This is a genomic window from Curtobacterium phyllosphaerae (genome assembly GCF_049341865.1).
GTDB classification, from domain to species: Bacteria; Actinomycetota; Actinomycetes; order Actinomycetales; family Microbacteriaceae; genus Curtobacterium; species Curtobacterium phyllosphaerae.
In genome coordinates this window covers 346,028-394,736 of sequence record NZ_JBMPIU010000005.1, presented here as the reverse complement: position 1 = coordinate 394,736, position 48,709 = coordinate 346,028, and the positions used below count along the sequence as shown (strand labels likewise).

Here is a 48,709-nt window from a genome sequence, read left to right as displayed (position 1 = left end):
CTAGACAGCTCCATCAAGCCAGGAGGCCTCGCCGCGTCACAACCCCCGAAGTGTCACCAACGTCACGGCCAGGTACACCTAGACGCGGCTGTCCGACGAGGGTCGGTGGGGGATCGACGGGCGGGCGCGTTGCTCGGGGACGACGGTCGCCGATGTCGATGGTCTCGGTCAGGAGACCGTCTCAGTACCCGATCTGCTACCGGTGCGTCTGCTCGTGCGTGGAGTCGTCGAAGCGTGTTCTTCGTTCGTCGGAGGGCAGGACGAGGAACACGAGAACGACGATGTTCCCGACCGGTACGAGGGAGAGCAGTGTCCACCAGCCGGATCGGTTGGTGTCGTGGAGACGTCGTACGGCCATGGCGATCCAGGGGAGGAGTGCTGCGAGACCGACGATGGTGAAGACGGCGAGGGCGATCATCGCTGCTGGTGGCAGCGAGGACAGCAGGTAGCCCCACACTGGGAAGGGGTTGGCGCTGTCCATCGCCTCGGTGAGGCGTTCCTGCTCAGCGCTGCTCGGGGGCGCGAGTGCCGCACTGAAGGCGCCGACTCCGTAGAACACGTTCACGACCACGCTGAAGATCGCCCACCACAGCGCCCACCACCAGAACTCTGGTCGTGCTGCGCGGCCTCGGAACACGACGTAGCCCCGCCAGAAGCGACCAAAGGCAGGGACGAAGCTCGCTTCGTGCCACGGGATTCCGACCGGCGGCTCGGGGGTGCGCATGGCTTCATTGTTCCGGAAGGCAGTGTGACCGCAAGACAGCCGGACCGACGAGTAGTCCGGCTTGGTCCCCGTCCCGGAAAGCGATCGGCTGTCGACACAGCCGGCCGGTGGAGCGGATGTGCTTCGATACCCCGATGAAGCTCCACGTTGAGGCGCAGGGCAACGGGGAACGCACGGCGGTGCTGCTGCATGGAATGACTGGGTCCCATGAGAGTTGGTGGCGAGTCGTTCCGCTGCTGGTCGAGAGTGGCTACCGCGTTCTCGCGGTCGATCTCCCGGGCCACGGGATGTCCCCGCGCGACGACACCATGACGGTGGATCGCGCCGCGCGGTCGATCGCGGAGTCCATTGCCGCCGAATGCGGTTCGGTCCCCGATCTCGTCATGGGACATTCGTATGGTGGGTTGCTCCTCGCCGCGGCCGTGGGCGTCGGGGTGCTCATGCCGAACTTGTCGGTCTACATCGACGCTCCCTTCGCGACGCGCGGCGGCTGGGACCGGGCCGAACTCACCGCGGGGTACGAGCAGGACAAACGCGCTCGCACGTACGACGGACTTCGAGCGTCTCGGCCGTTCTACAGCGACCAGGACTGTGTGGTCGAGGCTCGCGCAGCGGAACGCTTCGATCCCGCCACTGCTGCCGCGCTGGCAACAGGCCCTGGGGTTTCCTTCGAACCGGAGACCGGGTCGATCATCGTCCGAGCGAAGCCGAGCTCGTACGTCGACGACGAGGTGGTGGCACTGCACAGCGGACGCGGCGTGCGCGTTCGTGACGTTCCCGGCGCGGCCCACTCTGTCTGGTATAGCAACTTCGATCAGTTCGTCGACGCGCTCCCCGAGGCGTTCCAGTAGCGGAGCGGCTACCGAGATGAGAAGGCAGCCCTCCTGACGGTCGTCTACGTCAGCCCACCGGCGCTGGAGTCGGCGGTTCTGACGCACTCTGAAAGATGCGGGGGCTGCTGGCAGACCACCGACTGGGCAACACTCTCCCCCTGCGACGCCACCTCGAACAGGACGGGAGCGTGCGCGTTCAGCGCGGTCCCAGCGATCTCCTCGAAGTGGTATGTCTTCGAGACGGACCTGACGTCCGGGAGGTCGAACGTGGCCGGGACCGCTCGCTGCCGTGCGATCTCTGGTTCTCGTCCGCCATCGGCACGTGCCGCGTGCCACAGCGCCGATCGCCGAGAAACGCGCTCCGCACACGTCTGCCGAGGAGTACCGGGTGCCCAGTTCTCGCTGGTGCATCTCGGCAGCAGGTGACGCTGCTTCAATCGGCGATGAGATCAGAGGCTCGCGGGGCCCCTGCGCTCGTCGAGAGCCCACAGCACCCCGAGCGTCCGCCCCGTCATCTCCCGGCCGCACTCACATGTCGCCGAGCTCCGCGATCCGCTCGACCAGCTCCCGTACTGTCGTCGCGAGCACAAGCGCGTCCGACACGTCACCGAACGGCGTCCGCGCGGCGGCGTCGAGCTCGGCCTTGCGTCTCCGGTGCCCTCCGGTGCATCGCCGACACCGGCGAACATGCTGTGCCGGATCATCTACCCCGGCCACGTCGCCGGCGCGCAGGACACCACGCAGCTGTTCTCCGACACCAACGGCAACCTCACCCAGATCCTCGACCCGGGTGCTGAGCGCACCGACTTCGGCTACGACGGCGGGAAGCTCGTCACGCTTCGCGACTCCTTCGCCAACGACTGGCTCGCAGCGAACTCCTCCCGGGCAGTCATCGCGAACGTGGCGACGATGATCGGCTACGACATGGCCGGACGGGCCGCACTCCGCTAAGGAGACGAAGGCGTCGCAGGTCATCCACCTCGCCAAGGGTCAGACGGCCCGCATCCGGCTGCAGTACCGGGAAGTCACGGTCGATGCGTCCCTGGTCCTGGAGTGGCAGATCAACGGCGGCGCGATCGCAGTCGTTCCCGGGAGCGCGTTGACGCCGGACTACGGGCTGAAGTCGACTACGACCACCGATGACAAGGCACCGACCGGCGTCACCGGAGTGAGCGCCGGTCAGATTTCCGGGGTCACCACAGGGACGCAGTACGACACGCCGTGGCTCGGTATGGCATCCGCTGGCATCGTGGATCCGGGCGGGTTGGCGCTGAAGGAGACCTCGACGTACGAGCCGCAGAACTTGGGGTACTTGCGTCGGCTGACCAGGACGCTCCCGGCGCAGGCGAACGTCGCGACGACGTCGAAGTACTACGACAAGATGGAGACGATGGCGAAGCTCGACGGAGTGCAGGACGGCAAGCTCTGCAACGTCGATGCGAGCACGCCGCAGTACGGGCAGCTGAAGACCAGCACCGGCGCCACGCCGGCGTCGGGCACCGCGATCGTGACGTCGTTCATCTACGACGTGTGGGGTCGCGTGATCGGGTCGAAGCGGTCCGGGGACGCCGACTGGTCCTGCACCAGCTACGACGTCCGGGGTCGGGCGACGACCTCGTCGACCGCCGGGTTCGGCGCGGTCGCGGCACGCACGGAGACGACGGACTACCGCGTCGATGGGAACCCTCTCGTGATGTCGGTGACCGATGGAACGGTCGACGGGGCCGACAAGGGTGGTGTCGTCACGACGACGTCGAACCTCCTCGGCCAGACGACGAGCTACGTGGATGTGTGGGGGACGACCACTGCGACGACGTACGACCTGGCCGGTCGCGTGGATGAGGTGATGGCGACGCCGCCGTCCGGGCCGGTGCATCGGACGAAGTTCGAGTACAACGTGGACTCGCAGGTCGAGATCGTCAGTGCTGACGGGAACGTGATCGCGGACCCGTCGTACACAGCGGGGGAGCTGACGGGGGTGACGTACCCGTCAGGCGCGGGGAACGCCGGCAACGGAACTGCGCTGTCGCAGATCGTCAAGAACGCGGCCGGTGCGGTGACGAGTGTCGGTTGGTCGTTCCCGAACGGTCAGTTGACGGTGTCGGACACGGTGGTGCGGTCCCAGTCCGGGGATGTGTTGCAGGACACGACCACGGACGGGACGGTCTCGAACGTGTCGACGTACTCCTACGACACGGCCGGGAGGCTCGTGGCCGCGACGATCCCACGCCACCAGTTGGCATACGGGTTCGGTCCGGCAGCCTGCACCCAGACCGGCGCGGTCGCTGCGGCCGGCAAGAACGGGAACCGCACGTCATCGTCGGATCAGCTGACCGACACCGCCGGTGCGGCGGTGGCGGGTTCGCCGGCGAGCACGGTGGCGTCCTGCTACGACGCGGCGGACCGGCTGATCGGGACCACGGTCACGAACCCGGTCACGGGTGCGTCGCCGGTGAACCAGTCCCTGTCGTCGGGACAGATCGTCTACGACGAGCACGGGAACACCGTGAAGCTCGCTGATGAGGCCCTGACCTACGACGGCGGCGACCGGCACACCAAGACCGTGTTGGACGACGGGTCGAAGGTCACCTACGTTCGTGACACCACGGACCGGATCGTGCAGCGCACCGAAACCACCCCCGGTGGTCAGGTGACGGTGACCCGGTACGGGTTCACCGGTGACGGGGACACCCCGGACTTCGCTCTCGACGGCAGCAGTGCACTGACCGAGTGGGACCTGTCCCTCCCCGGTGGTGTGACCGCGGAGCTGCGGGGCACGTCGAGCTCGTGGTCGTACCCGAACATCCACGGCGACATCATCACCACCGCCGACGGCGCCGGAACCCGCGCTTCAGGGCTCGCGGTCTACGACCCGTTCGGGCAGGTCGAAGACCCCACCTCCGGACTCCTCGGAACCGTGACCGCGAACCAAGCCGGCCCGGACACCCAAACCGGTGCTGCTGACTACGGATGGCTCGGACAACACCAGAAATTGTCGGAGCACCTTGGGTCGATCGCCACCATCGAGATGGGCGCCCGGCAATACGTCGCAGCACTCGGCCGGTTCTTGCAGGTCGACCCCGTCGAAGGCGGGACCGACAACGACTATGCCTATGTGAAGGATCCGACCGACGCTTTCGACCTCACCGGGCGATGCGAGGATGGCCCTGAATGCATCGGAGAGGAACTTCAGGCCGGCGGCGGAAAATGGACCACTACGCTGAAGGGGCCAGGCCCCAAGGGTGGGGAGTCGTCCGCGGCAGCATATGGGCGAGCAATGCATAAAATTTGGAAATACCCGAAGGGTTTTTTGCGGGAGTCATACAATCCTCAGCTGAGGATGAGATTCGATGCAATTAACTATTCCAAGCGCATTATCATCGAACTCAAGCCGAATACCGCGCGCGGTATTCGGACGGGGAACCGTCAACTGCGCAAATATGTCAAGTACATGGAATGGGCCACAGGACAGAAGTGGCATGGAAAGCTGGTAACCTATAATGTCCCCAAGCGACCGGTCAACCCGCGAGTATTCTGAACAGATCGAGTCAATTTTACCCGCAGGTTATCATCACAGAACACCACGCAAGTGGCAGTTTGACGACGGAACCGGCTCGACGATAATTGTCGATATTTGGCTTCAGAAGTCTCGATACGGCGATGATCGTTATCTGAATATTAACCTAACGTTTCCGTTCCTAGAACATGAGCTGCCATCACGGCCTGGTCTTCCCTATATCACAACTCGGGCCGATCAAATCGTCCCGGGATTCTCGGTGTCTATGCTTGAAGACCCCAAGTCCCATTCCTTTGAGTCGTCGCACACGGCTGTTCTCGATCTCAGAAGATTTTTTACCCAGGTAACCAGTACCGAATGGGTCAAGGCTCAAGGAAAAAAATACTGGCAAGATAATGCCATTGTCGAGATTCGGGTGGCGGAATGGTTGGATGTGATTTGATTCCCGAACGGCCAGTCGACGGTGTCGGGCACGGTGGTGCGGTCGCGGTCAGGTGATGTGTTGCAGGACACAACCACGCACGGGGCGGTCTCGAACGTGTCGACGTAGTTCTACGACATGGCTGGGAGGCTCGTGGCTTCGACGACCCCGCGCCACCAGTTGACGGATGGGTTCGCTCAGGCAGCGGCACTGGCCTCTGACCAGCGGTATCGCCGTCTGCCTGCCCCGCGAAACTGCATGTCCAAGGGGCGTCAAGCGCTACAGGGAGTGCCCCACTGGACTCGATGCGTCAGCGGGGGCGGAGCTGAGGTGAAGGGCGTCGTTTCAGGCGTGCCCGTAACCTAAACTGACATAATATGCATTATCGGCGCTCGGACGGGGCGCAGCAATGCTGGCGTTCTTGGGGCCGGTGCAGCAGATGGTGGGTTCTGCATAGATGACGCGAGGTGGAGATCGGCCACGACGCGTCGGCCGGTGGCCATCACGTCACTCAGCGGGCCCGATGTCGCTCAGCACCTTCGCGACGCGGGTGGCGTTGCGCTTGCCGATGGCGACGACGTGGACGAAGTCGCCCTCGGGGTCGAGGGAGACCTTCTCGCTCTCGAGGAGCTCGGGCATCGCATTCTGGAGCGCTGCAGCCACCCGTGCTTCGAGGTAGTGGTGGGGTCCTGGTCGGCACTGAAGTTCCAGGTGGCGCCCTCGATCGGTTCCGCTTCGAACTGCCCGAACACCGCGCCGTTCTCCAGCGCCGCCGGCCGGGTGCTTGATCCTTCTCTGGGCAGGAACCACCGGTCACGCCCTTGCGCGTCGGCATGGATCTCGTCGATCCACGGACCCGGCTGCTTGACCACCACATAGGCCTAGGCGCGGGCTTCCAGCAGTGCGCGGGCGTCAGAGAGGTCCCGAACGCGGGAGAGCTCGAGCGAGTGCAGGTTCGGGAGCCGTGCGACGCTGCCGATCCCAGTTAGGGTGCCGACGGAGCCCACATCAACCCATGCCAGCGGGGTCGCGTCGGCGAGGGCGGTGAGGTCGATGTCGGCCCTTCCGGCTGCGATCTTGACCATCGTCACGTTCGTCAGCCCTACCAGGTCGCCGGCTGCCCATGGCTCGGATGTCCGCCGCGAGTGCACGGTGAGGACCGAGATCGTCGTCGGCTTGTTCGAGGGGCATGGTGCTCGCCGCTCGATCTCGACCTCCAGCGACTCCAGCGCTGGAGCGTCGATCGCTTCGAGCAGGTTCGCGCCGACCACCTCGAGGTGTTTGAGCGTCGGCAGGGGGATCCTCCCCCGTACCTCCGGGATCTCGAACCCCACCACCAGGCGTGTGAGCTGTTCGGCGTGCGCGAGGTACTCCCAGTCCGTCAGCGCGCTTCGAGGTCCCGAGAACGCGATGTCGTTCGCGTACCCGAGCAGATCGACGAGGTCCCGCACGCTGTCCGCACCGCCGGGGTAGACGATCACGAAGATGTAGCAGTGCGCGAACTCGGCGATGACCTCATCGGGGACACGACCCTCCGGTCCGCAGATGAACGTCGGGGAAGACGCTCTGCCCTTGACCACAGCCGCAAATAGTTCCCCGAGCAACGCCTGCAACCGCTCCCAATCCGCATTCGACCACGAGTGATCCTCAAACACAATCATTTGACCCTCGACTTCTTGCGCAGCGAGGAGTAGCAGTTCATCCCTATCACTCATCGTCGTCCGGAGCGGATCCTATCGAACCCATCATGTCAGGCCCATCCGTTCACGAATACCTATCCATCAAAAGAATCTGGTAATGGGTCATCCCCCCACCAAAACACTCGGCTATTACTCGTCGAGGCTCGGTCGCTGAGGGAGCCTAACGGCTCCCCGATATCAAAATCTGCAACTCCGCGGCCGAACCCCTCCGCAGTGGGCTCCCCGTCTACGTCATCCTCGCTCGTGAATACAGCATCCGACCCCCGGACCCGAGAACAACCGACGATGCGGTCCAAGAATGGCGGTTGGTAGATGACGCTTATTCGATCGCCAGGACCCGCCCAAGCAAACTTCACTCGCACTTCTTTCGTGCTCGTGAGCCAGCCATTCTCGATCTCGTCGAGACACGCAGCTAATGCACGCCGCGCCCACAGAGTGCTTGCAGGCCGTCGCCATCCCTGCGGGGGGTATGTCGCGTCAGAACTACTCATCGCACGTGCACCTGATTAACCCACCCCGAAAAATTGGTCGGTCCCACGCAGTACGCACTGATTAGGCCTTTCTCATAACCGTCGTGTGAATTCAAGCTTTTAGAGGCGACGGCACACACCATCACCACGTACGACGGGTCCAACAATGGTCGGTTTTGTGGTGGCGGTGACGAGGGCGTTGGCGCCGAGCCAGGTGTCGGTGCGGCGGCCGTGGTCATCGACCCTGTATGCCTGCAACGTCGTCCCGGAGCTGTTCGGGATCTGCGTGCCGGTGAGCACACCGGACGGGTCGTAGCTGTTGGTGACCGTGCCGCCATCGGCGGTGGTCGAAACGACGTTGCCCATCTTGTCGTAGCTGTAGCTGATGGTCCCGCCGCCGGCAGTGTTGATCGTGGAAGCGACGCGGTTCTGCTGGTCGTAGGTGCTCGTGACGGTGGTGGTGCTGTCGGAGGACGACATCGTCAGGAAGGGGAGCGAACCGAAGTGTGGGCGAGAACACACCACGGCAGGACTTTGTCACACCTGTGGTCAGCTCAGTGGGTCTGTCGGGCCGGGATGAGATTCTCGCTCAAATCGCTTCTGCCTTCTCTCATAAGCAGAACGCAGTCTGATTAGCGATCTCGGTATATTCTCGGCATCGATATCAATCGGCAATTGTTCCACGAGTCGCCCAAAGCGGTAAACGAATACGCAGACAAAACCTACGAAGACGACATTGAGGATGTTCAACGCTACGGACTCATATCCGCTGAATGATTGAAAGACCAGCACAAACATTGCTTCTACGACAGCGAATCCCAGCAACCCGTAGCTGAACCCTTCAAGCCGTGATGCCCTCGTCCCTGCATCGCCTAGTGCTCGACGCCAATCATCTATTCTCACACCAGATCTCCTAGCAGTGCCCGATGCTTGGGCGATAGCCTCTGGGCACGAAGTTGGCCCGAACACATCCGCCACGAGCTCGAGCGATACTCGCCACGACGAACGATACGCCGGAATCGCGACCGATCCAGCAACAACCCAGCTCGCTGCCAGACGCCAGCGGCTGCAAATCCGCCAAGGGACACTCCATCAATTTCAAGGATAGCCAGGTTTCTAGTTTCGATTCGGTAGAAGTACACCACTGAGAGGATGTTGTCATTGTAGGACTTTACCCGAAGTGTGCCGGACGGGTCCGAGTCGTTGAACGGGTCGTCGCCGGCGTATGCGTATCGGTTGGCATTGCCAGGGTCGAGGGGTGCGTCGAGGGTGTCGCGTTGGGTCCAGGTGCCGACGGTGGGGAGGTACCAGCGGAGCCCGAACTTCACGAGTGCGTCGCCATCGGTGCGGGTGCCTGCTTGAACCCGTACGGAGTGTTCCCGTACCAATCCGAGCTTCCGCCGGCGGTGACGGTCTGTCCGCCGTAGGGGTCGAAGGCGACGCTGTAGCCGCGGGTCTCGGTGTCGGTGAGGACCCGACAGGGTTCGCGATGCCGTCGTAGAGGTACATGGCGGCATTCACGGACGGGTTCACCAGATCGAGCGCCTGACCGGTGGTGGCGTCGTTGACGACGCCGTACGTCGCTCCCCCGGTGCCCTCGATCAGCAGCTCTCCGTTCCTGCTGTACGTGTACGTGTCCGAATCGGTCCCCGGCGTCGTTTCAGAGAGGACCTGGTTCTGGTCCGCGCCGGTGTAGGTGGTGATCAAACCGACGAACGAGGACGAAATGGCGATTCCTAGAAGAATCCATCCAGTTCTCATCAGCAGAGGCGACCCTTGTAGTCCTCGATCAGGAAGCAATATGAGGTGTCGAAGCGCAGGGCTATGGCCGCCGCCGCAATAACGTTATTACCCCTTGGGCGATAAACCAAAGTCCGATGACTCCCATAACAATGATGATGAGAGACGAAGGAGCGAACTCGGTGAAGGGATCGATGACCGTGCGGTGACCTGCAGAACCTAGAGCGGGAGCTAGCGCAAAACCCATCACAATAAAAATAAGCCCGGCGATCATGAGCATCCAAGGATGGGGTACATCGAATAGTTTTTTATTCATGAGAATACCTTCTCAAATCATTCACCTTCAGAGACCTTCTCCACAGCACCTTACACGAGTGAACTCCTACGGCGCAGCCGTTTGCGGCAGGAACGGCTGCAGTGCCACTGCTGAGTGTATCGAGTGCCGAATCGCATGCAAATTCGAACGCAAAGCCTGCAGCGATAGACAGAATTGAGCCTGTCGTGATCGCTTTTTTTGCATCATACAACAATGTTCCCAGCTTCACGAGGTTTGTGAACGAAATTCGGCCGTTGGGATCACGGTTGTTGATGGGGTTGTCGTCGGCGTAGGCGTATCGGTTGGCGTTGGTGGGGTCCAGGGGTGCGTCGAGGGTGTCGCGTTGGGTCCGAGTGCCGGTGGTAGGGAGGTACCAGCGGAGTCCGAACTTCACGAGTGCGTCGCCGTTGGTGCGGGTGCCGGACTTGAATCCGTAGGGGCTGTTCCCGTACCAATCGGATGAGCCGCCGGCGGTGACGGTTTGGCCACCGTAGGGGTCGAAGCTGACGGCGAATGCTTTCGTTCCGGTGTCGGTGAGGAGCCCAACCGGGTTCCCGATGCCGTCGTAGAGGTACAGGCCGGCGTGCGTGGACGTGTTGACGAGGTCGAGGGCTTGTCCCGTGTTGGCGTCGTTGACGACGTCGTAGGTCGCTCCCCCGGTGCCCTGGATGAGGAGCTCGCCGTGTCCACCGTATGTGTACGTGTACGAGTCCGTTCCTGGGGTGGTCTCGGAGAGCACCTGGTTCTGTGCTGCCCCGGCGTAGGTGTAGGTGGTGGTGGCGCCGCCGGTGGTGGAGGACGTCATCTGCTCGGCACCGTTGTACGTGTCGGGGGCGCTAGGTGGGTGTGGCTGCTGGTACTGCTCACCGCAATCGGATTCCCCCGGTTGTCCAGACTCCACCCGCAGCTGCTGACCTGGCCTTCGTCGGTGGCAGCCGTCTCATCATGGCGCTCATGTCCTCGCCGCTCAGCGGAACCATCTGGCGAGCCCACCCGGGATGAATCGCGCACCTACCCGCTCTCCTCGGGCGTCTCGCGCCGCGTTGGGGCGACGTGCTCATCGCCGAGATGAGCCCATCCGTGTATGACTCGTCGGTCCCGACAGCAACCATGGACGACACGTCAGGGCCGTTCTCCGCGATCATCGTCGGCACTGACGACCGATTCCCCCTAACACCCAAGACGACAATGCTCATCGCCACCTACCGATTTGACTTCACGGTCAAACGGTTCAACGACGTCACCGTGTGCATCCCAAACCGTTTCATCACCGAGAGCAGCGGCGGACTCCGAATGTCCGAAGGGTGCTCAACCGGCTCGATCAGCGTCACCGTCGGATGCTTTGTGCGACTCCCTAACAAAGAAACGCAACTCCAATAACAATTATCAATATGCCAAACAAGACAAACCCGCCACCTGTTTTATTTGGCGCAATCGGGCTGAACAAGGGGATAGCGGCTGCTATGGCGCCGAGGATGATCATGACCGCAGCCACGATGGAAGCCCGGGACGGCGTCAACTGCTGGTCATTTTGATTCTTCAATCTTCGCTCTCCGTTTCACAAATGCTCATGACTCCTTGACCTGCTTATCGATATAGGAGGTGGCGGTCTCTCCGATTGATCCGCATATGGTGATTAAAATCAAAAGGCCAATACCGGCAGTTGCTGCTGTTACAAAAGCGTCGGGGGCAATCCCAATGCCCGACCTGGTTATGTAACCAGCGAGGTTCCCGCCCAGTAGTATGTCGGTAAGACATGCCCCCGGGAAGGCTGCCGACCTGAGTTTAGCAATGAGTGCGTAGGCGACTCGACGTGAAGCCACCATGTAGGGTATCGCGATGACTGACCCACGATGGCCCGGCGTGCAAGGTCGTGTGGAGATGGAAAGAAATGTGAATGGTGTAGGAAGCCATTGGGTATACAATATGAAAACGGGTGAAAGTGCGGACTTCAAGCTCGAATAATAAAACTATACCTAAATCATTTGTTGTCTGCTATGCCGCAAATGAATTGAGGGCGCTACCCCCAGGGTGCGACCTGCCATCGCTTGCACCGTACTGGGTGCTAGCCGGTGTTGAAGTGCCCGGGATCCTCGAACTTGCTGCATGCAGCTCAAACGCCGCTCCTTCAGCAACCAGCGAGTTACTTCGGGAGGGCGCTCATCAGTTGGCCCTCCCATTGGGCGATGACGCCGATGGTCGGTATGAGGTGATCAAGATTTTGATGCAACTGCTCGCAGCTGGTGAATCGATCACCCTTCTGATGGATGCCTTGAAACAAAATTCGAACAACTCCAGCAGCGATTTCTACCAGCCTCTCGTGGCTCGTATGGTCTCACTTGCCTACTATCGGGACGAGGATGAATTCGATGAAGTTCCAGTCTTTCTTGTAGAAGCTGCGAAGGCCGCGACTCAAACATGGGCGCCTGCAAAATTGAAGCTGCTGGACCCGCTGCGCCAGGAGCCCAAAGTCGATTACATGATCTAGTAGATAACACGTCACGAGTTCCTGACAGGCCCAAGCATGCATGTCCCCCATTGAATTTACTTGCGGGAGCTATGCACATGTCGTCGGTGAATGAACCTGCCGTGCAGGCAAGAACCGAGTGGGCGGTGCAAGCACTGACGGCTCGCTCCGCCGCCTTCGCGGGTCAGATGAATTACCCGCCGTACGGCCGTCCCGTGACACGTCGGGTCCCGACGATCTGGCGCCGCGACCGGGAGTGGAAGCAGCCCGACGGCCGTCTCTACGACGAGACCACCGTCGAGGAGCAGGAGCAGGTGGATCAGTGCTACTGGGCAGTCGTCGCCGAAGTGCGGGTGCAAAAGCACCAACCGTCCTCGCCGTCGCGGGGAAGGTTGAACGCGTCTAGTAGGCCGAGTGCTGGATCCGCGAGGACGGCCAGACGAAGTACCTATTGAACGGAACGGGCCGACGGGGGACCGGAGGCTTCACCTCGGTCCAGGTCGACCACGAGCAGCTCAGGAACGGGCGGGGCGGGAAGCACAGACGCGGACCGGAACCTCCGCGACGATTGATGCCGGCGACCTGAAGCTGCCCGGGGTCCCCAAGGGAGTAGCGCCGCCTAGCTCGGAGAGCAAACGCCGCAAATCCCACCTGTAATGTAGCGCGCTTTCCCGTGTCACAGCTGCAGACTGATCAGATCGGCGAGATCCTTACGGAAAGCTTCTTCATCAGTCATTGAGGGATTCAAGAGAATGCCCACGAGTGCCCGTGCCGTTTCGGTGTCAAGCACGACAACAATATCCTTTGGTGGCACCGTGTATGCAAATCTGTCTAACCGAAGAATACGGCAGATGAAGCGTACGAATCGGGCACCACGCGCCGAAAGCTCGAAAAATTGAACTGACCAGGTAACACGCTTTTCTTCGTTCATGATTCAACCACCAATCGGCTTGAGATGCTTGTCGTACGTATCGTCTCGAGTCTCCCTCTCTAGCAGTGCCTTGATCGTCTTAGCTCTTTCCAGTATCCGCCATCATGGGCTCCACGGGAGTTGCCACTTCCGATGTCGTGACTGATGAAGTTTTCACCGTTTGTATATCCACCATACTTCGGGTGCACCTGTGAGACGTGGTACCCGAGTGCCGTTGCAGCTTCTTCCGGGGGTCCTGCAGCATCAACCGCCTCGGCCATCTTCGCGAGTTCTACAGCTCGCGCAGCGTAGCCTGCTCCCCCAAGAACCGCTGCCGCGTCTGGAAGACCGAGTGCGTAATTGTTTTACGAAGTCCATCCATTGGACGTCCCAATATTAGATGCGAACAGTACACGTTTCAACTCCCGCAAGCCTGGGCCACATCACCTGATACATCTTGAGCGTCGATAGGATTGGTGTCGCGTTGGGTTCAGGTGCCGGTGGTGGGCAGGTACCAGCGGAGTCCGAACTTCACGAACGCGTCGCCGTTGGTGCGGGTGCCGGTGTCGGTGAGGAGCCCGACGGGGTTCCCGATGGCGTCGTAGAGGTACAGTCCGGCGTGCACGGACGTGTTGATCATGTCGAAGGTCCTCATCACGCGTCACTACCTTTGCCTTTGAAGTGACTTTCGACTCCTCCGGAGACAGGAGCGCGGCCATCCTGACAGGTGCTTCCACTAGGCACGTTCGGTCGGCACCCGCCACTCGCCCCACCCGAATTTGCTCTCGGCGATGAAGTCCTGCAGATCTCCGATCGCGCGTTCCGTGAATGATGCTTCATCGTCGTATGCGTTCCAGGACAGGATCGCCACATCTCGGTAGACCGTCACGACGAGATGAGACCACTCACCCGATGCTGCCAGGGAGTCGTGCTCGTTCGGCTCCCGGACTTGGCTGTGTGCGAGTTCTGGAGCTGTCAATAGTCGTGCAACGGCAGCGTGCGCCGTCCTCAAAGCGTCCGACGGATGCATGTCATGTCTCCCAGGGTGAGTGGCGGTTCCCGTAGCCGCCGTGAAGCCTCGCGATCATCGTCACGGACCACGATCTGGTCGAGTCGGAAGATGATCACCCATCGCGGACTGGATCGCCATCGCCATCGCCATCGCCATCGCCATCGCCACGGAGCAGGGCGTGGACCACACTCGGGCCGGGCGGTCCGCGCGGCCCATGAACGTCGCCACTACCGAAATGTATCCTCTCGCAAGCAGCGGCCGCATGACCCACTTGCATTGTGGGCGCGGAACAGGGGGACGGACCGAACGAACCAGCATCGGTACCCCATCGAGACACTTCATCGCCCTGGATCGAATTCGCCCGGCCGTGTGCCCTCGCTCGTGGCGCAGATGCGGCCGCCCGTGGCGCAGCCGTCGGTACGGCGCCGTGTCGGACGGACCGGAGCCAGTAGAGTTCTCGCGCGTCGAGGCAGGAGCAACCCATGAGCGCAGCATTGGAGAGCGCGCCCGCGGTGGCGCGCATCCCGTGGTGGTCGCGACCATTGGCCCGGGGTGTCGTCGCCGTCCTGATCACCGTCGCGAGCACAGCCATCGCGGACGCTCGTTTGACCCCGACGGATCGTCACACGCTCTGGGCGGAGGACGGTCGGGACTTCGTGTCGGACGCTCTCGCACACGGGTTGTGGGGTTCGATCGCCATCCCGCTCGGCGGATACCTGCAGGTACTCCCCCGGTTCCTGGCGTGGTTCGCGACCGCGATCGCCGGGCCCGAGCACCTGGCGCAGACCGTGACGCTCTTGTCGTGCCTGTGTGTGGGCGTTGTGAGCGCATTGCTGTGGGTGTACTCGCACGACCGGCTGGCTTCGCCCGTGCTCCGGGTCCTGCTCGCGCTCGTCCCGCCCCTCATCCCGACTGCCCCGCGCGAAGCGCTCGGGACGATGAACAACTTGCACTGGTTCCTGCTGCTGCTCGCGCCGTGGGTGTTCGCGTTCGTTCCACGGACTTGGTGGACATCGGCAGCGACCGCGGCCCTCGCTCTGGTCACGATGTTGTCGGAGACGCAGGCCGCCCTGTTCATCCCGCTCCTGCTCCTCGGGATCCGGACGCCGCGCAAGTGGCCGGTCGTCGTGGCCGTGGTCGTCGGGACCGTCGCCGAGATCCTCACGACGCTGACATCGCCACGAGAACTGATCGACTACGGTCCAGCGCACATCGACGCTGCGGACGTCGCCATCGGGTTCCTCACGGTGCCGTTCCCGGCGACGTGGACGGGGGATCTCCCGGACGTCGCGCGCATCTACTCGAAGGTCGGCATCGCGGTGTTCGCGATCACCGCCGCGGTGAGCATCGCGGTGGTCGTCGCCGCGGCTGTCGTCGGGACGCGCCGGCGGCTCTGGATGATCGTCGCGACCGTCGCCGGAGCGATCGCAGTCTGGTCCGCAGCCATCCTCATCAGCCCGGCCCCGGGGTTCGACTTCGTTCCGGCGACCGCGGAGCACATCGCGTCGTTCGGCGTGTGGCGGTACACGATGATCGTGTCCGGGTTCCTGTTGGCTGCGCTCGTGGTCGCGGCCGACGCATTCCTCGCGCGCCCACGGGTGGCGATGCGGCTGCTCGGGATCAGCGTCGCGGCGGCCGTCGTGGTCCCGCTCGTCGTCAACGTGGCACCGCTGCCGTCCTCGCGCGATCTCGGACCGGCCCTCGGGACCGAGATCCCGGCCGCGACGGAGCAGTGCGCGATCGATCCGACGGCCGACGTGCAAGTCGGTCAGGCGCCAGCGCGGTGGTCCACGACACTCCCCTGCTCCTACGTGACGCGCTGACCGACCTCGGGGTGGAGGCGACGTGGACTCGGCGCCCGTCGACGATCGACGCCACCGAGACGACGCACCTCGACGCCCGCTTCACAAGGCCGTGTGGGACCCGGATCCCGGATCACCTCATCGTCGAGGACGCGGCCACGGGTGCGCTCGCGGTGCAGGGGGCCACGGCGCGCTGATGCCGACCCGGCGGGACGGGCCGGGGGCCCACCGCTAGGTCGTCGTCCATCAGGCCGTCGTGGAGGGGCCGCTCGCCCCCGCCGGCCGGGACCGGACGAACCCGAACGTCACCAGTGCCGCGGCGGCCACCGTCAGGACGACCCCGGACAGTTCGATCGATGCCCGGAACGAGTCGGTCTGCGCGGCGGTCCAGTCGCCGCCGGTCAGGTGGCTGCCGAACACGGCGGCGAGGACGGTGCCGGTGACGGCGATGCCGACGGCGGACGTGACCTCGCTCGCGGTGTCGACGAGGGCTGCGCCGATCGACGTCCGGTTCTCCGGCAGCCCCTTCAGCACGTTGGTGCCGGCGACGGTGCCGTTGACCCGCAGCCCGGCCGCGACGAGCACGAGCGCGATCGCCACCCACACGTACCCGAACCGCCCGGCGACGGTGTAGAGCGCGAGCCCGGCCACGACGGCGACCGAGCTGGTCCACGCTGCGCGCTCGAGTCCGACCCACGCCACGAAGCGCGGCACGAACCGCCCAGCACCGAGCAGCACCACCACCTGCGGCAGCAGTCCGACGGCGGCGAGTGCCGGCGGCCAGCCCCAGTCGAGCTGGAACTGGAGCGTCACCATGTAGCCCATGCCGGCGGTGACGAGACCGGTCGCCGCCTTGTAGGCCAGGCCGCTCGCGACGAGCGGGTTCGCGACGAGGTGCAGGTCGAGCAGCGGGTGCCGGGCGGTGCGCTGCCGGACGACGAACAGGAGGGTCGCGACGATCGCGCCACCCGCCGCGGTCCAGGGGATCCAGGAGTCGGTGCCCTCGTCCACGAACATCGTCGGTGCGACGAGCGCCAGCACGATCGCGGCGGTCCCGAGGACGGCGCCGAGGACGTCGACCGGATCGCGGTGCAGCTCGCCCGCGTCGTCCGCGGCGATGCCGCTCCGGACGCCGAGCCACGCCACGACGGCGATCGGGACGTTGACGAGCAGGAGGACCTGCCACGGTGCGACTGCGAGGACGAACCCGCCGACCGTCGGGCCGATCGCGAGTCCCACCAGCCCGACGGTCGAGATCACCGTGATCGCGCGGACGCGGAGGTCGTCACCGTCGAACAGCCGGAACGCCAGCGCCATCGACCCGGGTGTCGTCATCGCTGCGGCGACACCCATCGCGACCCGGACGGCGATCAGTTGCCCGGGCGTCGTCACGAACGCGGTGGCGAGGCTCGCGAGGCCGAGGAGCACGAGTCCGGTGAGCATCACCCGCCGCCGCCCGAAGCGGTCCGCGAGTGCGCCGAACGCGAGCATGAGTCCCCCGAAGACGACCGCGTACGCGCCGGTCACCCACTGGAGCGCGGTCGTCGACGCATGCAGGTCGCGACCGATGGTCGGGAGCGCGACGTTCAGGATGGAGTTGTCGAGCATCTCGAACAGGAACACGGCGGCGAGTCCGGCGAGCGCGAGCCACGCCTCCCTCAGTGACCGAGGGTTCCGCGGGAGGATGGTCGAGGCCGGATCGGTGGTCTGCTGCGATGTCGTCACACCGTTATGTTATGTCACTAAAGTTAGTTGCACAAGAGAGTGAGTCACGATGCCTCGAACCGCCGAACGGGGGGGTCCGCAGACACGGGCCCGGATCTCGCACATCGCGACGGAGTTGTTCATCGCGCGCGGGTTCGATGCCGTCACGGTCGCCGACGTCGCGAAGGCTGCCGGCGTGTCGAGCGTCACCGTGTTCAACCACTTCCCTCGGAAGGACGACCTGCTCTTCGACCGTACAGGCGACGCTGAGGCGTTCCTCCGTGAGGCGATCCGCACCCGGCCCGCCGGCACCGACGTCGTCGCCGCGTTGCGGACGACGGCACTCGGGATCGCCGCCGACCGATCGGCGCTCTCCGCGCTCGGCGACGGCGCTGAGCCCTTCTTCCGGATGGTCGCGGACTCCCCCGCGCTCGTCGCCCGGGTCCGGGAGATCGGCAGCGACCTCGAGGCCCTGCTCCGGGCCGAACTCGCGGCCGACGATGCGTTCGACGGCGACCCGGCGCTGCTGGCGGCGTTCGTGATCGCCGGCTACGGGAGCGTCATGGCGCGCACGGCCCGCCAACGGCTCGACGGCGACGACCTCGCCGCGGTCGCTGACGCGCACCGACGGCGGGTGGAGCGACTGTTCGACGCGCTCGAGCACGGGACGGCGGCGCGCTGACGCGTCGCGACCCACCGTCGGACGGGAGGCACCGGCCGGCGCCGACCCGCGCCTCCCGTCCGGGACCCGACCTGGCTCGGACGGATGCCGTCAGGCCCGCACCCAGGATGCGAGGTGCTCGCCGGTGCGTGTCGAACGCGCCGCGACGAGATCGGCCGGCGTGCCCTCGAACACGACGCGCCCGCCGTCGTGTCCGGCGCCCGGGTCCGCGCGCGGTCCACACTGTCCGCATGAGCCTCCGGTGGTACTCCGTCGTCGTCGACTGCCACGACGTGGCCGCGCAGGCGCGATGGTGGGCGGAGACGCTCGACTGGCGCGTCGTGTTCGACACCGAGGACGAGGTCGTGATCGTCCCGCCTCACGCCCTCGACGAGGCGCATCGGGTCCCGCTCGCCGAGCAGGGACCCGGCATGGTCTTCGTGCCGGTCCCCGAGACCAAGACCGTGAAGAACCGGCTGCACATCGACCTGGCGCCCGGCCCCGACGACGACCAGGCCGCGGCGGTGCAGGCGTTGCTCGACCGCGGTGCCGTGCGCGCCGACGTCGGACAGAACGCCGAGGTCACCTGGGTGGTGTTGCAGGACCCGGAGGGCAACGAGTTCTGTGTGCTCTCGCCCCGCGGCTGAGCGGCACTGCCCGGTGGCTCAGGCGAACCGGCGGACCAGCTCCGGCAGGTCGGCGGGTTCGAACGGTTCGTCGGTGGCGTCGAGCTCGTCGGCCGTCCACCACCGCGCGGCGAGGATGTCGCCGCGCTCGTCATCGGTCCACCCGGCGTCCGACAGCGTGAACCCCGGCGTCCGCACGACGTAGAACTCGGCGTGTCCGCGGTCGTGGTCCGCGTGGTCCCAGTCGACGTCGAAGTCGGAGGAGAGCACCGAGTCCCCCGGGTCGTCGATGACGATGCCGGTCTCCTCGTGCAGCTCGCGGACGGCGGCGTCGCGGTGGCTCTCGCCGGGTTCGACGCCGCCGCCCGGTGTGATCCACCGGTGGAAGCCGTCGCTCGTCGGGGCCTTCGTGTCCATCAGGAACACGCGACCCTGCGGGTCCAGCAGCAGGATCCTGGAGGTGCGGCGGAGGCCCGGAGCGGCGGTCACGGTGTCAGTCCTGGCCGTCGACGAACTCGGTGACGTCGCCGACGAGCTTGGTGTGGTCCGCGGGGATCGGCTCGACCGCCGCCGCGGCGACCTCGGCCGCGAACTCCGCGACGTTGTAGAGCTTGCCGACGGACTCGCGGCGCCCGGAGATCGCGCCGGGGTTGATGCGCTCGAGGAGGGTCGCGGTGATCGTGCCTTCGATCATGTCGCCGGACACGACGACGAACTCGATGCCGGCCGCGTCGAGCGCCGGGATGTGCTCACGGAGTGCGAGTTCGCCGGCTCGCTTGCTCTTGGCGACCGGGACGTACTCCGGCAGCGTCTCCGCGGTCTCGACGAAGTGCGCCTGGTGGCTCGTGACGAACACGACACGCGAACCCGCGGCCATGTGCGGCGCGGCGGTGGTGAGCAGGTCGACCTGGGCGTCCCGGTTGAGGCGGAGGGCGTAGTCGTCGCCCATGCCGGACTCCATGCCGCCGGACGCGTTCAGGACCAGGACGTCGATACCGCCCCAGGCGTCGACGACCGTGTCCACCATGCCCTGTACGGACTCGTGGTCGGTGAGGTCCGCCCCGACCGCGAGGGCGTCGCCGCCTGCCGCGGTGATCCGCTCGACGATCTGGTCCGCGCGGCGGGCCTTGTTGCGGTAGTTGACGACGACCTTGGCCCCGGCCTCGGCGAAGTACGCGAGCGTGTCGGCACCGATCCCCCGCGAGGAGCCGGTGACGAGGATGCGCTTGCCGGCGAGGGAGCCGGCTGCCAGGGGGTTGCTCACGAGTGTCCTGTCTCCTTGGTTGGTGGTCCGTCCGACCGGCATCGAGCCTAGCAACGCCGCACGACTCGCCGTGGAACCGGGCATCACCTGTGCAGAGCGGACCATGTCGGTGCCCGTTGATATGTTGAACGAACCTGGATCGGCTGGTCGGGCGGACGCCCGGCCGGACCCGACCAGGAGAGGGGCAGGCCGCATGACCGGGACCGAATGGGCATGGGTGGTCGTCTGGATCGCGCTCGTGCTCGTGCTCGTCGTCGTCGAGGTGTTCACGCTCGACTTCATCTTCCTGATGCTCGCCATCGGCGCCGCGGGCGGTCTCGTCGCTGCCCTGCTGGGGGCACCCTGGTGGGCCGACGTCGTCGTCGCGGCCGCCGTGTCGCTGCTGTTGTTGTCCCTGGTCCGACCGAGACTCCTCCGGCTGCTCGGTCGCGGAGCAGACCCCCACCGCACGAACGTCGACGGCCTGATCGGGATGCCCGGCAAGGTCGCCGTCGCGTTCACCTCGACCGCGCCGGGCCAGGTCCGACTCGCGAACGGCGAGACCTGGAGCGCCCGCATCGTCGGCGACGCCCTGGCCCCGGAGACACCCGTCGACCGCACCCCGCCACTCGGCACCCACGTCGTCGTCACCGCCATCGAGGGCTCGACTGCCGTCGTCCGCACCACCGAAAGGACACCGTCATGACCCCGTCGATCGGCACCATCGTGCTCATCGCTCTCATCATCATCGTCGTCATCTTCGTGATCGTCGTGCTCGCCAAGGCCATCCGGATCGTGCCGCAGGCCACCGCGGGGATCGTCGAACGCCTCGGCAAGTACCACAAGACGCTCGCCCCCGGCCTGAACATCCTCATCCCGTTCATCGACCGCCTCCGTCCGCTCATCGACATGCGCGAGCAGGTCGTGTCGTTCCCGCCGCAGCCGGTGATCACCGAGGACAACCTCGTCGTCTCGATCGACACGGTCGTGTACTTCCAGGTCACGGACGCGCGGGCCGCCACCTACGAGATCGCGAACTACCTCGGCGCCGTCGAGCAGCTCACGACCACCACGCTCCGGAACGTGGTCGGTGGCCTCAACCTCGAAGAGGCCCTGACCAGCCGGGACAACATCAACGGCCAGCTCCGCATCGTCCTCGACGAGGCCACGGGCAAGTGGGGCATCCGCGTCGGCCGCGTCGAGCTCAAGGCCATCGAGCCGCCCGTGTCGATCCAGGACGCGATGGAGCAGCAGCTCCGCGCCGAGCGCAGCCGCCGCGCGGCGATCCTCCAGGCCGAGGGCACCAAGCAGTCCCAGATCCTCGAGGCGGAAGGCCAGCGCCAGTCGTCCATCCTCCGTGCCGAGGGTGACGCCAAGGCACGCGTGCTCGAGGCCGAGGGCGAGGCCCAGGCCATCGCGACCGTGTTCGGCGCGATCCACGCCGGCGACCCGGACGAGAAGCTCCTGTCGTACCAGTACCTGCAGACCCTGCCGAAGCTGGCCCAGGGCACCGCGAACAAGCTCTGGATGATCCCGAGCGAGTTCACCGAGGCCCTGTCCGGCATCGCCCGCGGGTTCGTCCAGGGCCCTGCGGCGCATCCGGGTGGAGCGGGCACGCCCGGAACGCCAGGGACGGCCGGGGGTGCGGGTGCCGCCGGTGGCGGCGCGAGCCTCATCGACCGGATCTCCGAGCTCGCGAGCAAGAGCTTGTCGGACACCGCGACGACGACGCCCGGGTCGGGTCTCGCCGCCTCGGACGCGAGCCTCGACGCCCGGCTCGCCGAATCGGACGCGAGTGTCGCCGCCAAGCTCCAGGAGCCGATCCCGGACGTCGCACCGGACCTCGCGGGAGCGCCGCTCCCAGAGACCACTGGCACTGCGGACCGTGACACCGAGCCCAAACCGCAGGACTGACCGGCTCCGAACACCCCGCATGGTCGGGCAATCGTGTCCCCGCGCGGCTGCCCCACCTCCCGACCCGGGCCGCACACGGCACGACTGAGAACCCACTGTGAACAACCGGCTCGGGGAACACCCCGGACGTCGGTCCGGTTGCCACCCACGTAAGCGATGCGAGAGGAGTCACATCATGGCTGATCGCAGTCTCCGCGGTATGCGTCTGGGGAGCCAGAGCCTCCAGAGCGAGGAGGGCGTCGAGTTCTCCGACCGCACCCGGGCCGTCTACCAGACGGACTCGGGCACGACCTTCGACGTGGTCTTCGCGGCCGATGCCGAGATCCCCCAGACCTGGTCGTCCCCGCGTTCCGGGCTCGAAGGCGTCCTGCTCGGCGACGACGGCATGCCCGTCGAGGTCGCCGACGAGGACGTCAAGGTCCCCCGGACGCATTGGGACATGCTGCTCGAACGACGTTCCCGCGAAGAGCTCGAAGAACTGCTCGAGGAGCGCCTCACCGTCCTGCGGACGAGACGCGGGACCGAGAAGGTCGGCGCCTGACGCCGTCCCGGACAGGCGACCTGCGCACGACGAGCGACACCGGACGGCCGGCCCTCAGGGGCCGGCCGTCGGTCGTTCGCGGAGTGCGCGCGGACGCTCCGCCCGCCGTGCTCGCCACGGCGCCGCGGCGAGCAGGACCAGCACACCGCCGATGACGATGATCGTCGTGAGACCCGCCCCGATCACGGTGGCAGGTGTCGTGGTGGTCCCGAGCGGCACGTCCGTGATCATCGACGTCGCGGTGTAGGCGGGTACGGAGTCGATGGTCCGTCCGTCCGGCGCGATCACCGCCGACGACCCGACCGTCGAGATGTTCACGAGCGAGCGCCCGGTCTCGATCGCGCGCATCCGGGCGATCTCGAGCTGCTGGAGGTTCTCGTCCGTGCCGTCGAAGTCGGCGTTGTTCGTCTGTGCCAGGATCACCTGCGCCGGACCCCGTGGATCGTCCATCATCTCGTCGATGAGCTTGTCGTCGACGATGTCGAAGCAGATCGCCAGTCCCGCGCGGACCCCGCCGACCGAGAACGTGTTCGGCTTCGTCCCCGGCGTGTAGTCCCGCCCGATCAGGCCGATGAGCGACGGCGCGAGCTTGGACCAGAACCACCGGTCCGGCACGTACTCGCCGAACGGCACCGGGTGCTTCTTGTCGTACGAGGCCTGCCACCCGTGCGCCGTCCAGAGGAACGACGTGTTGTGGTACAGCCCGGACCGGGTCTCGGTGATCGTCCCGGCGACGAGCGGTGCACCGGTGCGGTCCACCACGGCGTCGAGCGCCGTCGCGAGTGCCGGGTCGACTCGCGGGTCGAACTCCGCCGAGCCCTCCGGCCAGACGACCATGTCGACCCCGTGCACGCCGAGCTTCGTGGCGCGGAGCTGCGCCTCGAGGACCTCGCCCGGCAGTGCACGGTCGAAGTACCCCGCGGGCCCGTCCCCCTGGACGCTCTCCACCCGGATCGTCCCGGACGTGGTCGCGGGCCACGCCGGCACGACGAGCACGAGGGCGACGACGGCGATCCCGGTGGCGACGCGGACGAATGGGCGGACGCCGACCTCGAGCACGAGCGCGAGGACGAACGCCACCAGGAACACGACGATGAACGTCAGACCGAGGACGCCCACCCATGCGACGAGCGGGGTGAACGGACTCTGCGACTGGCTGAGGCCGACCCGCCCCCAGGAGAAGCCGTTGTACGGGTAGTTCCCGCCGAGCCACTCGCGACCGGTCCAGAGGGCCGCGACCACCGCCGGCAGCAGCCACACCCGCCCGACCACGGTCGGCCACGCCCGCGGCACCCACCGGTACGCGACGGCGAACAGCCAGCCACCGATCGCGAAGAACACCGCCTCGAACAGGGCGAGTGCCAACCACGGCACCGGTCCGAGGTACCGGGCGGCCCAGTCGATGTCCACGAGGAAGAACGACGCCCCGGCGGCGTACCCGAGCCCGAACGCCGCCCACCCCCGCTGCCCCATCACCGTCACGAGCATGATGCCGATCGCCGGGAACGCGAGGAACCAGACGTCGGCCGCGGGGAACGCGAGGTCGAACAGCAACCCGGCGGCCACCGCGAGCGGGTACGCGAGCCACAGCGGGAGGGGACGGACGGGCACGGTGGGACCGAGGAGGCCGGGCCTCCAGTCGGTCGCGCTCGTGGCGATGCGCGCGGCGCGCGTCCGGTCGGTCGGACGGGAGGCACGGTGCGCGTCCGGCGCGTCGGTCACCGCCCGCGTCCGGGCGTCGGGGGGCGGGACCATCCGGTCACACCGCCGCGTAGGCGACGATGCCGCGACGCACCGCATCGGCCGCGCGCCCGGCGGTCGACGCGATCGCCGGGTCGCCGGCGCCGCGGATCTGGTCGAGGAGGTCGATGACCTGCTTGGACCACCGGACGAAGTCGCCGGCAGCGAGGTCGAGCGTCCGGAGGACGTCGTCGAGCGCCGACCCCGACGCCCACCGGAACATGCCGAGCGCGATCCCGGGCGACGGCGGGAGCGACCCGGACAGTCGGGCATCCCGTTCGATGTCGTCGAGGCGCGACCAGATGTCGAGCGTCTGGTCGAGCGCCGGCCGGTACGCGCCACGGGGCAGCGCGTGCTGGGTGCCCGGGGCGTCTTCGCGGCGTGGCTCGTAGACGATGGTCGCAGCCATCGCCGCGAGCTGCGGGGCGGTGAGCTCGTTCCAGATCCCCGCCTCGAGGCACTCCGCGACGAGCAGGTCGCGGTCGCCGTAGATCCGCTGCAGACGACGGCCTCCGGCGGCGACACGGACCTCGCCCTGCCGCGACCCGATCGACTGCGAGCCGGGCCGCGGCTCCCCGTCGACGGCGTCCGCATCGGCCGGTGTGCGCGTCAGGTACCCGAGCTCGAGCAACACGTCGGTGACGCGGTCGAACACGATCGCGACGGCCCCGGTGCGGGAGCGGATCTGGTTCAGCAGCTTGTCCGTCGTGCGGGAGAGCCGGTACCAGCGTTCCGCCCAGCGCGCGTGCGTCTCGCGGTCCGGGCAGGCGTGGCAGGGGTGGCGCTGCATGCGGCGCCGGACGTCGGTGATCGCCTGCGTGCGCTCCTGCTTGGCGCCGTGCGACGCGCCCTTGCCGCCGGGGACGCTCGCGCCCTCGAGGTCGGAGAGCTCGCGGCGGAGTGCGGCGTACTCGGTGAAGTCGCCGAGGTGGCACTCCATCGACGCCCGGTAACCGTCGAGCGATTCCTGCTGCGACCGGGCCTTCCGTGCGAGGTCGACGACGGAACGGTCGGCCTGGAACTGCGCGAAGGAGGTCTCGAGGACCTCCCGGGTGCGCTCCCGCCCGAACTGCTCGATGAGGTTCACGGCCATGTTGTACGTCGGCTTGAACGCGGAGTTGAGCGGGTAGGTGCGCCGGGACGCGAGCGATGCGACCGCCTGTGGCTCGAGCCCGTCGACCCACTGGATGACCGAGTGCCCCTCGACGTCGATGCCACGGCGTCCGGCGCGGCCCGTCAGCTGGGTGTACTCCCCCGGGGTGATCGGGACGCGCGCTTCACCGTTGAACTTCTCGAGCTTCTCGAGCACCACGCTCCGCGCCGGCATGTTGATGCCGAGCGCGAGGGTCTCGGTGGCGAACACCACCTTGACGAGCTTGCGTTGGAAGAGGTCCTCGACGACCTCCTTGAACGCCGGCAGGAGCCCGGCATGGTGGGCAGCGACACCGCGCTCCAGGCCTTCGAGCCACTCCCAGTACCCGAGGACGGCGAGGTCTTCGTCGTGCAGCGTCCGGCAGTGGTACTCGGCCGTCTCCCGGATCTCGCGGCGTTCGTCGGCAGTCGTCAGGGACAGCCCGGAGCGGAGCACGTGGCGGACGCCCTGGTCGCAGCCGTTGCGGCTGAACACGAAGAAGATCGCCGGCAGCAGCATCCGGTCGTCGAGCATCTTGACGATGCCCTCGCGGTGCATCCGCTCCTGCCGCGGACCGCGGTTGTCCCAGGAGCCACGGCCACCGCGCCCGTTCCGACCACCGCGAGGGGCGCCGCGGCCGGCGTTCCGGCCGCTCGCACGGTTTGCGCCGCCGACGAGTCGGAGCAGCTCGGGGTTCACCCGGTTCGTCGCTGCGGCACCCGAGGAGTCGAAGAGGTCGACCATCTTCGAGCCGACGAGGACGTGCTGGTCGAGCGGCACCGGGCGGTCCTCGGACACGATGACGTCGGTGTCGCCGCGGACGGTCTGCAGCCAGTCGCCGAACTCCTCGGCGTTCGACACCGTGGCGCTCAGGGACACCAGGCGGACCTCGCTCGGCAGGTGGAGGATGACCTCCTCCCACACCGGACCGCGGAACCGGTCCGCGAGGAAGTGCACTTCGTCGAGCACGACGTACGCGAGGTCGTCGAGCAGGTCGGAGTCCGCGTACAGCATGTTCCGGAGCACCTCGGTCGTCATCACGACGACGCGGCCCTTCGGGTTGACGTTCGTGTCGCCGGTGAGCAGCCCGACCTCGGACTCGCCGTAGGCGTCGACCAGCTCGGCGTACTTCTGGTTGCTCAGTGCCTTCATCGGGGTCGTGTAGAACACCTTGGCGGTCGGCTGCCGCATCGCCATCCAGATCGCGAACTCGGCGACGACGGTCTTGCCGGCACCCGTCGGTGCGGCGACGAGGACGCTCCGGCCCTCGTCGAGCGCGAGACACGACGCCGTCTGGAACGGGTCGAGGTCGAACCGCAGGTCCTCGCGGAACAGCTCGAGGTTCCGCGAACGGGAACGGTTCTTCGCCGCTGCGAAGCGCGCGGCGGGGGTGAGTTCGGTGTCGGTCACGTCCGGGTCTCGTGCCTAGGCGCCGTACTCGGCGTCCATCGCCGCCTGGCGTCGGGCAACGCTACGGTCGTGCACCCACGCGACGGCGCAGGCACCGACGTACAGGACGGTCATCGGGATCGCGAGCAGGAACATCGACGCGACGTCGGCGGACGGCGTGACGATCGCCGTGAAGACCAGGATGCAGAGGATCGCGATGCGCCAGGCGCCGCGGAGGGCGGCGGCGGAGAGCACCCCGACGAAGTTGAGGAGCACCAGGAACACCGGGAGGACGAACGCGATGCCGACCGCCAGGATCAGCTTGATCGTGAAGTCGTAGTAGGCCTTGGCGTCGACGATCGAGGTGTCCTGGTGCGACACGAAGCTGCCGAGGATCCGGACGATGTGCGGCAGGACGTACCAGCCGAACCAGCAGCCGCCGAGGAACAGCGGGATGGCGGTGCCGAGGAACCCCACGACGTAGAGCTTCTCCTTGCGGACCAGGGCCGGGACGATGAACGCCCAGATCTGGTACAGCCACACCGGGCTCGAGATGACGAAGCCGATGGTGATCGCGATCTGCAGCCGGAGGTCGAACGCGCCGCTGATGACCGGGAAGTTCAGCTCCGCCGTGTGGCCGCCGCCGGCGTTCGCCAGCGCGGTGACCGGTGCCCGGAGCTCGTCGAGCACGAACGGGGTGAGGAACCACCCGCCCACGGCGCACACTGCGATCGCGATGACGGCGCGGAAGAGCCGTTTGCGCAGTTCGGTGAGGTGCTGCCCGAGCGACATCCGGCCTTCGGGGCCCTGTGCGGCGCCCTTGGGTCGTGGTCGGTCCTGGCGCCCGCGCGCGGTCGTCGAGGCCATGGTGCGATCCTACGTCACGCGTCCGACGACGCGGCCAGGGCGGCCAGCGCGAACTCGCGGACGGCCTCGCGGGCGGCCGGCGGGTCGAGGAGCACCGCGCGGCCCGGGAGTCCGGCGACGAGCCGCACCACGCCGTCGAAGGCGTCCCCGCTCCGCATCGAGGCGGCCAGGCGGATGCGCACCCGACCGGAGGCGTCGGGTTCGTCGGCGGTGTCCGCGAGGTAGTCGGCCACGAGCGGCAGCGACGACGAGTCCAGCTCGACGGTCACGATGACGTCGTCGGTCGACCGTTGGAACAGCGTGTCGGGCATGTCGACGTCCTCGACCCGGGTGGTGGCGGCCCGTTCGTCGACGCGGGGCGTGGACATCCGGTCGAGCCGGAACGTGCGGAGGGCGTCGCGGTCGAGGTCCCACGCCCGGAGGTACCAGTCCGCGTCGATCGACTCGACGCGGAGCGGGTCGACGCGCCGCTCCCCCGTCGGCGCCCGCGGACCGGCGTACTCGAAGCACAGCCCGCGTCCGGCCGCCATCGCGCGCCGGACGACCGACAGGGTGGCGTCGTGCTGGTCCTGGCCGACGGCGACGTTGTTCGCCGCACCGCCGGCCCCACGGGTGAGCTTGGCCATCAGCGCGTGGATCACCTCCGGGTCTCCCGCCTCGGGCAGGCCGGACAGGTACTGCAGACCGGCGATGAGCGCCGTCGCCTCGCGGGCGGAGAGCCGCGGGGAGTCGTCGATCGCCACGAGGTTCGTCAGCACGATCATGTCGTTCTGGTCGAAGTCGTCCCACGCGATGTCGAACAGGTCGCCGTGCTGGTACTGCATCGTCTCGCCCGGGATCCCGGACACCGCGATCAGCTCGACGGCACGGCGGATGCGGGTCGGCGGCACGGCGAAGTGCCGGGCGGCCTCGTCGACCGAGACCCGTTCCCGGTCGATGAGGTACGGCACGAGGGACAGCAGGAACGCGAGCTTGTCCTGGGCCTGCAGCGGCTGCTCAGCCATGCGCCGACTCCGTCCCGTCCTCGCCCGGCGCCGCCGGTGCGTCCGGTGCGTCCGGTGCGTCCGGTGTGGAAGGCGTGGCCGGGCCGTCCGCCGGACCGGAGGCGCGCTGCGGGCCCGCAGTGTCCCTCCGGTCCGTCGAGTGGTCGGCGACCAGGGCGCGGAGCCTCGCCGTGACGCGGTCGCGGAGGTCCGTCGGGGCGACGACCGAGAGCTCCGGTCCGAAGGCCGCGAGCTCCTCGGCGAGGATCTGCGGGTCGACGTAGTGCAGGACCAGCCGCCCCCGGTCGTCGGTGGTGGTGTCGCGACGACGCGCAAGGCGCCGAGCGGCGTCCGAGCCGGTCACGACGGCGATCGTCGCGGTGCGCTCGGCCCACACCCGGTCGAGTTCGGCGAGTGCGGTCGCACCGGCGTCCGCGGGCGGTTCGTGCTCGCCGACCTGGAACGTCGTGACCGGGCCGACGATGCGCGACAGCAGGTAGTTCTTCGTCCCGCCGGTCGCCATCTCGAACGCGGCGAGCATCCACCGGCCGCCGTGCTGCACGAGCGCGAGGGGGGCGAGCTGCCGGGTGCGGGCCTCGTGCTGGCCCGGGGTGATGTAGTCGAAGCGGACCGCGGCGTGCCGGTCGAGGGCGTTCCGGAGCGGTTCGAAGGCCGCGTCCCGCGCCCGGAGTCGGGGGGCGTAGGCCTCCACCGCGCGGCTGTCGGCGGCCGGGTCGTCGGTGCGCTCGACGACGTCGCCGGCGGTGGCGCCGACGGACCGGATCTTGAGGAGCGCGCGACGGGAGTCCGCGGAGAGCGCGCCCTCGCGCCACGCCATCGCGGCGAGCGAGAGCAGCGCCGACTCGTCCGGGGTGAACCGGACGTCCTCGGGGAGGTCGTACTCGCCCTTCGGGATCCGGTAGCGGAGCGTCTGGTTGTTGCCGGACGACCCCGGGGTCTCGATGGTCTCGAGCGGGATGCCGAGCTCGCGGACGTCGTCCTTGTCGCGCTCGAACTGGCGCTCGAGCGAGGCGTTGTCACCGCCCGTCGCGTACCGCTGGCGGTAGCCCTGCACGTTCGCCAGGATCTCCGACTTCGTCAGCCCGGTCTCCGTGGAGAGCAGTGCGAGCACGAGGCTGAACAGCCGTTCCTCCGCCGGGACGCGGGGAACTCGAGTCGCTGGCACAGGCCCGATCCTACGGCAGTTCCGGAGGGTGCTCGGCTCAGCGGGGCATCGTGCCCAGCACGTCGAACACGTACGCGTACGTGGTCCCCTGCTGGGTGATGATCGCGAGGACCTGGTCGCCGACCTGGGTGCCGACGAGCGCTCCGGTGATGGCCGACGAGATCTGTCCGCCCTTGGCGAGCGGCACCGTCACGGACCCCGAACCGTCGGTCCAGCTCGACCCGGCCACCGTCGAGTTCGCGCCCCAGTTCACAGCGGTGTACTTGACGACGGCCGTGTCCGCCCGGGTGAGCTCGCGGCCGGAGCCCTTGCGGAGCAGGTGGGTGGAGTCCTGCTTCGGTGCGGCGGTCGACGGCACGGTGATGCCCGGCGCACCGTTCGGCGCCAGGACGACGGCCGGCATGTCGTCCGGACCGATGAGCGGGTGGCCGGTGGCGCGGGACGCGAAGCCGTCGACGACGTCCGCGACGATGACGGCCGCGTCCTGCTGTCGCCCGGACGTCGAGGACCCGCTCTGCAACGCCTGCTTCGTGATGACGATCGAGAGGCGGTCGCCGACCCGAGCGCACTCGAGCGCCTTGCCGAGCGCGCCGGCGTTCTTCGACCCGACCGTGACCGGCGCGGTGGTGCCGGAGTACCCGCTCGTCTGGACGGACTTGCCGGTGGCGCCGTCGTAGACGCTGTACTCGATCACCGCGGGCGAGCCGTCGGTCAGCACACGCCCGCCCCCCTGCTCGAGCACCGAGACCTGGGTCCGGTTCGTCGTGAGGGGCGACGGGACCGACACCTTCGGCTTGCTGCCGAGCTTGCCGGACGCGCTCACGGCCTCCGAGGCGGCACCGGGGGTGGGGGCGACGCAACCGCCCGCGGACGCCGACCCCGACGCGCACGCGGTGAGTGACGCCACGAGACCGACGGTGACCAGGAGTGCGGGGATGGTTCGCACGGACCCTCTCTTCTACTGGGTGTTGCCACGGGGCGTCTGCGCACGGACGCTCCGGAAAGCCTAGCGGGACTCGTCCGGCGTCTCGTCCGCTTCGGCCCCGGCGACCCTGCGAGCCTGTGCAGCGGCCTGGCGCGCGACCTTCCGGAGCTTCTTGTCGCTCGTGGCGCGGTCGCCCACGGCGCCGGGGGTCCAGATCTCGACGTCCTCGTCGGCGAACTCGGCCTTGGTGCGACGGCGCTTGAGGTTCGGGAGCACCGAACCGTCCGCCAGGCGACGTGCGGTGACGAGGAACCCGGTGTGTCCGACCATGCGGTGGTCCGGTCGCACGGCGAGGCCCTCGACGTGCCAGCCGCGCACCAGGGTCTCGCTCGGGTCGGGGTCGGTGTAGCGGCCGGTGTCGCGGATCGCCTCGCAGACGCGGGACAGCTGCGTGACGGTGGCGACGTAGCAGACGACGAGTCCGCCTGGCATCAGCGCGTCCGCGGCGACGTCGACGCATTCCCATGGTGCGAGCATGTCGAGCACGACACGGTCGACACTGCCCGGCTCGGCTGCGGTCGGCAGCGTCTCGACGAGGTCGCCCACGGTGACCGACCAGTTCTCCGGGTTGCCGCCGAGGAACGTCGCGACGTTCGCGCGCGCGATGTCGGCGAACTCGTCGCGGCGCTCGAACGACTGGAGGAACCCCTGCGGGCCGATCGCCCGGAGCAGGAACAGGGACAGCGCGCCGGACCCGACCCCGGCCTCCACGACGCGGGCACCGGGGAAGACGTCCGCGAACGCGATGATCTGGGCGGCGTCCTTCGGGTAGACGATCGCCGCGCCGCGGGGCATCGACATGACGTAGTCGTTGAGCAGCGGACGGAGCGCGAGGTACTCGTCCCCCGTCGTCGCCGTGACGATCGAGCCGTCGGACCGTCCGATGACGTCGTCGTGCCGGAGGACGCCGCGGTGGGTGTGGTACTCGCCGCCCGGGAGGAGCGACAGCGTGACGAGCTTGCCCTTCGGGCCGGTGAGCTGGACGCGGTCGCCCGCACGGAACGGGCCACGGAGCGGAGCACCGGCGTGCGCGGCGGTCCCGACGTCGTCGAGTCCGGTCATCGTGCCACCGCCAGGGCGGCCAGGGCGTCGACGTCGATGCCGGCGAGGGAGCGCAGGTGGACGTCGCCGGGCGCGCCGTCGAGCGGGACGACGTGCTCGACGCCAACGGTGAACGCGCCCGATGCCGCGGCGGCGGCCAGCCCGGTCGGCGAGTCCTCGATCGCGATGCAGTCCTCGGGGGCGACACCGAGCTGGGCGGCGGCGGCGAGGTAGGCCTCCGGGTGCGGCTTGGCGTGCTCGACGTCGTCACCGGCGACGACGACCCGGAAGCCTCGCGCACCGAGCGCGTCGGCCGCGGAGAGCGCCATCCGGCGGCGGGACATCGTCACGAGGGCCGTCGGGACGCCGCGATCATGCAGTTCCTCGACGAGCTCGCGGGCACCGGGGCGCCAGGGCATCTCGTCCGACATGTGCTCGAGGACGTAGGTCGTCATCCACTGGATGATGTCCTCGACCTCCATGTCGACACCGTGCTCGCGGAGGATCTCGCCGGACCGCTCCAGGCCGCTGCCGACGAGGGCCATGCCGTCCTCGTGGGTCCAGTGGGCTCCGTGCTGCGCGGTGAGCTCGACCTGCGACGCCTGCCAGATCGGCTCCGTGTCGACGAGGGTGCCGTCCATGTCCCAGAGCACGGCCGCGGGCAGCCGCTGTGCACCGCGGGCGTCGGACGCTGGGGCTGGGGCGGACACGGGTGCCGGCGGTTGCGAAGTCACGGGCGTCGAGTCTACCCGGCACCACGGGGTCCTATTGTGGTCTCGACGACCGCGGGGTTCCGCGGTCGTGCGTCCGACCGGAAGGCCCCCTCCGTGCCACAGCATTCCCCCTTCGACGACGGCCGACTGCTCGTCGTCGCGTTCGAGGGCTGGAACGACGCGGGCGAGGCCGCGAGCGGACTCGCGCGGCGGATCGTCGAGGCCCTCGACCTGGTCGAGCTCCGGGAACTCGACGGGGAGCGCTACGTCGACTTCCAGTTCAACCGCCCGAACGTCGGCTCCGACGACGACGGGGTGCGCGGCATCCAGTGGCCGCGGATCGTCCTGCACGGTCCGGCCGCGGGGACGACCGGCGCGGCCCCGACGCTCAGTGCGACCGGTGGCACGACGAACCGCGAGGTCTACGTGCTCGTCGGGCCGGAGCCGTCCCGGACGTGGCGGGGGTTCACCGCCGAGGTCATCGACCTGGTGGACGTGCACGCGATCGACGCGGTGGTCTTCGTCGGCGCGATGCTCGCCGACGTCCCGCACACCCGTCCGATCTCGGTGTTCGTCTCGAGCGAGAACGCCTCGGTCCGGACCGCGTTCGAGGTCGACCGCTCCTCGTACGAGGGCCCGGTCGGGATCCTCAGCGTCCTGTCCGACGCCATGGAGCGCGCGGGACTCCCGACGCTGTCGCTCTGGGCCTCGGTCCCGCACTACGTCCACAACGCGCCCTCACCGAAGGCGACCCTCGCACTGCTCGACAAGATCGAGGAGCTCACCGACGTCACGGTCCCCCGGGGCACCCTCCTCGACGACGCCTCGTCGTGGGAGGAGGGCATCGACGCCCTCGCCGCGGACGACGAGGACATGGCCGGGTACATCACGCAGCTCGAGCAGGCGCGCGACACGGTCGACTCGCCCGAGGCCAGCGGTGAGGCGATCGCCCAGGAGTTCGAGCAGTACCTGCGGAAGCGGGACGGCAAGGACGGCAAGGACGGTCAGCCGGGCCCCGCGGGCGACGGCCCCTGGCGTCCGCCGTCCGCCTAGCGCCCCGGCTCGCGTCAGCAACGCCTCCCGTCCGGCGACGGTCTGGAGGCGCGACCCGCGTCACGGACGCCGGCTGCGGTCAGCCGGTGCGGACGCCGGCTGCGGTCAGCCGGTGCGGACGCCGAGCAGCGCGTCCACCAGGTCCACGACGGCCGGCGTGCAGTGCTCCCCCGCCGCGATCGCGGTGTCGACCGCGGCGATCGCACCCGGGGTGTCGAGGTCGTCGGCGACCCGCTCCCGGATGCGGGCGAGGGTCGCGTCGCTCTCGTCGTCCTCGTCGACGGGTGCGTCCGCCACCGCCGCCCACGCGTCCCAGGCGGCGAGACGGAGCACGGCGCTCGACAGCTCCGAGTCGAACCACTCCCAGTCGTCGGAGTACCGGTGCGACAGCAGCGCCAGCCGGATCGCCCGTGGATCCGCGCCGCCGTCGAGGAGGCCGCGGACCGTCACGAGGTTCCCGAGGGACTTCGAGATCTTCGTGCCCTGGTAGGCGATCATCCCGGTGTGCACGTACCCGTTCGCGAGCGGGGCGTGGGCCAGTGCCGCGGTGTGTCCGGCGCTCATCTCGTGGTGCGGGAACACGAGGTCGCTCCCGCCGCCCTGCACGCTGATCGGCGCGCCGAGGCGGTCCCCGGCGATGACGCTGCACTCGATGTGCCAGCCGGGACGCCCGGCGCCGAGGACCGTGTCCCAGCTCGGCTCGTCGGCGCGGGCGGCGCGCCAGAGGAGGGGGTCGAGCGGGTCGCGCTTGCCGACGCGGTCCGGGTCGCCGCCGCGCTCGGCGGACAGCGCGAGCATCGTCGCGCGGTCGAGGCGGCTCTCGTCGCCGAGCGTCCAGTGGTCCGTCGCCCGCTGGACGTCGAAGTAGACGTCGTCCCCGGCGGCGCTGTCCGGTGTCGGGACCCGGTAGCCGTGCCCGTTCCGCTCGAGGTACGCGACGGCCTCGGCGATCCGCTCGACCTCGTCCGTCACCGCGACGTACGAGTCCGGCGGGATGATCCGGAGCGCCGCCATGTCGCGACGGAACAGCTCGATCTGCGACGCCGCGAGGTCCCGCCAGTCGACACCGGTCGCGGCCGCGCGCTCGAGGAGCGGGTCGTCGACGTCCGTGGCGTTCTGGGCGTACTCGACGTCGAGCCCGGCGTCCCGCCACACGCGCCCGAGCGTGTCGAACGCCAGGTAGGTCGCGGCATGCCCGAGGTGAGTGGCGTCGTAGGGCGTGATGCCGCAGACGTAGAGCGTCGCGCGGTCCTCCCCCGCCGTCGGGTCGATCGGGTGCCCGGAGGCGGTGTCGTGAACGCGTGCGCGGGGTGCGGTGCCGGGGACGTCCGGGACAGTCGGCGTGGGCCAGGACCTCATACGGACACCACCCCGAGCGACAGCAGCACGATGAGCACGATGCCGAGCAGGACCCGGTAGACGACGAACGGCATGAAGCTCCGCTTCGAGATGTAGTTCATGAACGCGGCGATGACGACGAACCCGACGACGAACGCCACCACGGTCGCGGCTCCGGTCTCGGCGAGCGAGAACACTGGGCGCGGGTCGTCGAGGCTCGTGACGAGCTCGAACAGGCCGGAGACGAAGACCGCGGGGACGGCGAGCAGGAACGCGAACCGGCTCGCGGCTTCGCGGGTGTAGCCGAGCGCCATGCCCATGCTCACCGTCGCACCGGACCGGGAGACGCCGGGCACGAGCGCGAGCACCTGCGCGACGCCGACCGCGATCCCGCTGCCGAAGGTCATCTGGTCGATGCGGAGTTCCTTGCGGCCGAGGCGGTCGACCACCCCGAGCACGACGCCGAACACGATGAGGACCGTCGCGACGATCCAGAGCGAGCGGAACGTCGTGGTGATCGCGTCCTGCAGCAGGAACCCGACGATGCCGATCGGCACCGTGCCGATGATGACGAGCCAGCCGAGACGCGCATCGGGGTCGTCGCGGGGCACGCCGGTCGCGCTCCTCGGTCGGAGGGACCGGAACCACCGCCCGACGATCCTGGTGATGTCGCGTAAGAAGTAGATCAGGACCGCGGTCTCGGTCCCGAGCTGGGTGATGGCGGTGAAGGCCGCACCCGGGTCCCGTGCATCGGGCAGGAACAGGCCGACGATGCGCAGGTGGGCGCTCGAGGAGACGGGCAGGAACTCGGTGAGCCCCTGGACGAGGCCGAGGAACAGTGCTTCGAGGAAGTGCATCGGACCGTTCTCGTCAGTAGCGCGCCAGGAGGTCCGCGAGGACCTTCCGGCCGAACGCGAGCGACGACAGCGGCACACGCTCGTCGACGCCGTGGAACATCGCCGGGAAGTCGATGTCGGGCGGCAGCTGCAGCGGGACGAACCCGTAGCCGGCGATGCCGATCGTGGACAGGGCCTTGTTGTCCGTCCCGCCGGAGAGCAGGTACGGGAGCACCGGTGCGCCCGGGTCGTGTCGGCCGAGGACGTCGGTGACGGCGTCGACGAGCGGCCCGGAGAAGTCCGTCTCGAGTCCGATGTCCTGGTGCGTCATGGTGAGTTCGACGTCGGCCCCGGCGAGTTCGCGGAGCTCGGCGAGCACCGCGTCCTCGTCCCCGGGCAGACACCGGACGTCGATGAACGCCTCCGCCGAGTCGGGGACCACGTTGTGCTTGTAGCCGGCGGGGAGCATCGTCGGGTTCGCCGTGGTGTGCAGCGCCGCGTGGATGAACCGCGACGCCGACCCGGTGGCCATCGCGATCTCGTCCGGACCGGTCCGTTCCGGGTCGACACCGAGGAAGCGGGCGATCTCGGTGACCATGGCCTCGGTCGTGTCGGACAGGCGCACCGGCCACTCCTGGCTGCCGATCCGCGCCACGGCCTTCGCGACCTTCGTGACGGCGTTGTCGCGGAGCACGTGCGAGCCGTGGCCCGCGGTGCCCGTGGCGGCGACCCGGATCCACATCAGGGCCTTCTCGCCGGTCTGGAGGAGGTACGCCCGGCGGTCGCCGAGGGTGATCGAGTACCCGCCGACCTCGCTGATCGCCTCGGTCGCACCGGCGAAGACCTCGGGGTGGTTCGTCACGACGTGGTGGGACCCGAGGATGCCGCCGGCCTCCTCGTCGGCGAAGAACGCGATCACCAGGTCGCGTTCCGGGGCGCCCTGTGCCGCGATGACGTCGGCCAGGGACGTCAGCATCATCGCGTCCATGTTCTTCATGTCGACGGCGCCGCGGCCCCACAACAGGCCGTCTCGGACCTCGCCGCCGAAGGGGTCGACCGTCCAGTTCGCCGGGTCGGCCGGGACGACGTCGGTGTGGCCGTGCACGACGAGCGCCGGCTTGTCCGGGTTCCGGCCCTCGACCCGCGCGACGACGCTCACCCGGCCCGGCTCGGACTCGAACAGCTGCGGCGCGAGCCCGAGGTCGCGGAGCTTCGCTTCGACGTACGCCGCCGCGTCGGCCTCGCCGTTGGACCGCCCCTCGCCGAAGTTCGTGGTGTCGAACCGGATGAGGTCCCGAGCGATCGCGGCGGTGGCCTCGAGATCGGGGTCTGGTGCGACCTGCGGGGGGAGCTCGGACGTCATGGGGACAACGCTACCGGGCCGGAACCGACCGGCGCGCCCGGGATGTCCGACGGTGGACGATGCACCTCGGGAACCGTGCTAATGTCATTCCTCGGCAGCCGCGCCGGAGCAACTCCAGGTCGGCCGCCGGATGCAGTTCTCCGGGAATGATGCCGTTCTCCGGGGATGCAGACACCCTGTCCGGGTGGCGGAAATGGTAGACGCGCTAGCTTGAGGTGCTAGTGCCCGTATTAGGGCGTGGGGGTTCAAGTCCCCCCTCGGACACGAACGTGATGGCCACTCCTCCGGGAGTGGCCATTTTCGTTGTGCTCGTTCGGCCTGCCCGCTGCGATGAGTGAGCAGGAATCGTCGGGTCGGGGATTTCCGGGCGACGATTCCTGCTCACTCGCGGGCGGGGGCCGCCGGGCTACTTGCCGAGGTCGGTCAGGAACCGCTTCGTGAAGGCCAGCGCCGCGTTCGACGTCGAGCTGCACGTCGGCGACGCCGTCGTCTGGGCGCACGGCGTGTCGCGGTCGAGCGACCAGAAGTGCACCCCGGCGAGCTTGTTCGCCGCCGCGAACGATGACACGGTGTCGACGTCGGCGAGCGTGAACACGTTGCTCGACACGTCGTTCACGCCGACCATCGGGGTGATCTCGATCTTCGAGTACGGCGTGCCGTAGGTGTGCTGCAGGTTCTTCGCGGCCTGGACGCTCGAGGCACCCATGTCGCACGCACCGTTCGCCACGACGCACACCGACGAGGACGCCCCGCCGAAGTCCATCGTCATCAGGTTGATCGTGTAGTTCGACAGCGACGAGGCCTTGATCGCCTTGACGACCGTGTCACCGGTGGAGTTCAGCCCGCCGTACGAGCCGTCGGAGGCGGCCAGCGTGGCGAGGGTGAACGAGAACCGGAGCTTCGGGTACGTGGTCTGCGCCGCGGCCGCCGCGTTCACGAGCGACGAGATGTCGGAGGCGGTCTGCCCGGTCTCGATGTCGAAGTCGACCCCGACGAGGTGCGGCGAGGAGTACCGCGCGATGAAGCTGTCGAGCGCTGCGCCAGACCCGCACGTGAACGACCCCGCTGCACCACCGGTGGACACGACGTAGTCGAGGCCGGCGGCGTCGAGCGCGGGGACGTTGGCCTTCGCGAACGCGTCACCGGCCACGCCGCCCCAGTTCTCGCTGCCGCACGTGCCGGTCGCGAACGCCAGGGAGATCGCGCCGAGGTTCGGCACCTTCGACGCGACGAGGCTGTTCGAGCCGCCGACGACCGGGATCGTCGACCCGGTGATCGCGGTCTGGATGACGTTCGTGTTCCAGTTGAGGCTCGTCGTGATGTCCTTGTACGGGCTGAAGAGCGTGCCGGTCGCAGCACCGGTGCCGGTCCCGCCGCCGGTCCCTCCGCCTCCTGTGCTCCCGCCGCCGGTCCCCCCGCCGCCGGTCCCGCCGCCCCCGGTGCTCCCGCCGGAACAGCTCCCCGCGGACGTCCACGGCTGGCCGCTCCCGCTCGCACCGGCGTGCGTGGCCGGGTCGTCGCCCTGGGTCCACCAGTTCGCGGTGTAGTTCGTCCCGTTCTCGCTCGCGGTGGCGCCGCCGGTGTACGCGGTCGTCGCGTTCCACGGCGTGGCGCAGGCGGTCGTCGTCGCGGCGGTTGCCGGGGCGCCCGCGATGAGCGACGTGCCGATGACGGCACCGGCGATCGACGCGAACACGCCGATCCTGGTCATTGTCGTGCGTGGTGAGATGCTCACAGCAGATCCTCCAGATCGAGGTCCGAGCACCGTTGCCCGGACCGGGTCGCTATTCCGCAACCTTCTTGAGTATTTCTACCTCGCACCGCGGCTCCGCACCTGTCGGCATTTCACCGGACCATTCCGAAGATCCGTACCCCACCGGTACCAACCGGTGCACGAACGGACGGGAGGCGCGGTGCCAACCGGCACCACGCCTCCCGTCCGCAGGTGGTCGCGACTGCGACGTCAGCTCTTCGCCGCCTCCTCGAAGGCGCGCCGCGGGTTCGTCTCCTTGATGAGCGACGTCGAGTCGCGACCCGAGACGGCCCCCGTCACCCAGCCGAGGACGATCCGGACCTTGCGGTTCAGGGTCGGCATCGCGTACACGTGGTACGAGCGGTGCGCGAGCCACGCCAGCAGGTTCGTCATCTTGACGCCCTTGATGTTCGCCGCGCCCTTCCCGACGCCGTAGGACGCGACGGTGCCGATCGACACGTGCCGGTACTCCTCGATCGGACCGCCGGTGATCGTGGCGACGATGTTGTCCGCGACGGTCACGGCCTGGCGGACCGCGTTCTGGGCGTTCGGCGGGTAGTACGCCGGCTGCTTCTCGGCCGTCAGGTCCGGGACCTGCGCGACGTCGCCGAGTCCCCAGACGCCCGGGACGACCTCGTGGGTGTCCTCGTCCTCGACCTGGAGCTTGGCGTTCGCAGCGAGGTGCCCCTTCGGTCCACGGGGCAGGTCCGTGGCGTCGAGGAGCGGGTTCGGCTTGACGCCGGCGGTCCAGACGATCAGTCCGGCGGCGAACTCGTCGCCGTCGCTCAGCTTCACGACCCCGCCCTCACAGCTCGGCATCGTGGTCTTCAGCCGGACGTCGATGCCGCGGGCGCGGAGCGACTCGAGGGTCCACTTCGACAGCTCCGGCCCGACCTCGGGAGCGACGCGGTCGAGCGCGTCGATGAGGACCCAGCGAGGCTGCTCGCCCGCGAGGGACGGGTAGGACGCGATGGCAGCGTGCGACACGTCGAACAGTTCGCCGATCGCCTCGACGCCGGTGTACCCGCCACCGATGAAGATGCTCGTCAGCAGACGCCGACGCTCCTCCTCGTCGCGGGTGGCCGCGGCCTTGGCGATGTTGTCGAGCAACTTCGACCGGACGTAGGCGGCCTCCTCGACCGTCTTGAACCCGACCGCGTGCTCCTCGAGTCCGGGGGTCTTGAACACGCGCGTGACGGACCCGAGCGCGACGACGAGCTGATCGTACCCGAGGGTCCGGTCGTCGCCGCCCGCGGTCGACACCGCGACGGTCCGCGCCGCGGAGTCGACGCCGGTGACCTTGCCCTGGATGACACGGGTCTTCCGGAGCGCCTTCCGGAGCTCGACCGTGACGTCCTGCGGTGCGATGTGTCCGCCTGCCACCTCCGGCAGGAACGGGAGGTAGGTGAAGTACGTGTTCGCGTCGACGAGCGTGATGCGCATCGGGACGGTCGTGGCGCGCTTCTGGAGGTGGAGCACCGTGGAGTAACCGGCGGAACCGCCGCCGAGCACGAGGACGTGGGGAATCGAGTCTGCCATTCGTCCGGTCTACCCGTGATCGGCAGCAGCCGTCACCTTTTCCGGCTGAGTCTCCACCAAGCGGCCTCCGCGAGCTCCGCCGAGGTGTGGACGCCGTGGTGCGTGCGCCGGCTCTCGACCAACGAGAAGCGTCGGAGCCGGTAGCCGCCGCCGAACCGGTCGATGATGGCCACCGGGGAGGACTCGGCGTCGCGCCGGACGAACCAGGTGGTGTCGTCCACGGGCTCGATCACGGCGTCAGCCGAGGCACGGCCGTGCCCGGACGGCGCGTCACCGACGTCCGCCGATGCGGGAACGGAGCACGTCGATGCGCTTCTGGATCTGCTCGGTGCTCGCCTGCGCGACGGCCGGTCCCCCGCTGATGCGGCGGAGCTCCGCGTGGATCGACCCGTGTGGTTCGTTCGCGTGCCGGGACCAGATCGACACGAGCCGGTGCAGCTCGCTCCGCTGCTCCTTGATCGTCAGGTACAGCGGCCGCTCCGGTTCCGGGGCCGTCGGGTGGCCGTCCTTGACCGCGCGACCGCCCGCCCGGCCGCGCTTGGCCTGGGTCGCCTGCCGCTGGCGGAGGAGGTCACGGACCTGGTCGGGCTCCAGCAGGCCCGGGATGCCGATGAAGTCGAGTTCCTCGAGGGAACCGATCTCACCGCCGTCGCCGTACTCGCCGCCGTCGTAGAGCACCCGGTCGAACGACGCCTGCGAGTCGAGCGCCTCGAAGGGCTGGAGGTCCAGGAGCGAGTCGGACGCCTTCTGGTCGCGGTTGGCGTCGGCGACCAGGGCGTCCTCTGGGGCGTACAGGCCGTCGTCGGTGTCCTTCGGCCGGTCGAGGGCGTGGTCCCGCTCCAGCTCGAGGCTCGCCGCGAGGGCCATCAGCCCGGGGACGCTCGGCAGGAAGACCGAGGCGGTCTCGCCGCGGCGCCGCGCGCGGACGAACCGCCCGATCACCTGGGCGAAGAAGAGGGGGGTGCTCGCGCTCGTCGCGTAGACCCCGACGCACAGACGCGGGACGTCGACGCCCTCGGAGACCATCCGGACGGCCACCATCCACCGCGAGTCGTCCGCCGCGAACGCGCCGATTCGGCTCGACCCAGCGGCCTCGTCCGAGAGGACGACCGTCGGCCGCTCCCCGGTGATCTGCTGCAGGATGCGGGCGTAGGCACGCGCGGTCGTCGTGTCGGTCGCGATCACGAGGCCGCCCGCGTCCGGCACGCCACGGCGCACCTCGGTCAGCCGGGTGTCGGCCGCGCGGAGCACCGCGGTCATCCACTCGCCGTCCGGGGCGAGCGCGGTGCGCCAGGCCTGCGCCGTGATGTCCTTCGTCACCTGCTCGCCGAGCGAGGCGGACATCTCGTCGCCCATCCGGGTCTTCCACCGCATCTGCCCGGCGTACGCCATGAACAGCACCGGACGGACGACGCCGTCCGCGAGCGCCCGGCCGTAGCCGTAGTTGTAGTCCGAGATCGACGTCCGGATGCCCTGGTCGTCCGGTGCGTACTGCACGAACGGGATCGGCGCGGTGTCGGACCGGAACGGCGTCCCGCTGAGCGACAGCCGTCGGGTGGCGCGGACGAACGCCTCGCGGATGCCGTCACCCCAGGTCAGGGCGTCGCCGCCGTGGTGGACCTCGTCGAGGATCACGAGCGTCCGACCGCCCTCGGTGATCCGGCGGTGCACCTCCGGGTTCATCCCGACCTGCGCGTACGTGATCGCGACGCCCTGGTAGTGCCGGCCGAACGTCCCGTCCCCGTTCTTGAACATCGGGTCGAGCCGGATGCCGACCCGGTCGGCGGCGTCCGCCCACTGGCGCTTGAGGTGCTCGGTCGGTGCGACGACGGTGATGCGGTCGATGGTGTTCCGCGCGAGGAGTTCCGTCGCCAGTCGGAGCGCGAACGTCGTCTTGCCGGCGCCGGGTGTGGCGGCGGCGAGGAAGTCCCTGGGCTCGGTCTCGAAGTACTTCGTGAGGGCCTCGACCTGCCAGGCGCGGAGTTTCGACGCGGTGCCCCACGCGGCGCGGTCGGGGAACGCGGGGGTCAGGTGGAGGGCGGCCGCGTTCCCGGCGACCTCGGCCTCGGCCGCGGCCTCGGCCCGGTCCCGCACGGCGGCGGCGTCGGCCCGGTCCCGCACGGCGGACTGCTCCTGGCCGTCCCCGGACAGCGTCCCCTGGGCCACATCGGGACGCTCCGCCCCGTTCCACTCCGCTGCACTCACTGGACGGGATCCTACCCGCTCCGAGGTCACGACCCGCCGTCCTGGCGGGCGTGCGGCACCCGCGGCGCGTCCGGGTCGGAGCCGGGCGCCGGGGTCCCTCGGGCGTCGTGGCCAGCGCGTCCCCGCACCAGCGAGGCCGGCCGGAGCACCCCGGCACCGAAGCGCGCGACGACGGCGTCGACCGTGGTCTCGGTCTCCCGCCACGGCGCGTCGTCGTCCCAGAGCGCGTTGCTCCCGCCGGCCGGGACGAGGTTCTCCCCGCGGACCCCGACGAGCCGGATCCGGTTGCCCGGGCGGTGCAGGACGTCGTACAGCTCGACGCTCTCCTTGTGGATGCGCCGGGCGACGTCGGTCGGCTCGGCGAGGGTCCGCGATCGGGTGAGCGTGGTGAAGTCCGTGTACCGCACCTTGATCGCGATCGTCCGGGCCTGGACCCGGGCGGCGCGCATGCGGACGGCGACCTTCTCGGCGAGACGGAGGAGCTCCCGGGCGAGTTCGTCGCGGTCGGTGACGTCGACGGCGAACGTGACCTCGTGGCCGACGGACTTCTCGCTCGACCCGGTCTCGACACTCCGCGGGTCGCGCCCCCACGCGAGCTCGAACAGCTTGGCGCCGCCCGCCGGTCCGAGCGCGCTGACGAGCGACTCGACGGGGGTGTGTGCGAGGTCGCCGATGGTCCGGATGCCGCGCCGCTCGAGGGTCTCCTGGGTCTTCCCGCCGACACCCCAGAGTCCGGACACCGGCTGCGGGTGGAGGAACGCGACGGTGTCGGCGGCCGGCACGACGAGCAGTCCGTCTGGTTTGGCGCGACTCGACGCCAGTTTGGCGACGAACTTGGTGGCAGCGGCGCCGACGGAGCAGTGCAGTCCGGTCTCGGCGAGGACCGTCTGCCGGATCAGCCGGCCGACGTTCCACGGCGTGCCGTGCATCCGGAGCGCACCCGCGACGTCGAGGAACGCCTCGTCGATCCCGAGTCGTTCCACCACCGGCGTGAAGCGGTCGAAGACCTCCATCACGGCGCGGGACTTGGCCGTGTACTTCTCGAAGTGGGGTTCGACGATCACCGCGTGCGGGCACCGACGTCGTGCGATGGCCATCGGCATCGCGGAGTTGATGCCGTACTTGCGGGCCTCGTAGGTCGCGGCGGTGACGACGGAACGGTCCGAGTCGTGCCCGACGATGACCGGGCGGCCGACGAGGTCCGGGCGGTCGAGGAGTTCCACGGACGCGAAGAAGGCGTCCATGTCGACGTGCAGCACGGTCGCGGTGCGGTCGTCGACCGGTGCGTCCGTGACGAGCCGGGTGCTGCCGTCCTGCTTGCTCACCGCGCTCCTTCCGCCATCAGGAAATCCTGACACGCTCCACCGACAACGACCGCTCAGCCCTCCCGCGATCCGAGTCGGCGCTCGACGCGCGCCGCGGCCCGCCGTGCCCGCGCCGTGGGGGCCGACGCAGCCGAGACCGACCCCGTCACCGGCAGGCCCGCACGCTCCGCCAGCATCGCGAGGGCATCGTCGATGCGCCCGAGCGTGACGATGCGGTTGCGCACCCAGTCGTGCTCCCGTGCGTCCGACGTCAGCGCGTCGACGGCGTCGAGCTGCTCGCTCGACCGGACCCATGCGTCGTCTGCGTGCCCTGGCGCCCCGCGGCGGGTCGTGACCGCACCGCTCAGCGCGTCGATCGACGACGCGAGGGTCGCCGCCGCGTCCGCGAGGCCCCGCTCGACCGCCTCCGGGACCGGTCCGACGGGGTCGGACGCGCCAGCGAGCTCCCGCGCGGACTCCGCCACCGCCCGGAGCGACGCCCGGGTCCGTGCGTCGCTCCGGGCACCGCCACCGGTCGGGAACCGCACCATGGGCTTCATGACCGCGTCGAGCTGGTAGGTCGCCGCGTCGAGCGCGCGAGACCGGGACCGCAACGCGTCGGCCGGCGGACGGGAGGCGCTGGCCGGCTCCGACGGCCCGTGTCCCGCTCCGACGCCACCGGCCTCGAGCACGAACGAGCGCGCGACCGCGAGCTGACGGCGGACCGCGCTCCGGATCATCGCCCCGGTCGCGACCGGGAACACCAGGACGCTCACGAGGATCGCGACGGCGGCACCGAGCAGGTTCTCGGCGAGCCGGAGCGGGATGAGCGCGTCCGAGAAGCTCCCGGACCAGGCGTAGACCTGACACAGCACGATGACCAGGCACGTCACCCAGACCGAGTAGACGCCGCCGAACCCGTACATCCCGATCGCGAGCGCGAACACCACGAGCACGATGCTGATCGCCGGGTGGGACGTCCCGAGGAGGTCGACGAGCCCGATGCCGACGACGCCGCCGAGCACCGTTCCGAGGCCGCGGTGCAGGCCCTTGCGGATGCGGTCGCCGGTCGTGTTGGTCCCGGCGAGGACGATCATCGCGCCGATCACGCCCCAGTAGAAGCGCTGGCCGCTGAGCAGCAGGGCGAGCGGTTCGACGAGCGCCACGGCGACGGCGGCCTGCAGGCCCGTCCGGAGCGACGCCGTGATGTGCACGCGCTTCCAGGGTCCCCGGAGGCCGCCGGTGGCGAGCGTGTCGTCGAGGACGGGGACGGCACCCTCCGGGCGACCACCGGTCAGGACCACCGGCGTCTCGAAGGGCACGCCGTCCGGGTCGCGGGGCAGGTCGTCGCGGAGGCGACGCCACCGGGCACCGGCGTCGGTGAGGTCGGCGAGCTGGAGGGCGACCCGGTCGACCACGTGCGCCGTGGTCGACGTGACGGCGGAGGACGACGGCGTGACCGCGGCCCGGGCGACGAGGGTCCGGGCGGCGTCCTCGCCCCGCACCCCGCCGCCCTCGACCACGGTCGCGACGGCCTGGCGGACGAGTGCGCGCACGTCGGCGGGGGCTCCGGTCGTGACGAGCGTCTCGGCGCTCCGGGCGATGCCGTCGACGGCGAGGTGCGTGTCGAAGAGCAGCCGGTGCAGGCCCGCGGCCGCATCGCCGACCCGGCCGGATCCGTCCGCGGCGAGGCGGCCGTCCGCGGTCAGTGCCACCTCCTGCAGACGGTCGGTCCGGCGCCGGAGCCGTCGGAGCGCGCGACGGGCGGCCCGCGTCTCGGCCCCGGCCCCTTCCGGGACGGTCCGCAGCAGGTCCTCGGCGCCCCGCAGCACGAGGCTCGACCAGCCGAGGAACGCGCGGCGGGTCCGGAGCAGCGACCGGTAGGGGTCGGGCCGGAACCCGACGGCCCGGACGACGATCGTCGCGGCCAGGGACCCGGCGACGATCAGCGCGAGCCCCTCGACGCTCGTCTCCGGCAGTGGCGTGAGGAGCCCGAGCAGGTACCCCGAGAACAGCACGATGGCCGCGTCGTTCGCCCACCGTCCCCACCCCGCGGCGGCGAACTGCAGGAACAGCACGACGACGATGAGCGCGAGCTCGAGCAGTCGGAACCGGTGCAGCGCGATGCTGCAGGAGAGCGCGGCGACGAACGGCACGACGAGCACGGCCGTGCGCGCCGACACCCGCCGGGTCGTGGCGTCGGCGACGACGAGGCAGCTGATGAACGCGGGCATGGCGCCGATCAGCAGACCGAGGATGCCGGGGAGTCCGACCTGCCGGGCGACGAGGTACCCGACGCCCATGCCGGCCGGAACGGCGAACAGCGTGCGGAGCGCGACCATCGTCTTCGCGAGACCGACGTCGAGCATGAGCACGCGGTCCTCCAGGCGCGCGGTGCGCGTCCGGAGCCGGGGTGGCCGAGGGTGCGCGGTCGGGTCGTGCGCAGTCGTCGTCGTCACCGGTGGTCGGTCCTCGCTCTCGTCCTGCCCGCGCCCTCGTCGTGCTCCGATGGTACCGGATCGGAACGAACGGTCCGGCCGTCACCGGCCCGACGTCAGGGCGCCGGCGTGCGGGGGGCCGTCGGTCCGAGGAGCTCGGTGGCGATGGTCCGCGCGGCCGAGTCCCGGGACGACGGGTGGAACTGACCGGCTCGGACGTCCCTCGCGAGCCGTGCGAGCTCGTTCCCGGCCCGGTAGGCCCCGCCGCCGACGACCCGCATCGCCTCGTCGACCACCTGCGCCGCGGCGTCGACCGTCCGCGCCTTCGTCCCGACGAGCAGCGGGAACCACCGCGACCCGTGGTCCACGCCCTCGTCGACGTCGCGCGCCAGGCCGTCGACCTGCAGCGCGACGGCGTCGACCGCGCCCTGCATGTCGGCGAGCGCACGACGGACGTCCGGGTCGTCGGACCGCGGCGTGCCGTCGCGTGCGGACCTCGTCCGGACCTGCTCGACGGCGAGGGTCACGGCCCGTTCGGCGATCCCGACGTACACCGACGCGATGAGCACTTCGAACGCGGCGAAGACCCCGAACACGAGCGGGTCGGCGTTCGGGCCGACCGGCAGCGTCCGGACGATCCGGTCTCCGGGGACGTGCACGCCGTCGAGGATCGTCGTGCGGCTCTGCGTCGCCCGCATGCCGAGCGTGTCCCAGTCGTCGATCGACCGGTGGCCCGGCTGGTCGCGGAGCACGAACCCGTGCACGAGCACCGGTGCGTCCGGGTCCGAGTCGTCGCGGCCGAACACGCTGAGGACGTCCCACGCCGGAGCGAGCGACGTGGACACCTTCGTCCCGGTGAACCGGTGTCCGCCACGACCGTCGGGCTCCGCCCGCGTCGTCGAGTCGAACAGCACCTGGTCGTTGCCCGGCTCGCTCACGCCGAACGCGAGCAGGAGGTCGGCCGCGGCCCACTCCTCGACGCACTGGAGGAACGACTCGCCTCGGGCGCGCACGATCCGGGCCGTCTGGACCCAGACCTGGTGCATCCCGAGTCCCAGGGCGGTCGCCGGCGCGGCGGCGGCCAGTCTGCGCTGGACACGGGACGTGTCCCGGAGACCCAACGAACGGCCTCCCGTCCGGTCCGGCGCCCCGAGACGGAGGTACCCCGCGTCCCGGAGTTCGGCGAGGTCGTCCGTCGGGAACGCGTTGTCGCGGTCGTACCCGGCGGCTCGCGCCGCGATCCGCGCGAGGAGGTCGTCGTCGATGTCCCACGCCGGTTTGGTGTCGCCCATGCGACGAGACTAATTTGCCGACTGTGTCGACACGTCATCCCTGGTCCCGGTACGTCGCGATCGGTGACTCGTTCACCGAGGGCATCGGCGACCCCGACCCGACCGTGCCCGGCGGGTTCCGCGGCTGGGCCGACCGGGTCGCCGAGGTGCTCGCCCACCAGACCGTGGACTTCGCCTACGCGAACACCGCGGTCCGCGGGCGGCTGCTGCAGCAGGTCGTCGACGAGCAGGCCGAGCACGCGCTGTCGCTGCACCCGGATCTCATCACGGTGTCGGCCGGCGGCAACGACATCATCCGCCCGGGCAGCGACCCGGACGAGGTCGCCGCCCGGTTCGACGGACTCATCGCCACGCTCCGCCGGGACGGTGCGACCGTGGTGCTCTTCACCGGCCCGGACGTCGGCATGACCCCCGTGCTCGGGCTCGTCCGCGGCAAGGCGGCGATCTACAACGAGCACTTGCAGGCCATCGCCCTGAAGCACGACGCGCTCGTGGCGAACATGTGGGCGCTCCGGGTGCTCCGGGACCCGCGGATGTGGGCGCCGGACCGGCTGCACCACTCGCCCATGGGACACGCCACCATCGCCTCGGCCGTGCTCGACACGCTCGGGGTGTCGCACGGGATCCGGCCTGAGTACCCCGAGCCGCTCGAGGCCCGACCGTGGCGGGAGGCCCGGGCCGAGGACCTCGGCTGGGCACGGGAGTACCTCGTGCCGTGGGTGGTGCGTCGGATCCGGCACACGTCCTCGGGGGACGGCGTCACGGCGAAGCGACCGGAGCTCGACGCCGTGGTCGAGCACCGGTCCGACACGCCGTAGTCCGACCGGCCGGTCAGGAGCCCTGGAACGGGTTCGTCCACCGCCACCAGATGCCCGGGTCGTCGATCGCCCGGTCGAGCACGAGCGGGACCGTCACCGGGTCGTGGTGCTCGATCGAGAACCGGACCGTCCC

General features: G+C 68.9%; 45 protein-coding genes and 1 tRNA gene (1 of these 46 only partly in view). 14 read left to right on the top strand and 32 right to left on the bottom strand.

Annotated elements, in window-relative coordinates; all coding sequences use genetic code 11:
* Positions 1-196: 196 nt before the first annotated feature.
* Complete coding sequence (locus ACO0E0_RS11810) at positions 197-724, bottom strand: DUF805 domain-containing protein (RefSeq protein WP_422871602.1); 528 nt, start codon at positions 722-724, stop codon at positions 197-199.
* A 134-nt stretch (positions 725-858) separates the two neighbouring features.
* On the opposite strand from ACO0E0_RS11810, the gene ACO0E0_RS11805 reads away from it, so the two are divergent.
* Both ACO0E0_RS11805 and ACO0E0_RS11800 read left to right on the top strand, forming a co-directional pair.
* Positions 859-1,575, top strand: a complete 717-nt coding sequence (locus ACO0E0_RS11805; protein ID WP_422871601.1) for an alpha/beta fold hydrolase — start codon at positions 859-861, stop codon at positions 1,573-1,575.
* 636 nt (positions 1,576-2,211) lie between these two features.
* Positions 2,212-2,508, top strand: coding sequence for a hypothetical protein (locus ACO0E0_RS11800; RefSeq protein ID WP_422871600.1), 297 nt, complete (start codon positions 2,212-2,214; stop codon positions 2,506-2,508).
* Between the two features lie 420 nt (positions 2,509-2,928).
* On the opposite strand, the gene ACO0E0_RS11795 is transcribed toward ACO0E0_RS11800, so the two are convergent.
* On the bottom strand, positions 2,929-3,078 hold the full coding sequence (locus ACO0E0_RS11795) for a hypothetical protein (RefSeq protein WP_422871599.1): 150 nt from the start codon (positions 3,076-3,078) through the stop codon (positions 2,929-2,931).
* A gap of 172 nt (positions 3,079-3,250) precedes the next feature.
* Here ACO0E0_RS11795 and ACO0E0_RS11790 point away from each other — a divergent pair, with 172 nt between their 5' ends.
* Both ACO0E0_RS11790 and ACO0E0_RS11785 read left to right on the top strand, forming a co-directional pair.
* Positions 3,251-5,095: an RHS repeat-associated core domain-containing protein gene (locus tag ACO0E0_RS11790; RefSeq protein ID WP_422871598.1), complete on the top strand. Its 1,845-nt coding sequence runs from the start codon at positions 3,251-3,253 to the stop codon at positions 5,093-5,095.
* Entirely contained in the window at positions 5,058-5,516 is a 459-nt protein-coding gene (locus tag ACO0E0_RS11785) for a hypothetical protein (protein ID WP_422871597.1), read from the top strand. Before ACO0E0_RS11790 ends, ACO0E0_RS11785 begins: the two co-directional genes overlap by 38 nt.
* Before the next feature lie 486 nt (positions 5,517-6,002).
* Here ACO0E0_RS11785 and ACO0E0_RS11780 read toward each other — a convergent pair whose 3' ends face one another.
* From ACO0E0_RS11780 to ACO0E0_RS11760, 5 genes are all read right to left on the bottom strand, one after another.
* Positions 6,003-6,134, bottom strand: coding sequence for a hypothetical protein (locus tag ACO0E0_RS11780; protein WP_422871596.1), 132 nt, complete (start codon positions 6,132-6,134; stop codon positions 6,003-6,005).
* A gap of 242 nt (positions 6,135-6,376) precedes the next feature.
* Complete coding sequence (locus tag ACO0E0_RS11775; protein WP_422871595.1) at positions 6,377-7,075, bottom strand: hypothetical protein; 699 nt, start codon at positions 7,073-7,075, stop codon at positions 6,377-6,379.
* 710 nt (positions 7,076-7,785) lie between these two features.
* On the bottom strand, positions 7,786-8,145 hold the full coding sequence (locus tag ACO0E0_RS11770; RefSeq protein ID WP_422871594.1) for a hypothetical protein: 360 nt from the start codon (positions 8,143-8,145) through the stop codon (positions 7,786-7,788).
* Positions 8,146-8,564: 419 nt separating this feature from the next.
* Positions 8,565-9,182 (bottom strand): RHS repeat-associated core domain-containing protein, encoded by a 618-nt coding sequence (locus ACO0E0_RS11765; RefSeq protein WP_422871593.1) that lies wholly within the window; start codon positions 9,180-9,182, stop codon positions 8,565-8,567.
* A gap of 531 nt (positions 9,183-9,713) precedes the next feature.
* Positions 9,714-10,526 (bottom strand): RHS repeat-associated core domain-containing protein, encoded by an 813-nt coding sequence (locus tag ACO0E0_RS11760; protein ID WP_422871592.1) that lies wholly within the window; start codon positions 10,524-10,526, stop codon positions 9,714-9,716.
* 1,275 nt (positions 10,527-11,801) lie between these two features.
* On the opposite strand from ACO0E0_RS11760, the gene ACO0E0_RS11755 reads away from it, so the two are divergent.
* Positions 11,802-12,209, top strand: coding sequence for a hypothetical protein (locus ACO0E0_RS11755; RefSeq protein WP_422871591.1), 408 nt, complete (start codon positions 11,802-11,804; stop codon positions 12,207-12,209).
* Between the two features lie 655 nt (positions 12,210-12,864).
* Here the strand turns inward: ACO0E0_RS11755 and ACO0E0_RS11750 are convergent.
* The 3 genes from ACO0E0_RS11750 to ACO0E0_RS11740 form a co-directional block, all read right to left on the bottom strand.
* Positions 12,865-13,119: a hypothetical protein gene (locus tag ACO0E0_RS11750; protein ID WP_422871590.1), complete on the bottom strand. Its 255-nt coding sequence runs from the start codon at positions 13,117-13,119 to the stop codon at positions 12,865-12,867.
* Positions 13,120-13,588: 469 nt separating this feature from the next.
* A complete protein-coding gene (locus ACO0E0_RS11745; RefSeq protein WP_422871589.1) occupies positions 13,589-13,738 on the bottom strand; it encodes a hypothetical protein in 150 nt (49 codons plus the stop codon).
* A gap of 96 nt (positions 13,739-13,834) precedes the next feature.
* Complete coding sequence (locus ACO0E0_RS11740; protein ID WP_422871588.1) at positions 13,835-13,987, bottom strand: hypothetical protein; 153 nt, start codon at positions 13,985-13,987, stop codon at positions 13,835-13,837.
* A gap of 605 nt (positions 13,988-14,592) precedes the next feature.
* Here ACO0E0_RS11740 and ACO0E0_RS11735 point away from each other — a divergent pair.
* Positions 14,593-15,933: a hypothetical protein gene (locus ACO0E0_RS11735; RefSeq protein ID WP_422871587.1), complete on the top strand. Its 1,341-nt coding sequence runs from the start codon at positions 14,593-14,595 to the stop codon at positions 15,931-15,933.
* 225 nt (positions 15,934-16,158) lie between these two features.
* Here the strand turns inward: ACO0E0_RS11735 and ACO0E0_RS11730 are convergent, their stop codons facing one another.
* Positions 16,159-17,637: an MFS transporter gene (locus tag ACO0E0_RS11730; protein ID WP_422871586.1), complete on the bottom strand. Its 1,479-nt coding sequence runs from the start codon at positions 17,635-17,637 to the stop codon at positions 16,159-16,161.
* 49 nt (positions 17,638-17,686) lie between these two features.
* Here ACO0E0_RS11730 and ACO0E0_RS11725 point away from each other — a divergent pair, with 49 nt between their 5' ends.
* Complete coding sequence (locus tag ACO0E0_RS11725; protein WP_422871585.1) at positions 17,687-18,298, top strand: TetR/AcrR family transcriptional regulator; 612 nt, start codon at positions 17,687-17,689, stop codon at positions 18,296-18,298.
* Positions 18,299-18,528: 230 nt separating this feature from the next.
* Positions 18,529-18,924 carry a VOC family protein gene (locus ACO0E0_RS11720; protein ID WP_422871584.1) on the top strand — a complete coding sequence of 132 codons (396 nt, stop codon included), beginning with the start codon at positions 18,529-18,531 and terminating at the stop codon, positions 18,922-18,924.
* A gap of 18 nt (positions 18,925-18,942) precedes the next feature.
* Here ACO0E0_RS11720 and ACO0E0_RS11715 read toward each other — a convergent pair whose 3' ends face one another.
* Entirely contained in the window at positions 18,943-19,392 is a 450-nt protein-coding gene (locus ACO0E0_RS11715; RefSeq protein ID WP_422871583.1) for an NUDIX hydrolase, read from the bottom strand.
* Between the two features lie 4 nt (positions 19,393-19,396).
* A complete protein-coding gene (locus ACO0E0_RS11710; RefSeq protein WP_422871582.1) occupies positions 19,397-20,167 on the bottom strand; it encodes an SDR family oxidoreductase in 771 nt (256 codons plus the stop codon).
* Positions 20,168-20,360: 193 nt separating this feature from the next.
* On the opposite strand from ACO0E0_RS11710, the gene ACO0E0_RS11705 reads away from it, so the two are divergent.
* The 3 genes from ACO0E0_RS11705 (at position 20,361) to ACO0E0_RS11695 (ending at position 22,601) form a co-directional block, all read left to right on the top strand.
* On the top strand, positions 20,361-20,852 hold the full coding sequence (locus ACO0E0_RS11705; protein WP_422871581.1) for an NfeD family protein: 492 nt from the start codon (positions 20,361-20,363) through the stop codon (positions 20,850-20,852).
* Entirely contained in the window at positions 20,849-22,060 is a 1,212-nt protein-coding gene (locus ACO0E0_RS11700; RefSeq protein ID WP_422871580.1) for an SPFH domain-containing protein, read from the top strand. The genes ACO0E0_RS11705 and ACO0E0_RS11700 overlap by 4 nt, the downstream gene beginning before the upstream one ends.
* Positions 22,061-22,235: 175 nt before the next feature.
* Positions 22,236-22,601, top strand: a complete 366-nt coding sequence (locus ACO0E0_RS11695; protein WP_422871579.1) for an RNA polymerase-binding protein RbpA — start codon at positions 22,236-22,238, stop codon at positions 22,599-22,601.
* A gap of 54 nt (positions 22,602-22,655) precedes the next feature.
* On the opposite strand, the gene lnt is transcribed toward ACO0E0_RS11695, so the two are convergent.
* The 8 genes from lnt to ACO0E0_RS11655 are packed head-to-tail and all read right to left on the bottom strand — an operon-like array spanning position 22,656 to position 32,658.
* A complete protein-coding gene (gene lnt, locus ACO0E0_RS11690; RefSeq protein ID WP_422871578.1) occupies positions 22,656-24,323 on the bottom strand; it encodes an apolipoprotein N-acyltransferase in 1,668 nt (555 codons plus the stop codon).
* A 37-nt stretch (positions 24,324-24,360) separates the two neighbouring features.
* The gene (locus ACO0E0_RS11685; protein WP_422871577.1) at positions 24,361-26,883 is read right to left on the bottom strand and encodes a DEAD/DEAH box helicase; all 2,523 of its coding nucleotides are present in this window, start codon (positions 26,881-26,883) and stop codon (positions 24,361-24,363) included.
* A 15-nt stretch (positions 26,884-26,898) separates the two neighbouring features.
* Positions 26,899-27,729 (bottom strand): twin-arginine translocase subunit TatC, encoded by an 831-nt coding sequence (gene tatC / locus ACO0E0_RS11680; RefSeq protein ID WP_422871576.1) that lies wholly within the window; start codon positions 27,727-27,729, stop codon positions 26,899-26,901.
* Positions 27,730-27,743: 14 nt separating this feature from the next.
* Complete coding sequence (locus tag ACO0E0_RS11675; protein WP_422871575.1) at positions 27,744-28,733, bottom strand: helix-turn-helix transcriptional regulator; 990 nt, start codon at positions 28,731-28,733, stop codon at positions 27,744-27,746.
* Positions 28,726-29,898: a helix-turn-helix transcriptional regulator gene (locus tag ACO0E0_RS11670; RefSeq protein ID WP_422871574.1), complete on the bottom strand. Its 1,173-nt coding sequence runs from the start codon at positions 29,896-29,898 to the stop codon at positions 28,726-28,728. The genes ACO0E0_RS11675 and ACO0E0_RS11670 overlap by 8 nt, the downstream gene beginning before the upstream one ends.
* Positions 29,899-29,935: 37 nt before the next feature.
* Entirely contained in the window at positions 29,936-30,844 is a 909-nt protein-coding gene (locus tag ACO0E0_RS11665; RefSeq protein ID WP_422871573.1) for an FKBP-type peptidyl-prolyl cis-trans isomerase, read from the bottom strand.
* A 60-nt stretch (positions 30,845-30,904) separates the two neighbouring features.
* Entirely contained in the window at positions 30,905-31,945 is a 1,041-nt protein-coding gene (locus ACO0E0_RS11660; protein WP_422871572.1) for a tRNA (adenine-N1)-methyltransferase, read from the bottom strand.
* Positions 31,942-32,658: an HAD family hydrolase gene (locus tag ACO0E0_RS11655; RefSeq protein WP_422871571.1), complete on the bottom strand. Its 717-nt coding sequence runs from the start codon at positions 32,656-32,658 to the stop codon at positions 31,942-31,944. Before ACO0E0_RS11655 ends, ACO0E0_RS11660 begins: the two co-directional genes overlap by 4 nt.
* Before the next feature lie 93 nt (positions 32,659-32,751).
* Between ACO0E0_RS11655 and ACO0E0_RS11650 the strand changes: the two genes are divergently transcribed.
* Positions 32,752-33,690 carry a proteasome assembly chaperone family protein gene (locus ACO0E0_RS11650; protein ID WP_422871570.1) on the top strand — a complete coding sequence of 313 codons (939 nt, stop codon included), beginning with the start codon at positions 32,752-32,754 and terminating at the stop codon, positions 33,688-33,690.
* 105 nt (positions 33,691-33,795) lie between these two features.
* On the opposite strand, the gene mshC is transcribed toward ACO0E0_RS11650, so the two are convergent.
* From mshC to ACO0E0_RS11635, 3 genes are read right to left on the bottom strand one after another with little or no spacing between them, the layout of a single operon-like run.
* Complete coding sequence (gene mshC / locus ACO0E0_RS11645; RefSeq protein ID WP_422871569.1) at positions 33,796-35,049, bottom strand: cysteine--1-D-myo-inosityl 2-amino-2-deoxy-alpha-D-glucopyranoside ligase; 1,254 nt, start codon at positions 35,047-35,049, stop codon at positions 33,796-33,798.
* Positions 35,046-35,885: an undecaprenyl-diphosphate phosphatase gene (locus ACO0E0_RS11640; RefSeq protein ID WP_422871568.1), complete on the bottom strand. Its 840-nt coding sequence runs from the start codon at positions 35,883-35,885 to the stop codon at positions 35,046-35,048. The genes mshC and ACO0E0_RS11640 overlap by 4 nt, the downstream gene beginning before the upstream one ends.
* A 13-nt stretch (positions 35,886-35,898) precedes the next feature.
* A complete protein-coding gene (locus ACO0E0_RS11635; protein ID WP_422871567.1) occupies positions 35,899-37,227 on the bottom strand; it encodes a M20/M25/M40 family metallo-hydrolase in 1,329 nt (442 codons plus the stop codon).
* Positions 37,228-37,405: 178 nt separating this feature from the next.
* On the opposite strand from ACO0E0_RS11635, the gene ACO0E0_RS11630 reads away from it, so the two are divergent.
* A tRNA-Leu gene (locus ACO0E0_RS11630) sits at positions 37,406-37,491 on the top strand.
* A gap of 142 nt (positions 37,492-37,633) precedes the next feature.
* Here ACO0E0_RS11630 and ACO0E0_RS11625 read toward each other — a convergent pair.
* The 7 genes from ACO0E0_RS11625 to ACO0E0_RS11595 all read right to left on the bottom strand — a co-directional run bounded on the left by ACO0E0_RS11625 (position 37,634) and on the right by ACO0E0_RS11595 (position 47,758).
* Entirely contained in the window at positions 37,634-38,962 is a 1,329-nt protein-coding gene (locus tag ACO0E0_RS11625; protein ID WP_422871566.1) for a carbohydrate-binding protein, read from the bottom strand.
* A gap of 228 nt (positions 38,963-39,190) precedes the next feature.
* Positions 39,191-40,519 (bottom strand): NAD(P)/FAD-dependent oxidoreductase, encoded by a 1,329-nt coding sequence (locus ACO0E0_RS11620; protein WP_422871565.1) that lies wholly within the window; start codon positions 40,517-40,519, stop codon positions 39,191-39,193.
* 32 nt (positions 40,520-40,551) lie between these two features.
* Positions 40,552-40,752, bottom strand: coding sequence for a hypothetical protein (locus ACO0E0_RS11615; protein WP_422871564.1), 201 nt, complete (start codon positions 40,750-40,752; stop codon positions 40,552-40,554).
* Between the two features lie 37 nt (positions 40,753-40,789).
* On the bottom strand, positions 40,790-42,613 hold the full coding sequence (locus ACO0E0_RS11610; RefSeq protein ID WP_422871624.1) for a DEAD/DEAH box helicase: 1,824 nt from the start codon (positions 42,611-42,613) through the stop codon (positions 40,790-40,792).
* A 137-nt stretch (positions 42,614-42,750) separates the two neighbouring features.
* Positions 42,751-44,049 (bottom strand): DNA polymerase IV, encoded by a 1,299-nt coding sequence (dinB, locus tag ACO0E0_RS11605; RefSeq protein WP_422871563.1) that lies wholly within the window; start codon positions 44,047-44,049, stop codon positions 42,751-42,753.
* A 53-nt stretch (positions 44,050-44,102) separates the two neighbouring features.
* The gene (locus tag ACO0E0_RS11600) at positions 44,103-46,487 is read right to left on the bottom strand and encodes an FUSC family protein (protein WP_422871562.1); all 2,385 of its coding nucleotides are present in this window, start codon (positions 46,485-46,487) and stop codon (positions 44,103-44,105) included.
* A gap of 95 nt (positions 46,488-46,582) precedes the next feature.
* Complete coding sequence (locus tag ACO0E0_RS11595; protein ID WP_422871561.1) at positions 46,583-47,758, bottom strand: acyl-CoA dehydrogenase family protein; 1,176 nt, start codon at positions 47,756-47,758, stop codon at positions 46,583-46,585.
* A gap of 23 nt (positions 47,759-47,781) precedes the next feature.
* On the opposite strand from ACO0E0_RS11595, the gene ACO0E0_RS11590 reads away from it, so the two are divergent.
* The gene (locus ACO0E0_RS11590) at positions 47,782-48,576 is read left to right on the top strand and encodes an SGNH/GDSL hydrolase family protein (protein ID WP_422871560.1); all 795 of its coding nucleotides are present in this window, start codon (positions 47,782-47,784) and stop codon (positions 48,574-48,576) included.
* A 13-nt stretch (positions 48,577-48,589) separates the two neighbouring features.
* Here ACO0E0_RS11590 and ACO0E0_RS11585 read toward each other — a convergent pair whose 3' ends face one another.
* Positions 48,590-48,709: the end of a D-alanyl-D-alanine carboxypeptidase family protein gene (locus ACO0E0_RS11585; RefSeq protein ID WP_422871559.1), read on the bottom strand. The gene runs 1,113 nt beyond the window's last position; 120 of the gene's 1,233 nt are visible here — the last part of the coding sequence; its start codon lies beyond the right edge, outside the window — the gene reads right to left on this strand; it ends in the stop codon at positions 48,590-48,592.

What these genes read in the sequence shown, in the direction of transcription:
- ACO0E0_RS11780 (WP_422871596.1), bottom strand. Translation starts at nt 6,134, where the DNA reads ATGCCCGAGCTCCTCGAGAGCGAGAAGGTCTCCCTCGACCCCGAGGGC.
- ACO0E0_RS11705 (WP_422871581.1), top strand. Translation starts at nt 20,361, where the DNA reads ATGACCGGGACCGAATGGGCATGGGTGGTCGTCTGGATCGCGCTCGTG.
- ACO0E0_RS11695 (WP_422871579.1), top strand. Translation starts at nt 22,236, where the DNA reads ATGGCTGATCGCAGTCTCCGCGGTATGCGTCTGGGGAGCCAGAGCCTC.
- ACO0E0_RS11700 (WP_422871580.1), top strand. Translation starts at nt 20,849, where the DNA reads ATGACCCCGTCGATCGGCACCATCGTGCTCATCGCTCTCATCATCATC.
- ACO0E0_RS11810 (WP_422871602.1), bottom strand. Translation starts at nt 724, where the DNA reads ATGCGCACCCCCGAGCCGCCGGTCGGAATCCCGTGGCACGAAGCGAGC.
- ACO0E0_RS11675 (WP_422871575.1), bottom strand. Translation starts at nt 28,733, where the DNA reads ATGGCTGAGCAGCCGCTGCAGGCCCAGGACAAGCTCGCGTTCCTGCTG.
- ACO0E0_RS11795 (WP_422871599.1), bottom strand. Translation starts at nt 3,078, where the DNA reads ATGAACGACGTCACGATCGCGGTGCCCGACGCCGGCGTGGCGCCGGTG.
- ACO0E0_RS11620 (WP_422871565.1), bottom strand. Translation starts at nt 40,519, where the DNA reads ATGGCAGACTCGATTCCCCACGTCCTCGTGCTCGGCGGCGGTTCCGCC.
- ACO0E0_RS11770 (WP_422871594.1), bottom strand. Translation starts at nt 8,145, where the DNA reads ATGTCGTCCTCCGACAGCACCACCACCGTCACGAGCACCTACGACCAG.
- tatC (WP_422871576.1), bottom strand. Translation starts at nt 27,729, where the DNA reads ATGGCCTCGACGACCGCGCGCGGGCGCCAGGACCGACCACGACCCAAG.
- ACO0E0_RS11745 (WP_422871589.1), bottom strand. Translation starts at nt 13,738, where the DNA reads ATGATCAACACGTCCGTGCACGCCGGACTGTACCTCTACGACGCCATC.
- ACO0E0_RS11725 (WP_422871585.1), top strand. Translation starts at nt 17,687, where the DNA reads ATGCCTCGAACCGCCGAACGGGGGGGTCCGCAGACACGGGCCCGGATC.
- ACO0E0_RS11720 (WP_422871584.1), top strand. Translation starts at nt 18,529, where the DNA reads ATGAGCCTCCGGTGGTACTCCGTCGTCGTCGACTGCCACGACGTGGCC.
- ACO0E0_RS11750 (WP_422871590.1), bottom strand. Translation starts at nt 13,119, where the DNA reads ATGAACGAAGAAAAGCGTGTTACCTGGTCAGTTCAATTTTTCGAGCTT.
- mshC (WP_422871569.1), bottom strand. Translation starts at nt 35,049, where the DNA reads ATGAGGTCCTGGCCCACGCCGACTGTCCCGGACGTCCCCGGCACCGCA.
- ACO0E0_RS11785 (WP_422871597.1), top strand. Translation starts at nt 5,058, where the DNA reads ATGTCCCCAAGCGACCGGTCAACCCGCGAGTATTCTGAACAGATCGAG.
- ACO0E0_RS11660 (WP_422871572.1), bottom strand. Translation starts at nt 31,945, where the DNA reads ATGACCGGACTCGACGACGTCGGGACCGCCGCGCACGCCGGTGCTCCG.
- ACO0E0_RS11790 (WP_422871598.1), top strand. Translation starts at nt 3,251, where the DNA reads ATGTCGGTGACCGATGGAACGGTCGACGGGGCCGACAAGGGTGGTGTC.
- ACO0E0_RS11735 (WP_422871587.1), top strand. Translation starts at nt 14,593, where the DNA reads ATGAGCGCAGCATTGGAGAGCGCGCCCGCGGTGGCGCGCATCCCGTGG.
- ACO0E0_RS11765 (WP_422871593.1), bottom strand. Translation starts at nt 9,182, where the DNA reads ATGCCGCCATGTACCTCTACGACGGCATCGCGAACCCTGTCGGGTCCT.
- ACO0E0_RS11760 (WP_422871592.1), bottom strand. Translation starts at nt 10,526, where the DNA reads ATGACGTCCTCCACCACCGGCGGCGCCACCACCACCTACACCTACGCC.
- ACO0E0_RS11595 (WP_422871561.1), bottom strand. Translation starts at nt 47,758, where the DNA reads ATGGGCGACACCAAACCGGCGTGGGACATCGACGACGACCTCCTCGCG.
- ACO0E0_RS11640 (WP_422871568.1), bottom strand. Translation starts at nt 35,885, where the DNA reads ATGCACTTCCTCGAAGCACTGTTCCTCGGCCTCGTCCAGGGGCTCACC.
- ACO0E0_RS11805 (WP_422871601.1), top strand. Translation starts at nt 859, where the DNA reads ATGAAGCTCCACGTTGAGGCGCAGGGCAACGGGGAACGCACGGCGGTG.
- ACO0E0_RS11635 (WP_422871567.1), bottom strand. Translation starts at nt 37,227, where the DNA reads ATGACGTCCGAGCTCCCCCCGCAGGTCGCACCAGACCCCGATCTCGAG.